This window comes from Geodermatophilus sp. CPCC 205761, from assembly GCF_051383655.1.
Classification (GTDB): Bacteria; Actinomycetota; Actinomycetes; order Mycobacteriales; family Geodermatophilaceae; genus Geodermatophilus.
Window position 1 is genome coordinate 1 of sequence record NZ_JALPKQ010000032.1, and the last position, 56469, is coordinate 56469.

Annotated in this window: 53 protein-coding genes and 4 tRNA genes (1 of these 57 only partly in view); 16 read left to right on the top strand and 41 right to left on the bottom strand. The window is 75.3% G+C overall.

Annotation, left to right across the window (positions count from 1 at the left end; genetic code table 11):
* The 12 genes from smc to MY526_RS18250 form a co-directional block, all read right to left on the bottom strand.
* A partial coding sequence (smc, locus tag MY526_RS18195) for a chromosome segregation protein SMC (protein ID WP_436704753.1) occupies positions 1-2477 on the bottom strand: 2477 nt, incomplete at its 3' end.
* An 86-nt stretch (positions 2478-2563) separates the two neighbouring features.
* Positions 2564-2755 (bottom strand): hypothetical protein, encoded by a 192-nt coding sequence (locus MY526_RS18200; RefSeq protein ID WP_436691766.1) that lies wholly within the window; start codon positions 2753-2755, stop codon positions 2564-2566.
* 150 nt (positions 2756-2905) lie between these two features.
* A complete protein-coding gene (locus MY526_RS18205; protein ID WP_436704754.1) occupies positions 2906-3175 on the bottom strand; it encodes an acylphosphatase in 270 nt (89 codons plus the stop codon).
* Positions 3172-4065, bottom strand: coding sequence for a bifunctional DNA-formamidopyrimidine glycosylase/DNA-(apurinic or apyrimidinic site) lyase (gene mutM, locus MY526_RS18210; protein WP_436691764.1), 894 nt, complete (start codon positions 4063-4065; stop codon positions 3172-3174). The genes MY526_RS18205 and mutM overlap by 4 nt, the downstream gene beginning before the upstream one ends.
* 6 nt (positions 4066-4071) lie before the next feature.
* Positions 4072-4863 carry a ribonuclease III gene (gene rnc / locus MY526_RS18215; RefSeq protein ID WP_436691763.1) on the bottom strand — a complete coding sequence of 264 codons (792 nt, stop codon included), beginning with the start codon at positions 4861-4863 and terminating at the stop codon, positions 4072-4074.
* Positions 4864-4883: 20 nt separating this feature from the next.
* Positions 4884-5063 (bottom strand): 50S ribosomal protein L32, encoded by a 180-nt coding sequence (gene rpmF, locus MY526_RS18220; protein ID WP_436691762.1) that lies wholly within the window; start codon positions 5061-5063, stop codon positions 4884-4886.
* A 2-nt stretch (positions 5064-5065) separates the two neighbouring features.
* Positions 5066-5713, bottom strand: coding sequence for a YceD family protein (locus MY526_RS18225; protein WP_436704755.1), 648 nt, complete (start codon positions 5711-5713; stop codon positions 5066-5068).
* A gap of 143 nt (positions 5714-5856) precedes the next feature.
* Positions 5857-6546 carry a hypothetical protein gene (locus MY526_RS18230; protein WP_436691760.1) on the bottom strand — a complete coding sequence of 230 codons (690 nt, stop codon included), beginning with the start codon at positions 6544-6546 and terminating at the stop codon, positions 5857-5859.
* Complete coding sequence (coaD, locus tag MY526_RS18235; protein WP_436691759.1) at positions 6543-7025, bottom strand: pantetheine-phosphate adenylyltransferase; 483 nt, start codon at positions 7023-7025, stop codon at positions 6543-6545. The genes MY526_RS18230 and coaD overlap by 4 nt, the downstream gene beginning before the upstream one ends.
* Entirely contained in the window at positions 7022-7576 is a 555-nt protein-coding gene (gene rsmD, locus MY526_RS18240) for a 16S rRNA (guanine(966)-N(2))-methyltransferase RsmD (RefSeq protein ID WP_436691758.1), read from the bottom strand. The genes coaD and rsmD overlap by 4 nt, the downstream gene beginning before the upstream one ends.
* Positions 7573-9756, bottom strand: a complete 2184-nt coding sequence (recG, locus tag MY526_RS18245; protein WP_436704756.1) for an ATP-dependent DNA helicase RecG — start codon at positions 9754-9756, stop codon at positions 7573-7575. Before recG ends, rsmD begins: the two co-directional genes overlap by 4 nt.
* Positions 9756-11360 carry a DAK2 domain-containing protein gene (locus MY526_RS18250; protein WP_436704757.1) on the bottom strand — a complete coding sequence of 535 codons (1605 nt, stop codon included), beginning with the start codon at positions 11358-11360 and terminating at the stop codon, positions 9756-9758. Before MY526_RS18250 ends, recG begins: the two co-directional genes overlap by 1 nt.
* A 190-nt stretch (positions 11361-11550) precedes the next feature.
* On the opposite strand from MY526_RS18250, the gene rpmB reads away from it, so the two are divergent.
* Positions 11551-11733 (top strand): 50S ribosomal protein L28, encoded by a 183-nt coding sequence (rpmB, locus tag MY526_RS18255; protein WP_425283681.1) that lies wholly within the window; start codon positions 11551-11553, stop codon positions 11731-11733.
* 94 nt (positions 11734-11827) lie between these two features.
* On the opposite strand, the gene MY526_RS18260 is transcribed toward rpmB, so the two are convergent.
* The 3 genes from MY526_RS18260 to MY526_RS18270 are packed head-to-tail and all read right to left on the bottom strand — an operon-like array spanning position 11828 to position 13996.
* Positions 11828-12454: an AAA family ATPase gene (locus MY526_RS18260; RefSeq protein ID WP_436704758.1), complete on the bottom strand. Its 627-nt coding sequence runs from the start codon at positions 12452-12454 to the stop codon at positions 11828-11830.
* Positions 12442-12972 carry a GNAT family N-acetyltransferase gene (locus tag MY526_RS18265; RefSeq protein ID WP_436691754.1) on the bottom strand — a complete coding sequence of 177 codons (531 nt, stop codon included), beginning with the start codon at positions 12970-12972 and terminating at the stop codon, positions 12442-12444. The genes MY526_RS18260 and MY526_RS18265 overlap by 13 nt, the downstream gene beginning before the upstream one ends.
* A complete protein-coding gene (locus tag MY526_RS18270) occupies positions 12956-13996 on the bottom strand; it encodes a thiamine-phosphate kinase (protein ID WP_436704759.1) in 1041 nt (346 codons plus the stop codon). Before MY526_RS18270 ends, MY526_RS18265 begins: the two co-directional genes overlap by 17 nt.
* A gap of 92 nt (positions 13997-14088) precedes the next feature.
* On the opposite strand from MY526_RS18270, the gene MY526_RS18275 reads away from it, so the two are divergent.
* Together MY526_RS18275 and MY526_RS18280 are read left to right on the top strand one after the other, a co-directional pair.
* A complete protein-coding gene (locus MY526_RS18275) occupies positions 14089-14322 on the top strand; it encodes an Lrp/AsnC ligand binding domain-containing protein (RefSeq protein ID WP_436691752.1) in 234 nt (77 codons plus the stop codon).
* A complete protein-coding gene (locus MY526_RS18280; RefSeq protein ID WP_436704760.1) occupies positions 14301-14942 on the top strand; it encodes a DUF3515 domain-containing protein in 642 nt (213 codons plus the stop codon). Before MY526_RS18275 ends, MY526_RS18280 begins: the two co-directional genes overlap by 22 nt.
* 2 nt (positions 14943-14944) lie before the next feature.
* On the opposite strand, the gene MY526_RS18285 is transcribed toward MY526_RS18280, so the two are convergent.
* Positions 14945-15607 carry a hypothetical protein gene (locus MY526_RS18285; protein ID WP_436704761.1) on the bottom strand — a complete coding sequence of 221 codons (663 nt, stop codon included), beginning with the start codon at positions 15605-15607 and terminating at the stop codon, positions 14945-14947.
* Positions 15604-16752 carry a D-alanine--D-alanine ligase family protein gene (locus MY526_RS18290; protein ID WP_436691749.1) on the bottom strand — a complete coding sequence of 383 codons (1149 nt, stop codon included), beginning with the start codon at positions 16750-16752 and terminating at the stop codon, positions 15604-15606. Before MY526_RS18290 ends, MY526_RS18285 begins: the two co-directional genes overlap by 4 nt.
* Before the next feature lie 101 nt (positions 16753-16853).
* Here MY526_RS18290 and MY526_RS18295 point away from each other — a divergent pair, with 101 nt between their 5' ends.
* Positions 16854-17627 (top strand): CDP-alcohol phosphatidyltransferase family protein, encoded by a 774-nt coding sequence (locus tag MY526_RS18295; RefSeq protein ID WP_436704762.1) that lies wholly within the window; start codon positions 16854-16856, stop codon positions 17625-17627.
* A gap of 2 nt (positions 17628-17629) precedes the next feature.
* Here MY526_RS18295 and MY526_RS18300 read toward each other — a convergent pair whose 3' ends face one another.
* The 4 genes from MY526_RS18300 to MY526_RS18315 are packed head-to-tail and all read right to left on the bottom strand — an operon-like array spanning position 17630 to position 22270.
* On the bottom strand, positions 17630-19288 hold the full coding sequence (locus MY526_RS18300) for a TIGR03767 family metallophosphoesterase (RefSeq protein ID WP_436704763.1): 1659 nt from the start codon (positions 19286-19288) through the stop codon (positions 17630-17632).
* On the bottom strand, positions 19285-20436 hold the full coding sequence (locus MY526_RS18305; protein ID WP_436691746.1) for a cystathionine gamma-lyase: 1152 nt from the start codon (positions 20434-20436) through the stop codon (positions 19285-19287). The genes MY526_RS18300 and MY526_RS18305 overlap by 4 nt, the downstream gene beginning before the upstream one ends.
* Positions 20433-21461, bottom strand: a complete 1029-nt coding sequence (locus MY526_RS18310) for an NAD(P)H-dependent glycerol-3-phosphate dehydrogenase (RefSeq protein ID WP_436691745.1) — start codon at positions 21459-21461, stop codon at positions 20433-20435. The genes MY526_RS18305 and MY526_RS18310 overlap by 4 nt, the downstream gene beginning before the upstream one ends.
* Positions 21458-22270 (bottom strand): lysophospholipid acyltransferase family protein, encoded by an 813-nt coding sequence (locus tag MY526_RS18315; protein ID WP_436704764.1) that lies wholly within the window; start codon positions 22268-22270, stop codon positions 21458-21460. The genes MY526_RS18310 and MY526_RS18315 overlap by 4 nt, the downstream gene beginning before the upstream one ends.
* Positions 22271-22402: 132 nt before the next feature.
* Between MY526_RS18315 and cofC the strand changes: the two genes are divergently transcribed.
* From cofC to MY526_RS18330, 3 genes are read left to right on the top strand one after another with little or no spacing between them, the layout of a single operon-like run.
* Positions 22403-23053 (top strand): 2-phospho-L-lactate guanylyltransferase, encoded by a 651-nt coding sequence (gene cofC / locus MY526_RS18320; protein WP_436704765.1) that lies wholly within the window; start codon positions 22403-22405, stop codon positions 23051-23053.
* 39 nt (positions 23054-23092) lie between these two features.
* On the top strand, positions 23093-25168 hold the full coding sequence (locus tag MY526_RS18325; RefSeq protein ID WP_436691742.1) for an RNA degradosome polyphosphate kinase: 2076 nt from the start codon (positions 23093-23095) through the stop codon (positions 25166-25168).
* On the top strand, positions 25168-26085 hold the full coding sequence (locus MY526_RS18330; protein ID WP_436691741.1) for an NUDIX hydrolase: 918 nt from the start codon (positions 25168-25170) through the stop codon (positions 26083-26085). Before MY526_RS18325 ends, MY526_RS18330 begins: the two co-directional genes overlap by 1 nt.
* Positions 26086-26149: 64 nt before the next feature.
* On the opposite strand, the gene leuD is transcribed toward MY526_RS18330, so the two are convergent.
* Both leuD and leuC read right to left on the bottom strand, forming a co-directional pair.
* Positions 26150-26755: a 3-isopropylmalate dehydratase small subunit gene (gene leuD, locus MY526_RS18335; RefSeq protein ID WP_436691740.1), complete on the bottom strand. Its 606-nt coding sequence runs from the start codon at positions 26753-26755 to the stop codon at positions 26150-26152.
* A gap of 4 nt (positions 26756-26759) precedes the next feature.
* The gene (gene leuC / locus MY526_RS18340) at positions 26760-28184 is read right to left on the bottom strand and encodes a 3-isopropylmalate dehydratase large subunit (protein WP_436691739.1); all 1425 of its coding nucleotides are present in this window, start codon (positions 28182-28184) and stop codon (positions 26760-26762) included.
* Positions 28185-28294: 110 nt separating this feature from the next.
* Between leuC and MY526_RS18345 the strand changes: the two genes are divergently transcribed.
* Both MY526_RS18345 and MY526_RS18350 read left to right on the top strand, forming a co-directional pair.
* Entirely contained in the window at positions 28295-28972 is a 678-nt protein-coding gene (locus tag MY526_RS18345; protein WP_436691738.1) for an IclR family transcriptional regulator, read from the top strand.
* Positions 28973-29015: 43 nt separating this feature from the next.
* Positions 29016-30122 (top strand): sulfite oxidase, encoded by a 1107-nt coding sequence (locus MY526_RS18350; protein ID WP_436691737.1) that lies wholly within the window; start codon positions 29016-29018, stop codon positions 30120-30122.
* A 60-nt stretch (positions 30123-30182) separates the two neighbouring features.
* On the opposite strand, the gene galK is transcribed toward MY526_RS18350, so the two are convergent.
* The 9 genes from galK to MY526_RS18395 form a co-directional block, all read right to left on the bottom strand.
* On the bottom strand, positions 30183-31340 hold the full coding sequence (gene galK / locus MY526_RS18355) for a galactokinase (protein ID WP_436704766.1): 1158 nt from the start codon (positions 31338-31340) through the stop codon (positions 30183-30185).
* A complete protein-coding gene (galT, locus tag MY526_RS18360; RefSeq protein WP_436691735.1) occupies positions 31340-32425 on the bottom strand; it encodes a galactose-1-phosphate uridylyltransferase in 1086 nt (361 codons plus the stop codon). Before galT ends, galK begins: the two co-directional genes overlap by 1 nt.
* 139 nt (positions 32426-32564) lie before the next feature.
* Positions 32565-32637 (bottom strand) — tRNA-Glu (locus tag MY526_RS18365).
* A gap of 98 nt (positions 32638-32735) precedes the next feature.
* Positions 32736-32808, bottom strand: a tRNA-Glu gene (locus MY526_RS18370).
* A 98-nt stretch (positions 32809-32906) separates the two neighbouring features.
* Positions 32907-32979, bottom strand: a tRNA-Glu gene (locus MY526_RS18375).
* Between the two features lie 32 nt (positions 32980-33011).
* Positions 33012-33083, bottom strand: a tRNA-Gln gene (locus MY526_RS18380).
* The gene (locus MY526_RS18385) at positions 33069-34412 is read right to left on the bottom strand and encodes a CPBP family intramembrane glutamic endopeptidase (RefSeq protein WP_436704767.1); all 1344 of its coding nucleotides are present in this window, start codon (positions 34410-34412) and stop codon (positions 33069-33071) included. Before MY526_RS18385 ends, MY526_RS18380 begins: the two co-directional genes overlap by 15 nt.
* Positions 34409-35899 (bottom strand): glutamate--tRNA ligase, encoded by a 1491-nt coding sequence (gene gltX, locus MY526_RS18390; protein ID WP_436704768.1) that lies wholly within the window; start codon positions 35897-35899, stop codon positions 34409-34411. Before gltX ends, MY526_RS18385 begins: the two co-directional genes overlap by 4 nt.
* Positions 35896-36708 carry a fumarylacetoacetate hydrolase family protein gene (locus MY526_RS18395; RefSeq protein ID WP_436691732.1) on the bottom strand — a complete coding sequence of 271 codons (813 nt, stop codon included), beginning with the start codon at positions 36706-36708 and terminating at the stop codon, positions 35896-35898. The genes gltX and MY526_RS18395 overlap by 4 nt, the downstream gene beginning before the upstream one ends.
* 80 nt (positions 36709-36788) lie before the next feature.
* Here MY526_RS18395 and MY526_RS18400 point away from each other — a divergent pair, with 80 nt between their 5' ends.
* From MY526_RS18400 to MY526_RS18415, 4 genes are all read left to right on the top strand, one after another.
* A complete protein-coding gene (locus tag MY526_RS18400; RefSeq protein ID WP_436704769.1) occupies positions 36789-37172 on the top strand; it encodes a VOC family protein in 384 nt (127 codons plus the stop codon).
* 63 nt (positions 37173-37235) lie between these two features.
* Positions 37236-38354, top strand: a complete 1119-nt coding sequence (locus tag MY526_RS18405; RefSeq protein ID WP_436691730.1) for a sensor histidine kinase — start codon at positions 37236-37238, stop codon at positions 38352-38354.
* Positions 38351-39007 (top strand): response regulator, encoded by a 657-nt coding sequence (locus MY526_RS18410; RefSeq protein WP_436691729.1) that lies wholly within the window; start codon positions 38351-38353, stop codon positions 39005-39007. Before MY526_RS18405 ends, MY526_RS18410 begins: the two co-directional genes overlap by 4 nt.
* An 80-nt stretch (positions 39008-39087) precedes the next feature.
* A complete protein-coding gene (locus tag MY526_RS18415) occupies positions 39088-39495 on the top strand; it encodes a hypothetical protein (protein ID WP_436691728.1) in 408 nt (135 codons plus the stop codon).
* A gap of 50 nt (positions 39496-39545) precedes the next feature.
* On the opposite strand, the gene cimA is transcribed toward MY526_RS18415, so the two are convergent.
* The 3 genes from cimA to serA form a co-directional block, all read right to left on the bottom strand.
* On the bottom strand, positions 39546-41132 hold the full coding sequence (cimA, locus tag MY526_RS18420; RefSeq protein ID WP_436704770.1) for a citramalate synthase: 1587 nt from the start codon (positions 41130-41132) through the stop codon (positions 39546-39548).
* Positions 41133-41324: 192 nt separating this feature from the next.
* Positions 41325-42347, bottom strand: a complete 1023-nt coding sequence (locus MY526_RS18425; RefSeq protein ID WP_436691726.1) for a 3-isopropylmalate dehydrogenase — start codon at positions 42345-42347, stop codon at positions 41325-41327.
* Between the two features lie 16 nt (positions 42348-42363).
* A complete protein-coding gene (serA, locus tag MY526_RS18430; protein ID WP_436691725.1) occupies positions 42364-43965 on the bottom strand; it encodes a phosphoglycerate dehydrogenase in 1602 nt (533 codons plus the stop codon).
* Between the two features lie 184 nt (positions 43966-44149).
* Here serA and MY526_RS18435 point away from each other — a divergent pair, with 184 nt between their 5' ends.
* Both MY526_RS18435 and MY526_RS18440 read left to right on the top strand, forming a co-directional pair.
* The gene (locus MY526_RS18435; RefSeq protein WP_436704771.1) at positions 44150-44902 is read left to right on the top strand and encodes a hypothetical protein; all 753 of its coding nucleotides are present in this window, start codon (positions 44150-44152) and stop codon (positions 44900-44902) included.
* Between the two features lie 65 nt (positions 44903-44967).
* Positions 44968-45363, top strand: a complete 396-nt coding sequence (locus MY526_RS18440) for a hypothetical protein (RefSeq protein ID WP_436691723.1) — start codon at positions 44968-44970, stop codon at positions 45361-45363.
* A 70-nt stretch (positions 45364-45433) separates the two neighbouring features.
* Here the strand turns inward: MY526_RS18440 and ilvC are convergent, their stop codons facing one another.
* From ilvC to ilvD, 6 genes are all read right to left on the bottom strand, one after another.
* Complete coding sequence (gene ilvC / locus MY526_RS18445; RefSeq protein WP_436691722.1) at positions 45434-46462, bottom strand: ketol-acid reductoisomerase; 1029 nt, start codon at positions 46460-46462, stop codon at positions 45434-45436.
* A gap of 65 nt (positions 46463-46527) precedes the next feature.
* The gene (gene ilvN, locus MY526_RS18450) at positions 46528-47055 is read right to left on the bottom strand and encodes an acetolactate synthase small subunit (protein ID WP_436691721.1); all 528 of its coding nucleotides are present in this window, start codon (positions 47053-47055) and stop codon (positions 46528-46530) included.
* Between the two features lie 14 nt (positions 47056-47069).
* On the bottom strand, positions 47070-48938 hold the full coding sequence (locus MY526_RS18455) for an acetolactate synthase large subunit (RefSeq protein ID WP_436704772.1): 1869 nt from the start codon (positions 48936-48938) through the stop codon (positions 47070-47072).
* 282 nt (positions 48939-49220) lie between these two features.
* Positions 49221-51941 (bottom strand): putative bifunctional diguanylate cyclase/phosphodiesterase, encoded by a 2721-nt coding sequence (locus MY526_RS18460; RefSeq protein WP_436704773.1) that lies wholly within the window; start codon positions 51939-51941, stop codon positions 49221-49223.
* Complete coding sequence (locus tag MY526_RS18465; RefSeq protein ID WP_436691718.1) at positions 51938-54571, bottom strand: putative bifunctional diguanylate cyclase/phosphodiesterase; 2634 nt, start codon at positions 54569-54571, stop codon at positions 51938-51940. The genes MY526_RS18460 and MY526_RS18465 overlap by 4 nt, the downstream gene beginning before the upstream one ends.
* A gap of 105 nt (positions 54572-54676) precedes the next feature.
* Positions 54677-56374, bottom strand: coding sequence for a dihydroxy-acid dehydratase (gene ilvD, locus MY526_RS18470; protein ID WP_436691717.1), 1698 nt, complete (start codon positions 56372-56374; stop codon positions 54677-54679).
* 90 nt (positions 56375-56464) lie between these two features.
* On the opposite strand from ilvD, the gene MY526_RS18475 reads away from it, so the two are divergent.
* Positions 56465-56469 carry the 5' end (the start) of a helix-turn-helix transcriptional regulator gene (locus MY526_RS18475; RefSeq protein ID WP_436704774.1) on the top strand. Its footprint extends 814 nt past the window's final position, so 5 of the gene's 819 nt are visible here — the first part of the coding sequence; its start codon is at positions 56465-56467; its stop codon lies off the right edge, out of view.

Sequence of the window (56469 nt, forward strand, 5' to 3'; positions counted from 1 at the left end):
CGCGCCGCGCGCTCCTGCCGCGCCTGGCGGCGCAGCGACTCCGCCCGCCCGGCGAGCGCGCGCGCCCGCTCCTCGGCGGTGCGGACGGCCAGGCGCGCCTCGGTCTCGGCCTGCCGGCCGGCCGCGGCCTCCAGCCGCAACCGGTCCCGCTCGGCGGGGTCCGGCTCGTCGGCGACCGGCGCGGCCTCGGCCTCGGCCCGCCGCTCCTCGAGCCCGGCCAGCGCCAGGTGTGCCTGCTCCAGCGCCTGCTCGGCGCGCACCCGCGCGGCGACGGACCGCTCGGCTTCGGCGGCGGCGGACCGGGCAGCGGCGCCGAGTTCGGCCAGCTGCGCGGCGACGGCGGACCGGCTGCGGTCGGCGGCCTGCCGGGCGGCCAGTGCGGCCTCCACGTCGGCCGACCGGGCGCGGGCGACCTCGCGGGCGGCGACCAGCCGGTCGGCCAGCTCGGCGGCACGGTCGACGGCCGCGGCCAGCTCCCGGTCGGCATCGTCGACCCGCGCGCGGACCTCCAGACCCGACGGTGCGTCCGCGGAACCGCCGACCGCCCAGTCCGCGCCGACCAGGTCACCGTCTCCGGTGACCGCCCGCACGCGCGGGTGCGTGCCGACCAGGGCGACGGCGGCGTCCAGGTCGGGCACGACGGCGACCCGGTCCAGCGCCCGGGCCAGCGCGGAGCGCAGCTGCTCGGGAGCCGTGACCAGGTCGAGGGCCCACCGCGCACCGTCGGGCAGCTCGGGCCACCCGTCGCGCGGCAGGGCCGGCAGGCCGGCGGTCACCAGCAGCCCGGCCCGCCCGCCGCCGCCGTCCCGCAGGCGGGCCAGCGCGGCGGCGGCCTCGGCCACACCGGAGACGACGACGGCGTCGGCCATCCCGCCGAGGGCGGCGGTGACCGCGAGCTCGGCCCCGGGCGTGACGCCGAGCTGCTCGGTCACCGGCCCGAGCACGCCGGGGAGGCCCGCGGCGAGGACCTCGGCGGCACCGTCGGCCGGTGTCAGGCCGAGGGCGAGGGCGTCGCGGCGGGCCTGCCAGGAGGCCCGGTCGCGCTCGGCGGCGCGCTCGGCGGCGGTCAGCTCGGTCACGTCCCGGGCCGCCTCGGCGTGCGCGGCCACGGCGTCCTGGTGCGCGGTGACCAGGGCGACGTCGGCGTCGGCGGCGCCGGCCACCTCGTCCCGCCGCGCGGCCAGCCGCTCGGCGGCTCCGTCGGCGCGGTCGGTGGCCTCGCCGGCGGCGAGCGTCAGCCGCTCGATCTCGGCCTCGCCGGCCGCCACCCGGGAGCGCGCGGCGGCGACCTGCCCGGAGAGCCGGGCCAGCCCCTCCCGGCGGTCGGCCAGGGCCCGTGCCGCGGCGACCCACGCCCGCTCGGCGTCGGCGAGGGCGGACTCGACCTCGGTGCGGGCGGCGACGGCGGTGGCCAGCCGCCCGCGCTCGGCCGCCAGACCGGCAGCGAGCTCGGCCTCGGTGGCGGCGATCCGCTCGGCCTCGGCCTCGAGCTGGTCGGGGTCGCGGCCCGCGGCGGCAGCGGGCGGAGCGGCCGACAGGTGCCGGTGCCGCTCGGCGGCCAGCTGCGCGATGCCGCGGAAGCGCTCGGTCAGCGCGGAGAGCCGGTACCAGGTCTCCTGCGCCGAGCCCAGCAGCGGCGCGTTGGCGGCCAGCTCCGCCTCCAGCCCGGACTCGCGCCGCGAGGCCTCGCCGAGCCGGTCCTCGACGACGGCGCGCCGGCGGCGGGCGGCGGCCTCGTCGGCGACCTCCTTGTCCAGGGCCTCGCGCAGCCGGACGAGGTCGTCGGCGAGCAGCCGCAGGCGGGCGTCGCGCAGGTCGGCCTGCACGCCCGCAGCCCGGCGGGCCACCTCCGCCTGGCGGCCCAGCGGCTTGAGCTGCCGGCGCAGCTCGACGGTCAGGTCCCCCAGCCGGTCGAGGTTGAGCTGCATCGCGTCGAGCTTGCGGAGCGCCTTCTCCTTGCGCTTGCGGTGCTTGAGGACGCCGGCGGCCTCCTCGACGAAGGCCCGCCGGTCCTCCGGCCGCCCGGAGAGGACCGCGTCGAGCTGCCCCTGGCCGACGATGACGTGCATCTCGCGGCCGATGCCGGAGTCGCTGAGCAGCTCCTGGACGTCGAGCAGCCGGACCTTGTCGCCGTTGATCTCGTACTCGCTCTCCCCGGAGCGGTACATGCGCCGGGTGATCGAGACCTCGGTGTACTCGATCGGCAGGGCGCCGTCGGCGTTGTCGATGGTGAGGGTGACCTCGGCCCGGCCGAGGGCGGGGCGGCCGGCAGTGCCGGCGAAGATCACGTCCTCCATCTTGCCGCCGCGGAGGCTCTTCGCGCCCTGCTCGCCGAGGACCCAGGCGATGGCGTCGACGACGTTGGACTTGCCCGAGCCGTTGGGCCCGACGACGGCGGTGATGCCCGGCTCGAGGCGGAGGGTCGTCGCGGACGCGAAGGACTTGAAGCCCTTCAGCGTCAGGCTCGACAGGTGCACGAGATCAAGACCCTAGCCCCGCAGGGCTCCGCCGCCCGCGACCTGCGGAGCGGGCGGGAAGGGTGGTGTCGTTGTGGCGGAGCCGTTCAGGCGAGCGCCGGCTCGGCGTTCTCGCCGGCCATGCTCAGCAACTCGTGGGCGATCGCCGCGTCGCGCTGCGCGCGCAGCTCCTGCAGTTCCTGCTCCAGCCGGCGCACCCTGGCCCGCAGCACGGCGTTCTCCTCGACTACTCGGAGCTCCGCGGGGGGGACGACGTGACCGAACAGGGCCTTGGCCATGGCTACTACGGCCTTTCGACTGCGTTGAGGGAACGACCTGCGCCCCGTTCGACGGTCGGCGCGGTCTGTGTGTTCCCAGGGTGACAGGCCCCGACACGCAGGTCAACGGCCACACTGCACACCACCCGTGTCGGGCGTGTGTCACCTTCGTCACGCCGTCGTGAAGCCGGTCCCACCCTGCCCCGCCTCGTCCCGCACGTCGACCCGCCGCACGGCACCCGGGGCCTCGGGGCCTCCCAGAGCGGCCAGGACAGCGGCCACGGCGGCGTCCGGGCCCTCGAGCACCACCTCGACCCGGCCGTCGGGGAGGTTGGTCGCCGAGCCGGCGAGCCCGGCGGCCTCCGCGTGCCCACGGACGAACCAGCGGTAGCCGACCCCCTGGACGGCGCCCGACACCAGCGCGACCACCCGGCGGCTCACGAGCGGCGGGCTCTCGGGCGCGGCTGGCAGCGCGGGCAGCTGTAGCTGGACCGGTTCATGAACGACTCGCGCACGATCGCCGTCCCGCAGCGGGGGCAGGGCCGGTCGGCCTGGCCGTACACGGCGAGGAACCGGGAGAAGTAGCCGCTCTGCCCGTTGACGTCGACGTAGAGCGAGTCGAAGGAGGTGCCGCCCTGCGCGAGGGCCTCCCCCAGCACGTCGCGGACGCCGTCGAGCAGGTCGCTGACCTGCCCGCGGGACAGCCGGTCGGTCGGCCGGTTGCCGTGCAGCCGGGCCCGCCACAGCGCCTCGTCGGCGTAGATGTTGCCGACGCCGCCGATGAGCGTCTGGTCGAGCAGCGCCCGCTTGACCTCGGTGTGCCGCCGGCGCAGGGCGGCACTGAACGCGTCGGCGTCGAAGGAGTCGTCGAGCGGGTCGATCGCGATGTGCGCCAGGCGCGGCGGCAGCCCGCCAGGGTCTCCACCCCCGACCGGGTCGCCGTCCTCCACGGCCAGGCCCCCGAAGGTGCGCTGGTCGACGAAGCGCAGCTCCCGGCCGCCGTCGGTGAAGGTGAACCGGGCGCGCAGGTGCGTCTCGTCCGGCGCCGACGGCTTCTCCACCAGCAGCTGGCCGCTCATCCCCAGGTGCGCCACGAGCGCCCGGCCCGACGCCGTGCCATCCGGTTCGGCGAGCGGCAGCCACAGGTACTTGCCCCGCCGGCGGGCCTCGGTGAGCGTGCGCCCGGTCAGGGTCTGCACGAAGTGGTCGGTGCCCTCGAGGTGCCGGCGCACGGCGCGCGGGTGGTGCACCTCGACGGCGGCGACGGTGCGACCGGCGACCCAGCGCTCGAGTCCGCGCCGGACCACCTCGACCTCGGGCAACTCGGGCACGGCCGGTCAGCTCCGGACGGCGGCGGGTTCCGCGGTCTCCGTCAGCGCCTGCCAGGCGGCCTCGGCGGCCTCCTGCTCGGCGGCCTTCTTGGTCCGCCCGGTGCCGCGGCCACGGACGGTGTCGGCCAGGACGACCGCGGCGGTGAAGGTCTTGGCGTGGTCGGGACCGTCGTCCTCGACCAGGTAGGTCGGCGCGCCCAGCCCCAGCGCGGCGCCGAGCTCCTGCAGGCTGGTCTTCCAGTCCAGACCGGCGCCGCGGGTGGCGGCCTGGTCCAGCAGCGGGTCGAACAGCCGGTGGACGACGCCGCCGGCGGCGTCCAGGCCCAGCCCGACGTGCACCGCGCCGATCAGCGCCTCCAGTGCGTCGGCGAGGATCGAGTCCTTCTCCCGCCCGCCGGTGGTCTCCTCACCGCGGCCGAGCAGCAGGTGCGGGCCCAGCCCGCCGGCGCCGAGACGGCGGGCCACCCCGGCCAGCGAGGTCATGTTGACCACGGAGGCCCGCAGCTTGGCCAGCCGGCCCTCCGGCAGCTCGGGGTGGCGGCGGTACAGCTCGTCGGTGACCACCAGGCCGAGCACCGAGTCGCCGAGGAACTCCAGGCGCTCGTTGGTGGGCAGCCCGCCGTTCTCGTAGGCGTAGGACCGGTGGGTCAGCGCCAACGCCAGCAGGCCGCCGGGCAGCTCCACGCCGAGGGCGTCGGAGAGCCAGGCGGCCGCGCGGATGGCGTGTGCCTCCCCCGCCGGGGAACGCCGGGGCGGCCCGCCCGGAGCGGGCTGGGTGCTGGCCGGCGACGTCCCCACGACGGTCTGCCCCTGCCGGATCAGACGGAGAGGACCTGGCGGCCGTCGTACTGACCGCAGCTCGGGCACGCCTGGTGCGGGGGCTTGAGCTCGCCGCAGGCGCGGTTCGGGCACGGCGAGAGGGTGGGCGCGGTCGCCTTCCACTGCGAGCGCCGGGAGCGGGTGTTGGCGCGGGACATCTTCCGCTTCGGGACGGCCACGGTCAGTTCTCCTCTGGGTTGTCCGTACCGGGGGTACCCGGTTCGGAAGCGAAACGGTCGGCCGGCGGGGCGCCGAAGCGCTCCGCCAGGCCGGCCCAGCGCGGGTCGAGCACCTCGTGGGTGTGGTCGGCCGGCAGGTCGTCGAGCCGCTGCCCGCAGTCTGCGCACAGCCCGGCGCAGTCCTCGTCGCAGGTGGGGGCCAGCGGCAGGCTCAGGACGACGAGGTCACGGACCATCGGCTCGAGGTCGATGTGGTCGGCCTCGACGGTGCGGACCTCGTCCTCCTCGCTGGTGGCCTCGGTGGTGCTGCCCGCGTAGGCGAACAGCTCCTGGACGTCGAGCTCGAGGGTGTCCTCGATCGGCTCCAGGCACCGCGCGCACGAGCCGGCGACGGGCACCTCGACCTCACCGGAGACGAGCACGCCCTCCATGACCGACTCCAGCCGCAGCCGCAGCCGGACGTCGGCGCCCGTGGGGACGCCGATCAGCTCCACCCGCCAGTCGCCCGGCGCCGGGAGAGTCCGCTGCAGCTCCAGCATCGAACCGGCCCGGCGGCCGAGCTCCCGCAGGTCGACCCGCCAGGGGTCGGCGGCGGGACGCCGGGCCTCGGGGGCCGCGGCGCCTCTGCGGGGCTGAGGTGCGGAAGGCATGTCGGTACTCGCGGTAGGCAACTGGGGAGGGCCGGCCGAGGTGCGGGACGTCCGCGGTCGGACCGGATGACCAGACTACCCGATGCCCGGACCGCGCCGTCCGGGCCGACCGGGTGGGCAACGCCACCCGGCAGGGGGTCCTTCTACTCGCGGAGCGTGGAGCGGGCCTTCTCCACCGACCGCAGCATCCGCTCCAGCGTGGTCCCGAAGTCGGCCAGCCGGCTGTCGACGTACTCGTCGACCTCGGCGCGCATCCGGTTGACGTCGGCGATCGTCTGGGCGCCGAGCTCGTCGGCCCGGGTGACCGCGCCCTGGTAGACCTCGGTCTCGCTGATCATCCGCTCGTGCTCGGCCTGGGCGGCGGCGAGGATCTCGGCGTGCTGGGCGTGGCCGTCGGCGATCAGCGCCTCACGGTGCTGGCGGGCCTCCTCGAGGATGCGCTCGGCCTCCTCCTCGGCCTGCGCGAGCAGCTCCTCGGCCTCGGCCTGTGCCCGGGCGAGCAGGTCGTCACGCTGCCGGCGGGCGGTGCCGAGGATCTCCTCGCGCTGCCGCCGCGCCGCCCCGACCACCTGCTCGCTCTCGCTGCGGGTGCGACCGGTCAGCCGCTCGGCCTCGGCCTGCGCCTGCTGGAGGATCTCGGTGCGCTGCTCGACGATCGCCCCGGCCTTGTGCACGTCCTCGGGGAGGTTCTCCCGCAGGTCGTCGAGCAGGTCCAGGAGGACGTCGCGGGGCACCATGCAGGAGCCGCCGGACATCGGCACGTTGCGGGCGTTCTCGATGACCGTGCTCAGCTCGTCGACGGTCTCGTAGAGCCGGTAGACCACCTCTGTCATGACCCCTGCTCCCGGTGCGCGACCAGCCGGTCGTGGACGGCCTTGGGCACGAGGCTGGACACGTCCCCGCCGAAGGTGGCGATCTGCTTGACCAGGCTCGAGGAGAGGTGCCCGACCTGCGGGGCGGTGGGCACGAACAGCGTCTCGATGCCCGCCAGCTCTCGGTTCATCTGCGCCATCTGCAGCTCGTACTCGAAGTCGCTGACCGCGCGCAGTCCCTTGACGATCACCGGGATGCCGCGGGCCCGGCAGTAGTCGACGAGCAGCCCCTGGAAGCTGTCGATCGTGACGTTGGGCAGGCCGGCGACCGCGTCGCGGAGCAGCTCCATGCGCTCCTCGACGGTGAACAGCCCGGCCTTGCCGGGGTTGACCAGCACCGCCACGACGAGCTCGTCGTACAGGGCCGCCGCCCGGTTGATGACGTCGACGTGCCCGTTCGTGACCGGGTCGAACGAACCGGGGCAGACCGCGCGCCTCACGGAGAGCGACCGTACCGGAGCACGGCCTCGCCGTAGCGGCGATCGCGCAGTCCACGCAGGGGTGTCGGCCACTCCCAGGGCTCCTCGCGGCTGGAGCGCTCGACGACGACCACGGCCTCCTCGGCCAGCCAGCCGCCCGTGGCCAGCGAATCGAGGACGCCGAGGACCTCGGCGACCGGCGTGGCGTACGGCGGGTCGGCCAGCACCAGGTCGAACCGGGCCGGGGGCCGTCCGGCGACGACGGTCGGGACCGACCCGGCCACCACCCGCCCGCCGGGGAGCCCGACGGCCGCGAGGTTGGCCTTGAGCACCGGCAGCACGCGCGGGCCGGACTCGACGAAGACGACGGTCTGGGCACCGCGGCTGAGCGCCTCCAGGCCGAGCGCGCCGGAGCCGGCGTAGAGGTCGAGGACGGTGGCGCCCTCGAGGTCCAGCAGCGTGCCGAGGCTGTTGAACAGGCCCTCGCGGGCGCGGTCGCCGGTCGGCCGGACGCCGGAGGACGGGACCGCGATCCGCCGTCCGCCGGCGACTCCGGAGATGAGTCGCGTCATGCCTTCTCGAGGTACTCGGCGCGCTCGTCGGTGGCCAGCGCGGCGACCTCCATCGCCAGCCCGGGGAAGTCGGCCAGGCCGCGGTCGCCGGCCAGGAGGTCGGTGGCCTCGGTCCGGGCCTCGGCGATGAGCTCCTCGTCCTCGAGCAGCGAGAGCATCCGGACGCCGGAGCGGCGGCCGGACTGGGCGGCGCCGAGCACGTCGCCCTCGCGGCGGGTCTCGAGGTCCAGGCGGGCCAGCTCGAAGCCGTCGGAGGTGGCGGCGACCGCGGCCAGCCGCTGCCCGGTGGCCGAGCTCGTGGCCGCCTCGCTCACCAGCAGGCACAGCCCCTGGTGCTTGCCGCGGGCGACCCGGCCGCGGAGCTGGTGCAGCTGGCTGACGCCGAAGCGGTCGGCGTCCATGACGACCATCACCGTGGCGTTGGGCACGTCGACGCCCACCTCGACGACCGTGGTGGCGACGAGGACGTCGACCTCGCCGGCGGCGAAGCCCCGCATCCGGGCCTCCTTGTCCTCCGGCGTCATCCGGCCGTGCAGGACCTCCAGGCGGAGTCCGGCCAGCGGCCCCTCCCGCAGCGCCTCGGCGACGTCGAGCACGGCCAGCGGCGGGCGGCGGTCCTCCGACTCGGCCGCGGGGGCGCCGTCGCCGTCGTCGGGCTCCTCCTCGGCGCCGGCGTCCTCGCCGATGCGCGGGCACACGACGTAGGCCTGCCGCCCGGCGGCGACCTCCTCGCGCAGCCGCTCCCACGCCCGGTCCAGCCAGTTCGGCTTCTCCCGCACCGGGACCACCGAGCTGGCCACTCCCCCGCGGCCGCTGGGCAGCTGGCGCAGGGTGGAGGTCTCCAGGTCGCCGTAGACGGTCATCGCCACGGTGCGCGGGATCGGGGTGGCGGTCATGACCAGCACGTGCGGCGGCCGGTTGCCCTTGGCCCGCAGCGCGTCGCGCTGCTCGACGCCGAAGCGGTGCTGCTCGTCGACGACGACCAGGCCGAGGTCGGCGAACTCCACGGTCTCCTGCAGCAGCGCGTGGGTGCCGACGACGATGCCGGCGTGCCCCTCGGCGACCTCGGCGAGGGCCGCGCGGCGGGCGGCGGCCTTGAGCGAGCCGGTGAGCAGGGTGACCCGGGTGCCGGCCGGGTCGCCGTCGAGCTCGCCGGCCCGGCCGAGCGGGCCCAGCAGCGCGCGGATGCCCCGGGCGTGCTGCGCGGCGAGCACCTCCGTGGGCGCGAGCAGCGCGGCCTGGCCGCCGGCGTCGACGACCTGGGCCATGGCGCGCAGCGCGACGACGGTCTTGCCCGAGCCGACCTCGCCCTGCAGCAGCCGGTGCATCGGCTGCTCGCGGGCCAGCTCGGCGGCCAGCTCCTCCCCCACCTCGCGCTGGCCCTCGGTGAGCGCGAAGGGCAGCGCGGCGTCGACCGCGTCGAGCAGCCCGCCGGGCCGCCGGGGCCGCGCGATGCCGGGCTCCAGGGCGGCGGCCTTCCGGCGGCCGGCGAGGGTGAGCTGGAGGGTGATCGCCTCGTCCCACTTGAGCCGGTGGGAGGCGCGCTCGACGTCGTCCATCGTGGTGGGGCGGTGGATGTCGAGCAGCGCCGCGGGCAGGCTCAGCAGGCCGTGCCGGGCGCGGATCTCCTCGGGCAGGGGGTCGTCGACCAGGTCGGCGAGGTTGCCCGAGTGGTTGAGCAGCAGCTTGACCGAGCGCTGGATGACCCAGCTGGAGACGTCCCTGGTCGCCGGGTAGAGCGGGATGAGGGCGCGGGCCCAGTCCTCGTCGTCGTCCCCGGTCATCAGGTGGCAGTCGGGGTGCGCGAACTGCTTGGACTTCCGGTACTCGCCGACGGTGCCGGCGAACAGCCCCCAGGCGCCCTCGCGCAGGCCGGCGTGCTTGCGGTTGAAGAACACCAGCTGCATGGAGTTGGCGCCGTCGCCGACCGTGACCTCGGTGAGCGAGCCGGGCCGGTTGCGCATCTTCCGCGTCGACACCTTGCGCACCTGGGCGAGCACGGTGACCCGGTCGCCGACCTGGAGGTCCTCGAGCTTGGTCATCTCGCCGCGGCGGGCGTACTTGCGGGGGTAGTGCCGCAGCAGGTCGCGCACGGTGTGCAGGGCGAGCTGCTCGGCCATGACCTTGGCCGTCTTCGCGCCGAGGACGCGGTCCAGCCGGGTCGACATGTCGACCGCCATCACTCGACCCCCACCTGGAGCGGGATGTCGCGCGGGCCGTCGTCGTAGCGGGTGACCTCGACGGTCGGGTGCACCGACGACAGGTGCGCGCAGACCGCGTCACCGAGGACGGTGTCGGGGCCGACGACCAGCGTGACCAGCTCACCACCGGCCGACAGCATCCGGTCGAGCAGGTCGCAGGAGACCGCCGCGGGGTCGCCGCCGATGACCACGACGTCCCCCTCGGCCGAGCCCAGGACGTCGCCGGGCTGGCAGCGCCCGGCGCTGGTCAGCGCCTCCTGGGCCGCCCGGGTCACCTCGGCCCAGCGGGTGGCCGCGGCGGCCTCGGCCATCGTGATGACGTCGTCGTGGAACCGGCGGGTGGGATCGGCGACGGCGAGCGCGGCCAGCCCCTGCACCGGCGACCGGGTGGGGACGACGGCGACGTCGCGCTCCTCCTCCCGGGCCCGCTCGGCGGCGCGCGCCGCGGTCGCCGTCAGGTCGGGGTCGTTGGGGAGGACGACGACGTCCGCGGCGCCTGACCCGATGATCTCGGCCAGGACGTCGTCCTCTGTGACGCCGTCCGGACCGGCGGTCACCACGCGCGCACCCTCCCCGGCGAACAGCTCCGCGAGCCCGTCGCCGGGGACGATCGCCACGACGGCCCGCTCCCCGGCGACCGGCGCCGGCGGCCGGACGGGGGCCAGCGGGCTGACCGAGATCCGGTACGGCCGCCCCGCCTCGATGCCCGCCTCGATGGCGGCCCCGACGTCGGAGGTGTGCACGTGCACGTTCCACTCCCGGCCGGCGGGCGTGTCCACACCGACGACGACCAGGCTGTCGCCCAGCGCGGCGAGCCGGTCGTGCAGGCGGGCCACGGCCGCGTCGTCGCTGCCGGCCAGCAGGTACTGCACCTCGCTGCCCGGCCCGGCGGGCGGCTGGTGCGGCAGGTCGTGCGCGTGCTCGTGCGGCCGGGCGGGACGGCGGGTCAGCGGCGGACGGGCCGGCTCGATCCCGGTCACCGTGGTGACCAGCGCGTCCAGGAGCAGGCACAGGCCGGCGCCCCCGGCGTCGACCACACCGGCGTCCCGGAGCACCGCCAACTGCCCGGGCGTGGCCTCGAGGGCCTCCCGGGCGCCGTCGGCCGCGGCCCGCACCACGTCGGCGAGCTCGATGCGGTCGGCCGCGACCGCGGCCATCGCGGCCTCCCCGCCGGCGCGGGCCACGGTGAGGAAGGTCCCCTCCTCGGGGTCGGCGACCGCGGCGTACGCGGTGTCCGCGGCCTTCTGCAGCGCGGCCGCGAAGGACGCGCCGTCGGCGGGCGGGGCGTCGGCCAGCTGGTCGGCCAGGCCGCGCAGCAGCTGGGCGAGGATCGTGCCGGAGTTGCCGCGCGCGCCGAGCACCGCACCGCGGGCGATGACCTGCCACGCCGGCTCGGCGCTCCCCCCGGCCGCCTCCAGCGCCGCCAGCGCCGCCTCGGCGGTGTGCAGCAGGTTCGTGCCGGTGTCGCCGTCGGGTACCGGGAAGACGTTCAGGTCGTCGAGCCGGCTGCGGGACCCGGACAGGGCCGAGACCGCGGCGCGGCACCATCGACCGACCGCGGCGTCGTCCAGCGCCGGCAGCACGGGCGGAGGGTACCCAGCCGCGGCGACACGACCGGGGCAACGACGGGCGGGGACGGTCTTGTCGCCGCCGATCCGCGGCCGCTGCGACGCCGTCCGCCGGGAGCGGTTAGACTGTCGGACGGTCTGTATGCGGTCGTGTCTGCGCACCGCCTTGTGAACGATTCTCTGGGAGTGATCCACCGTGGCTGCCGTGTGCGATGTCTGTGGCAAGGGGCCCGGTTTCGGTATGTCGGTGTCGCACTCGCACCGCCGCACGCCGCGCCGTTGGAACCCGAACATCCAGTCCGTGCGGGCGCTGGTCGCCCCCGGCAACCGTCGCCGGATCAACGCCTGCACCTCGTGCATCCGCGCCGGCAAGGTCGTCCGCGCCTGACAGGGACTCCGCCGCACTCCTGCGGCCTCCTCCCTGCTCCTGCGGTCGTGCAGCACCGCAGGAGCAGGCGGGACACCGCGGGAGCGGCGCGGACCTAGCGCCCGATGCCGCGCGCCCGGGCCGCGTCGACGACGAGGTCGACCACGGTGTCCAGCCCGAACGCGGTGCTGTCCACCACCAGGTGGTAGAGGCGGGACGCGGCGGGGTCGCACCGGTAGAAGTGCCGCACGTAGCCCTCCCGGGCGGCGTCGTTGGCCTCCAGGTCGCGCCTGACCTCCTCCCGCGAGCGGCCGGTGCGCGCCACCGCCGCCTCGAGCCGGCGTTCCCGCGAACCGTCGAGGCGGACGTGCAACGCGTCCGGGCGGTCCCCCACCACGAGCGCGGCCGCCCGCCCGAGCACGACCCCTCCCGGCCCGTCGGCGATCTCGCGGACGATGCGCTCCGTCTGCTGGCGGAACGCCCGCTCGTCGGGCTGCGGGGTCATCGGCACGACGCCGCCGACCGGGTCGGGCATCGTGCCCAGCGAGGCGACGATCCGCCACAGCCCGCGGGCCACCCGCTCGTCGTTGGCCTCGGCCTCGGCCACCGGGACGCCCAGCCGGCCGGCCACCTGCGCGGGGATGGCGCGGTCGTGGAAGTCCAGCCCCAGCCGCTCGGCGACCGCGGGGCCCACGTCCGCTCCCCCGGCGCCGTACGACGCCGAGATCGTCACGATGCCCATGCCCGCTCCTCGCTCCCTGCCGCCGGCAGGAGGTCCTTCCCCAGGAAGACCGCCCCGGGCGCCTCGGCGTACACGCCGTACCCGGGCACCGGTGTGTAGCCCAGCGCGGCGTAGAGGGCCAGTGCCTCGGGCTGCCGGCTGCCGGTGTTCAGCACGACCGCCCGGTGTCCCGCCGCAGCCGCGCTGCCCTCGAGCGCGGCCATGATCAGCTGCGCGAGGCCCATGCGGCGGGCGGCCGGCTCGACGTAGACCCGCTTGACCTCCACGACTCCGGGCTCGTGCACCCGCCACGCCCCGCACCCGGCCGGTGTCCCGCCGGCCTCGGCGACCAGGAACAGGCCGGCGGGTGCGGCGAACTCGGCCGGGTCGACGACGGCCTCGTCGGGGCCGCCGTAGCGCGCCACGTACTCCTGCTGCACGCGGGCGACCAGCGCCCGCGCCACGGGGTCGTCGTAGGGCACCGCCCGCAGGACGACGGTCCGCCCGTCGGGCAGCCGGTGCTCAGCGGAAGTGGACATGCCCGGTCCCCTCCGCTCCGACGGCCGCGGCGACCGCGTCCGCCGGCTCGCCGCCGACCAGCACGCCCGGGCTGTCGCCGGCCGCGCGCACCGCCCCGATCGCCGCCCAGCCCGCCGGCAGGGCGGCGCCGGCCGGGAACGTGGCGAGCAGCGCGTGGTCCTCGCCGCCGGTGAGCACCCAGGCCAGCGGGTCCGCGCCCAGGGCCGCGGCGACCTGCTGCATCGGCCCCGGCGACTCCAGCGTGGCCCGCACCAGCGCGGCGCGGTCGAGGTCGACGAGCACGCCGCTGTCCGCGGCGATGTGCCCGGCGTCGGCGAGCAGGCCGTCGCTGACGTCGCACATCGCCGTCGCTCCCGCGTCGGCCGCGGCGGGCCCGGCCGCGTAGGGCGGCGCCGGGCGGCGGTGGGCCGCCACCGCCGCGGCCGGGCTGCTGAAGCCGCGGCGCAGCACCGCCAGCCCGCAGGCCGACCAGCCCAGCCGGCCGGCGAGCGCGACGACGTCTCCCGGGCGCGCGCCGGAGCGCAGCACGGGCGCCCGCCCGGCGAGGTCGCCCAGCGCCGTCACGGACAGGACGACGGCGCCGCTGTCGGGCGCGGCGGACACGGTGTCCCCGCCGATGACCGCGGCGCCCAGCGGAGCGCACTCCGCCGCCAGGCCCGCGGCGACCCCCTCCAGCCAGGCGGTGGAGGTGTCCGGCGGGCAGGCGAGCCCGACCAGCAGCGCGGTGGCCACGCCGCCCATCGCGGCGACGTCGGCGAGGTTGGCCGCCGCCGCCTTGTGGCCGACGTCCTCCGCCGACGACCAGTCGCGGCGGAAGTGCCGGCCCTCCACGAGCACGTCGGTGGTCGCCACCACCCGGCCGTCGGGCACGCGCAGCACGGCGGCGTCGTCCCCGGGCCCGACGTCGGAGAGCCGCGCGCTGCCGGCCCGGGCGAGCACCCGGGCGATGACGCCGAACTCCCCGACGACCCGCACGCTGTCGGCGGGGTCGCCCCGGGGCACGAGGGGTCGGGGACGAGTCACCGGTCACCCCGCAGGGCTGGGGTAGGTTGCCGAACTGTCCGCCCACCGGCGCGGACGCCGCACCGGCAGCGCTGCCCGAGGAAAGGTCTCCCGTGGTCCACGCCTACATCCTCATCCAGACCGAAGTCGGCAAGGCCGCCCAGGTCGCGTCGACGATCAGCCAGATCTCGGGCGTCTCCACGGCCGAGGACGTCACCGGCCCCTACGACGTCATCGTGCGCGCCGAGGCCGACACCGTCGACGAGCTCGGCCGCCTCGTCGTGGCCCGCGTGCAGTCGGTCGACGGCATCACCCGCACCCTGACGTGCCCCGTCGTCAACATCTGACGCTGCTGACCGAGAACCCCCCTCCGACCGAGACCGCCCCCGCCGGGGAGCGGCCGCGGCCGGACGACCCGCTGCGCCGCGCCGCGCTGCTGGTCACCGCCGTCGTGCTGCCGGTCGTCGTCGTCCTGCTGGTGCTCGTCCGGGTCCTCGGGGACGACGGCGGGCCGGACGGCGGACAGCCGGTCGCCGACGTCGAGGGAACGCCCACCCCCGCCCGGGCCGACCTGCCGCCGCTGCCCGTGGACGCCCCGCCGGTGACCCCCGAGGCGGAGGCGGCCTGCCCCGCGCTGATCGCCGCCCTGCCGCTGGAGCTCACCGGCGAGCCGTCCCGCCCGGTGCGGTCGGAGTCCCCGTTCGCCTACGCCTGGGGCGACCCGCCGATCGTGCTGGTGTGCGGCGTCGAGCGCCCCGCCGGCCTCGAGCCGACGTCGCCGCTCATCCAGATCAACGGCGTCTCCTGGCTCGTCGACACCACCGACCCCGACGAGATCGTCTGGACCGCCGTCGACCGGCCGGTGTTCGTGCAGGTCACCGTCTCGGCCGACACCGACAGCGCCGCGGTGACCGCGCTCGGGCCGGTCATCAACGACGCCCTGCCGCTGCAGCAGCCCGCGGCCTGACCTCAGGACGGCGGCAGCCGCTCCAGCTGGGCGGCGATCACGGCGTGCACCTCGTCGGAGGCCGCCGACACCGAGTCCGCGACGGCGACCACGCCGACGCTGAACACGCCGTGCCCGCACCAGGCGAACGCCGCCGGTCCGGCCAGCCCGGTCGCCGGGTCGGCCGTCTCGACGGTGAGCAGCCGGCAGCCGCCCGGCAGGTGCGGCGGGTCGTCGCGGAGGACGCCGTCGTAGAACTCCGCGTCGTTCTCGGCGAGGTCGCGGGCGTAGGCGCCGGCACCGGCCCGGGTGTAGAACTGGTCCACGAAGACGCTGGTCAGCGGCCCGGACCCGGACCCGGACCGCCAGAAGCGCTCCCAGCCGTAGCGGTAGCCGTAGTCGTCGAGGACGTCCCGCTCCCGGCCCGGGTCCGCGGCGTACTCCGCGACGTCGTCGGCGGTCTTCTCCCCCGCGGGCGGGGTCAGGTGCTCGTCGGGCACCCGCGGCAACCCGGAGGGCACCTCGGTGACCAGCAGCTCCTCCAGCAGCGCGGCGGAGGACGGCGTCGGGTCCGCCGGCGCGGCAGAGGCGGCCCCCTCCACCGCGGAGGTGCAGCCGGACAGCACCGGCAGGGCGGCCACCAGCAGCGCCGCCCCGCCCCGCCGGACCGGCCGCCGCCGGGTCACGCCCGCGCGCCGCCGTCCAGGGCCGGGTCGTCCACCGGCCGGGTCCCCGCCAGGGCGGCGTCGAGCAGCCGGTCCACCAGGTCGGCGGAGGTCACCCCGCTGACCGCCCACATCCGCGGGTACATCGAGATCGGGGTGAAGCCGGGCATGGTGTTGACCTCGTTGATCACCAGCCGGTCCGCGCCGTCGGGACCGGTCCCGAGGAAGAAGTCGACGCGGGCCAGCCCCTGGCAGTCCATCGCCAGGTAGGCCCGGCAGGCGGTCTCCTGGACGGCCCGCGTCTGCTCCGGGGTGAGGGCGGCGGGGACGTCGAAGTCCGCGGCGTCCTCCAGGTACTTGGCCGTGAAGTCGTACCAGTCGGTGCCCGGCCGCAGCCGGATCTCGGCCGGCAGGCTGGCCTCGGGCAGCCCACCGCCGGGCCCGGCCAGCACCCCGCACTCGATCTCGCGGCCGGGGACGGCGGCCTCCACGACCACCTTGGCGTCCACCGCGGCCGCCGTCGCCACGGCCTCGGGGAACTGCGCCCAGTCGGTGACCCGGCTGATCCCGATGCTCGACCCGGCGCGGGACGGCTTGACGAACACCGGGAGGCCCAGCCGGTCGCGGGTGGCGGCGTCGAGGACGTCGGGGTCCGCCGACAGCGCGCCGGCCGCGTCCCGGAGGACGACGTGGTCGCCCTGCGGCAGCCCGGCGGCGGCCAGCAGCTTCTTGGTGAACTCCTTGTCCATCGACGCCGCGCTGGCGAAGACCCCGGAGCCGACGTAGGGCAGCCCGCACATCTCGAGCAGACCCTGGATGGTGCCGTCCTCGCCGTAGGCGCCGTGCAGGACGGGGAAGACGACGTCGACCTCGACCAGCGGGCCGCCGGCCAGGGGCAGCAGCCCGCGGCCGGAGGGGTCGCCGGCCAGCGTCACCGGCGTCCCCCCGGTGACCTCCGGGAGCGCGCCGTCGACGATCGCCAGGCGCAGCCCGGGGTCGGGCAGCACCCACCCGCCGTCGCGGGTGATGCCGACGGGGACCACGTCGTACCGGTCCGGGTCCAGCGCCGCGAGGACCGCCCCGGCGGAGACGCAGGAGATGGGGTGTTCCGCGCTCCGGCCGCCGAAGACGACCGCGACGCGCAGCTTGCCTGCCTGTCCGCTCATCGCGGCCGACACTAGTGGAGCCTCCGCCCGCCGCCCGGCCGACGGGCGGACGCCCCCGCTCGCGGAGCCGGGCACCCGCCGGTGTGGGAGCCTCGACGCCGATGCACGAGAACGTGGTCGCCCCGCCCGCCGGACCGGGTTCCGACGCCTCCCGGACCTTCCCGCTGCAGCTGCGGCTGGCCGGGGCGGCGGTGCACGCCTACACCGCCAGCGGGTCGGTGCTCGCGCTGCTGATCGTGCTGGCCGCCGTCGAGGGCGACCCGGTCACCGCCCTCTGGCTCGGGCTGGCCGCGCTCGTCGTCGACGGCACCGACGGGATGCTGGCCCGCCGGCTGCGGGTCAAGGAGACGATCCCGTGGTTCGACGGGGCGCGCCTGGACGACATCGTCGACTACCTCACCTACGTCTTCGCGCCCGTCGTCCTGCTGTGGACCACCGGCTCGCTGCCCTCGGGCGCCGCCGGCTGGGTCGTCGCGGCGCTGCCGCTGCTCGCCTCGAGCTACCAGTTCTGCCGGGTCGACGCGAAGACCGACGACCACACATTCCTCGGCTTCCCGAGCTACTGGAACGTGGTGGCCTTCTACGCCGTCGTCCTCGACGCGTCCCCGGTCGTGGTCGCCGCTTTCGTCGTGGTCTTCTCGGTGCTGGTCTTCGTGCCGGTGCGCTACCTCTACCCCTCGCGCACGCCGGCGCTGCAGGGCGTGAGCCTGGTGCTCACCGCGGTCTGGCTGGCCACCTACGCCGTGCTGCTCTTGCAGTACCCCGACCCGCACCCGGTCGTGGTGGCGCTGTCGCTGTCCTACCTCGTGTACTACCTCGCCGTCAGCGGCTGGCTGACCGCCCGGGCCGCGCACCGGCACCGGACCGCCGGCTGACCTCACCGGAGCGGGTGGCGCAGCACCAGCTCCACGTTCCGGTCGGCCGGCCCGCCGGCCAGTCCGGCGGCCAGGCCGGCCCACGGCACGTTGGCCGACAGCTCCCGGTGCAGCGAGGCCAGCGCGGCCGGCTCGCGGGCGGCGGGCTCGAGCGGGTCCGGCGGCCGGGCCGGGCTGTCGTGGTCGACCATCGTGCAGACCATCGACAGCGTGCCGTCGCCGTTGTCGAGGAACTCCACCAGCCGGGCCTGCCCCGGCCAGTCGACGACCGCGCAGGTGGTGACCTCCCAGAAGCCGCGCCCGGCGGCCGCCGCGGAGGCCCACGGCCGCACCTCGCTGACGTGGGTGTGCCCGTTGAGCCACAGGACGACGTTCGGGAACCGGTGCAGCAGCGCCACCAGCTCCGACCCGCCGAGGACGCCGGTGTCGGCGCTCGGGCGAGGGCGCCGGAAGGGGTCCTCCCGCGCCAGCGTGCTGAACCCGTGGTGGGAGATGACGACGACGAGCCGGTCGTCGTTCCCGGTGACCACGCGGGTGCCGTCGGGGGCCAGGTGCGTGGACGAGACCTCGGCCAGCCGGTCGGCCAGCCAGCGGGCCTGCGCGGCGTCCAGGGAGCCGTCCCCGCCGCCGGTGACCCGGGTGGTGTCGAGGCAGACCACGCGGATGCCGGGCAGCCCGTCCCAGACGTAGTACGCCGTCCCGTCGCGCAGGTTCTGGTCGGTGAACCCGTGCCCGGCCGGCTCCCCGCCGTCGGCCAGGTGCGCGGCGACGAAGTCGCGGCGGTCGATGAACCGGCGGCCGGCCAGGGGCGTCACGGTCCGCGCGCCGGCGGTCGTGAACACCTCCGACGAGTGCGTGAACAGCCGCAGCGCGTCGTCCAGCGGCACGTCCGCCGCGAAGTCCACCGGCTTGCGGTCGGCCAGCAGCAGGCCCTGCAACGCCGGGGTGGGGACGCCGACGCCCTGGATGAGCGCCTCGTGGTTGCCGTGGCAGCCCAGCCAGGGCAGCCGCAGGCCCTCGGCGCGGAACGACGCGAACGCCGCGGCCAGCAGCCCCGGGCGGTCGGGGAACCCGTGCCGCGACCGGTAGAGGTCGGGCTCTCCCCCGCCGTCGCACTCCGGCCGCCAGAACAGGTCGTGCGGCCAGCCGGCGGCCTGCACCCCGTCGTAGGCGGTGAGCCCCGCCCCGGGGGAGACCGGCCCGCCGCCGAGGATGGCCAGCAGCAGCTCCAGCTCGTTCCACTGGGCGTTGTCGATGGCGTCGCCGGTGGTGACGACGACCTGCACCGGGTGCCCGGTGCGCGGCCCGCCGCGCACCCCGTTGAGGGTGCGGACCAGCGCGTCGATCGCGTGCGCGGTGATCGCCTCCTGCGGCCGGTGCATCGGCACCAGCGCGCGCATCCGCGGGTCGGCGAAGTGCCCGTTGAAGAACTCGAACCGGGCCGGGGAGCAGACGTCGGCCAGCTGCATGTCGGTGACGTGCGCCAGGCAGGCCAGCGCGCGGACCCCGGCGCGCGGGCGCTCCCACGCCGGGCCGACCAGCTCGCGGCGGGTGCGGTGCGGCTCGCCGGGGTGCCAGGCCAGCGCGTGGTAGTCGGTGGCGCGGCCGCGACCCACCACCGGGCCGGCGCCGAGCACCCGCTCGAGGGTCGTCCCGCTCACCGGACGTCGAGCGCGGCGGCCAGGTCGGCGACGAGGTCCGCGGTGTCCTCGATGCCGCAGGAGAGCCGGACGAATCCCGGTGCGACGGCGTCCCCACCCCACTGCGCGCGCCGGTCGACGGTCGAGTGCACGCCGCCGAAGCTGGTCGCCGCCGTCCACAACCGGCTGGCCGCGAGCAGCCGCGTCACCGCGGCCTCGTCGGCCAGCTCGGCGGAGACCACCCCGTTGGGCCGGCGCATCTGCCGCGCGGCGAGCGCGTACGACGGGTCCCCGGGCCGCCACGGCCACCGGACGCCGCTGACCGCCGGGTGCTCGGCCAGCAGGTCGGCCACGGCCTCGGCGGTCGCGGCCTGGCGGGCCAGCCGCAGGTCCAGGGTGCTCATCGACCGGTGCCCGAGCCACGCCTCGAACGGCCCGGGCGTGCCGCCGGTGTGGTCGCGGAAGGCCTTGATGCGGGCGTGCAGCTCGTCGTCGCGGGTGCTCACGTGCCCGAGCAGCAGGTCGCTGTGGCCGGTCAGCGCCTTGGTGTCGCTGCCGATCGTCAGATCCGCGCCGAGCTCCAGCGGCCGCTGGCCCAGCGGGGTGGCGGTCGTGTTGTCGACGGCGAGCACCGCGCCGGCCGCCCGGGTGGCGCGGGCCACCGCGGCGATGTCGCAGACGTCGAGCTGGGGGTTGCTCGGGGTCTCCAGCAGCACCAGCCGGGCGCCGTCGAGGTCGCCCCGGGCGGCGACCGTCGCGATCTCCGGCGTCGGCACGTACTCCACCCGGACACCGAACCGCTCGAGCTCCTCGCGGGCGAGCAGCCGGGTCGTGTAGTAGCCGTCCGAGGGCAGGACGACGCGGTCGCCGGCCCGCACCGGCGCGAGCACCGCGGCGGTGATCGCCGCCATCCCGGTGGCGAAGGACAGGCACCGCCCGCCGTCCAGCTCCCCCACCGCCGCCTCGAACGCCCGGAACGTGGGGTGCTCGGTGCGGGCGTAGGCGTCGGCGCCGCCGGCGCGGGGCGGCTGGTCGCCGAGGTGGTACGGGGCGGCGAAGACCGGCGAGGGCCGCAGCGGCGCACCGGGCACCGCCGGGGCGTCACCGGCCCGCACCGACCGGGTGCCGTCCCCCCAGGACCCCCGCCGGCCCCCTGTCGCCTCGCTCACTCGGGCTTTGCCTCGCGGGACATGATCTCCTTGACCATCTGGGCGGCCGGCACGCCGTCGTGGCAGACCCGGACGACGGCCTCGGTGAGCGGGACGTCGACCCCGTGGGCATGGGCCAGGTCGAGCACCGGCCGGCAGCTCTTGACGCCCTCGGCGACCTGCCGGGTGGTGCGCTGCACCTCCTCCACGGTCATGCCGCGGCCGAGCTTCTCGCCGAAGGTCCGGTTGCGCGACAGCGGCGAACTGCAGGTCGCGACCAGGTCGCCGAGGCCGGCCAGGCCGGCGAAGGTGGTCGGCTCCGCGCCGAGCGCGACGCCCAGCCGGGCGGTCTCGGCCAGCCCGCGGGTGATCAGCGAGGCCCGGGTGTTGTCGCCGAACCCCATCCCCTCGGTGATCCCGCAGGCCAGCGCGATCACGTTCTTCACCGCGCCGCCGAGCTCGCAGCCGACCAGGTCACGGTTGGTGTACGGCCGGAAGTACGCGGTGTGGCAGGCGGCCTGCACCTGTCCCGCGCGGAACTGGTCGGAGCAGGCGATGACGGTCGCGGCCGGCTGTTCCTCGGCGATCTCCCGGGCCAGGTTCGGCCCCGACAGCGCCGCGACGCGGTCGGCGCCGGCACCGGTGATCTCGCAGATCACCTGGCTCATCCGCTTGGTGCTGCCGAGCTCGATGCCCTTCATCAACGACAGCAGCACCGCGTCGCCCGGGAGCAGCGGCGCCCACTCGGTGAGGTTGCTCCGCAGCGACTGGGAGGGGACGGCGAGGACGACGATGTCGGCGTCGTGCAGCGCCTCCGCAGGGTCGGTCGTCGCCCGCAGCCCGTCGGGCAGCCGGATGCCGGGGAGGTAGTCGGGGTTCTGGCGGGTCTCGGTGATGGCCGCGGCGAGCTCCGGACGGCGGGCGTGCAGGGCGACCGTGCAGCCGGCGTCGGCCAGCACCTTGGCGAACGTGGTGCCCCAGGAACCGGCGCCGAGGACGGCGGCCCGCGTGCGGTGCCCACCGGGGATGCCCGCGGGTTCGCTCACGCAGCGCTCCCCGGGAGGTCGCCCGGCAGGATGCGCGCCGGCCGCGACGCGAACGCCGTCGGCGCGGGCTCACCCCGGAGTTCGGCCAGCTGGTCGCGCACGGCGCCCATCATGCGGTCGGTGACCTCGCGCAGCAGCTCCCCGGTGAGCGGGCGCCCGTCGCGCACCTGCGCCCGCAGGTCGGCGAGGTCGAGCGGCTCCCCGACCAGGTAGTCCGCCGGCGTCCGCAGCCGCAGGTGCAGCTTCTTCGCGTGGTAGTCGTGCACCCGCTGCGGCCCCCACTGGGCCACCGGCAGGACGACGGCGTCGGTGGTCAGCGCCAGCCGCGCCACCCCGGTGCGGGCCTGCATGGGCCACCAGTCGGGATCGCGGGTGACCGAGCCCTCGGGGTAGATGACCACGACGTTCCCCGCGGCCAGGTCGGCCTGGGCGGCGGCCAGCGAGCTGCGGGCGTCGGCCGACCCGCGGGCCACGGGGATCTGCCCGGCCGCCCGCAGGATCCGCCCGGCCGGCCCCTTGAACACCGACTGCTTGGCCAGGAAGTGCGGGATGCGGCCGCAGTCCCAGACCAGCCGCGCGCAGGCCAGCGGGTCGAGGATCGAGACGTGGTTGGCGACCACGATCACCGGCCCCGTGCGCGGGAACCGCTCGGGGTTCCGGTACCGGAGCCGGAACACCAGCGACGCCACGGGGTAGACGACGAGGAAGCACAGCCACAGCGCCGGGGGGACCGGCCCGCGGGTGCGCCACCTGGACGGCGGCCGGCGGGGGCGCGCTCCCCCGGTCTCCGGGGACCGGTCGTGGCTCACCGGCGCCCTCCCTCCTGCCGATCCCGCGCACCGTCGCGCCGGATGTGGTCTGCGCCCATGATCGGGCCTGCGCCGGTCCCGCGCGTGCACCGGGGTCCCCACCGGCCCCCGCGAGCGCTCCGGTGTGCTCACATGGGCGGCGTGCGCAGGTGGTCGGTCGTCGTCCCGGCGAAGCGGCTGGCCGTGGCCAAGACCCGGCTCGCCCCGCTGACCGACGCCCTCGGGGGGCCGCCGGGCGGCGCGCACGGCGAGCTGGTCCTGGCGCTGCTGGCCGACACCGTGGCCGCCGCTCTGGCCTCCGCCGCGGTCGAGGGCGTGCTCGTGGTCACCGACGACCCCGCTGCCGCCGCCGTCGTCACCGGCCTGGGGGCGCGCACCGTGCCCGACGAGCCCGACCGCGGACTCAACCCGGCTCTGGCCCACGGCGCCCGGGCCGCCGGCCGGCCGGCGGTGGCGGCGCTCTCCTCCGACCTGCCCGCGCTCCGCCCCGAGGAGCTCACCGCCGCGCTCGCCGCCGCCGGGGCCGCGCCGCGCTGCTTCGTGGCCGACGCCGAGGGCACCGGCACGACGCTGCTCACCGCGCACGGCACCGACCTCGCGCCGGCGTTCGGCGCCGGCTCGGCCGGGCGGCACCGCGCCGGCGGTGCGCGGCAGCTCACCGGGGAGTGGCCGGGGCTGTCCCGTGACGTCGACACCGCCGCGGACCTCGACGCGGCTCTCGCCCTCGGCGTCGGCCCCGCGACGGCCGCCCTGCTGTCGGGGCACCGTCGCGGGCCCGGCTGAGAGCACCCGCCGTTCACCTGCCTGCGGCACGATGAGCGTGTGGCCTCCACCCGTTCCGGCATCCCGGCCGACAGGTACCTCAACCGCGAGCTGTCGTGGCTCGACTTCAACTCCCGCGTGCTGGAGCTGGCCGAGGACGAGTCCCTCCCGCTCCTGGAGCGGGCGAAGTTCCTGGCGATCTTCGCGGGCAACCTCGACGAGTTCTACATGGTGCGCATCGCCGGGCTGAAGCGCCGGCAGAGCACCGGGCTCACGGTCCGCTCGCCCGACGGGCTGACCATCCGCGAGCAGCTGGCGCGGGTGACCGAGCGGACCCGCGAGCTGGTGCACCGGCACGCCGACGTCTTCCTCAAGGACATCACCCCGCGGCTGGAGGAGGCCGGCATCCGGATCGTGCACTGGGACGAGCTGGAGGACACCGAGGCCAAGCGGCTGCGGGAGTACTTCCGCGACCAGGTGTTCCCCGTGCTGACCCCGCTGGCGGTCGACCCGGCGCACCCCTTCCCCTACATCAGCGGGCTCTCGCTCAACCTCGCCGTCTCGGTGCGCGACCCCGACACCGGGGCGCCGCGCTTCGCCCGGCTCAAGGTGCCCAACAACGTGCCGCGGTTCGTGCCGGTGGGCCCCACGGACACGACGTCGGAGGCGACGTTCCTCCCGCTCGAGGACCTCATCGCCGCGCACCTGCCGGCGCTGTTCCCCGGGCTCGACGTGCTCGACCACCACCTGTTCCGGGTCACCCGCAACGCCGACCTCGAGGTCGAGGAGGACCGGGACGAGGACCTGCTGCAGGCCCTGGAGCGCGAGCTGGCCCGCCGCCGGTTCGGTCCGGCGGTGCGGCTGGAGGTCGCCGAGTCCATGGACCCGCGGATCCTCCAGGTCCTGATCAACGAGCTGGAGGTGGACAAGGGCGACGTCGTCCAGGTGCCCGGCCTGCTCGACCTGGCCGCGCTGTGGGCGCTGTACGACCTCGACCGGCCCGAGCTCAAGGACGACCCCTTCGTGCCGGCGACCCACCCGCGGCTGTCGGAGGGCGAGACGCCGAAGAGCGTGTTCGCCACGCTGCGCGAGGGCGACGTGCTCGTCCACCACCCCTACCACTCGTTCGCGACCAGCGTCCAGCGCTTCATCGAGCAGGCCGCCGCCGACCCGGACGTGCTGGCGATCAAGCAGACGCTGTACCGCACCTCCGGTGACTCCCCGATCGTGAACGCGCTCATCGACGCCGCCGAGGCCGGCAAGCAGGTCGTCGTCCTCGTGGAGATCAAGGCCCGCTTCGACGAGGAGGCCAACATCACCTGGGCCCGGTCGCTGGAGCGGGCCGGCTGCCACGTCGTCTACGGGCTGGTCGGCCTGAAGACGCACTGCAAGACCGCGCTGGTGGTCCGCCGGGAGGGCAGCGTGATCCGCCGGTACTGCCACATCGGCACCGGCAACTACAACCCGAAGACCGCGCGCACGTACGAGGACCTCGGCATCCTCACCGCCGACCCGCGGGTCGGCGCCGACCTCACCGACCTGTTCAACACGCTGACCGGCTACTCCCGGCAGACCGCCTACCGGACGCTCATGGTCGCCCCGCACGGCGTCCGGGCGGGGCTGGTCGAGAAGATCCGCCGGGAGGCGCGGCACGCCGCCGACGGCCACCCGGCGGGCATCCGCATCAAGGTCAACAGCCTGGTGGACGAGCAGCTCATCGACGCGCTCTACGAGGCCTCGGCGGCCGGGGTGCCGGTGGAGCTGTTCGTCCGCGGCATCTGCTCGCTGCGCCCGGGGGTGCCGGGGATGTCGGAGAACATCCGGGTGCGCTCGATCGTGGGCCGCTTCCTCGAGCACTCGCGGGTGATGAACTTCTGCAACGACGGCGAGACCGAGTGGTGGATCGGCAGCGCCGACCTCATGCACCGCAACCTCGACCGCCGGGTGGAGGTGCTGCTGCGGGTGTGCGACGAGCCGTCGCACCGGCTGCTGCAGAACGTCTTCGACCAGGCGATGGCCGAGGACGTCCGCTGCTGGGAGCTCGGGCCCGACGCCACCTGGACCCGCCGGCACGGTCGCGACTACCAGGCCGGGCTCATGGCGCTGGCCGCCGAGCCCGCCGGTGGAGCGGGCTGATGGTCATCCGGGCGGCCGGCGGGGCGCTGTGGCGCCCGGCATGCGACGGCATCGAGACCGCGGTGGTGCACCGGCCGAAGTACGACGACTGGTCCCTGCCCAAGGGCAAGCTCCACGACGGCGAGCACCTGCTGACCGCGGCGGTCCGGGAGGTGGCCGAGGAGACCGGCCTGAGCACCGTCGCCGGACGGCGCAGCGTGCGGACCGAGTACGAGGTCGACGAGGGGCCCAAGCGGGTCGACTACTGGCTCATGCGGGTGGTCGGCGGGGAGTTCGTGCCCAACGCCGAGGTCGACGAGCTCCGCTGGCTGCCGCTGGCGGACGCCGCCGACCTGGTCGACCACGAGGCGGACCGGGCGGTGCTGGCCGACCTCGCCCGGGACGACGTCCCGCGCGAGCCTGCGCTGCTGCTGGTGCGGCACGGCCGGGCCGGTGACAAGTCGGAGTGGAACGGCCCCGACGACCTGCGGCCGCTGGACGGCAAGGGACGCCGGCAGGCCGCACGGCTGGCGGAGGTGCTGCCGCTGTTCGCCCCGACGTCGGTGCGCACCGCGCGGCGGACCCGCTGCCGGCAGACGGTGGAGCCCCTGGCCGAGCGGCTGGGCCTGCCCGTCGAGGAGCAGCCGGAGCTGGGCGAGGAGGAGTTCTCCGACGACCCGCAGGCCGGCCTGGCCGTGGTGGAGCGGCTGCTCGCGCGCGCGGGGGACGACGTGGGGGTGACCGTGGTCTGCAGCCAGGGTGGGGCGATCCCGTCGGTGCTGATGGGCCTGGGCGTGCGCTGGGCCGGCGTGGCCGGGGCGCCCTGGCCGCCCGCGGCCAAGGGCAGCGTCTGGGCCCTCGGCGGGCGGCCGGGCGCCCTCGCCGCGGACTACTACCGCGACTTCTCCCCCGAGTCCGACGACGCCGGCCCCCGTTGAGGCATAGGAGGCTTTGCATACGGATGCGGCGCCGGAACCACAGGCAAAGCCTCCTATGCCTGGGTCAGGCGGGGAGGACGGGCAGCGCCCTGGGCAACCAGGGCTGCCGGGTGTTCTCGTAGGCCTCGATGTCGGCCAGGTGGCGCTCGGTGAGGCCGACGTCGTCGAGGCCCTCGAGCAGCCGCCAGCGGGTGTAGTCGTCGATGTTGAACGGCACCGTGACGTCCGCGTAGCGGACCTCCTTGGCCTGCAGGTCGACGGTCACCTCGGTGGTGGGGTCGGCCTCGATCGCCGTCCACAGCGCCTCGACGTCGGCCTGCGGGAGCAGCACGGTGAGCAGCCCGGCCTTGGTCGAGTTGTTGCGGAAGATGTCGGCGAATCGGGAGCTGATGACCACCCGGAAGCCGCCGTCCATCAGGGCCCAGACGGCGTGTTCGCGGGACGAGCCGGTGCCGAAGTCGGGGCCGGCGACGAGCACCGAGGCGGTCGCGTACTCCGGCTTGTTGAGGACGAAGTCCGGCTCGTTGGTGCGCCAGGCGACGAACAGGCCGTCCTCGAACCCGGTGCGGGTGATCCGCTTGAGGTACTCGGCCGGGATGATCTGGTCGGTGTCGACGTTGGTCCGCCGCAGCGGGGCCGCGGTGCCGGTGTGCGTGGTGAAGGCGTCCATCGGGTCAGACTCCAGTGCTCGCGAGAGCCGGCTCGAGGTCGGCCGGGGCGGTCAGGTGGCCGGTCAGCGCGGTCGCCGCGGCGACCGCCGGGCTGACCAGGTGGGTCCGACCGCCCTTGCCCTGCCGGCCCTGGAAGTTGCGGTTGCTCGTGGACGCCGAGCGCTCCCCCGGCTTGAGCTGGTCGGGGTTCATGCCCAGGCACATCGAGCACCCGGCGCCGCGCCACTCGGCGCCGGCCTCGAGGAAGACCTGGTCCAGGCCCTCCGCCTCGGCCTGCGCCTTCACCGCGACCGAGCCCGGGACGACGAGCATCCGGGTGTCGCCGTCGATGTGCCTGCCCCGCAGCAGCTCGGCGGCGGTCCGCAGGTCCTCGATCCGGCCGTTGGTGCACGAGCCCAGGAAGACGGTGTCGACCTTGATCTCGCGCAGCGGGGTGCCCGGCGTCAGGCCCATGTAGGCCAGCGCGCCCTCGGCGTCCCGGCGGTCGTTCTCGTCGGCGAAGTCGGCCGGGTCCGGCACCTGACCGGAGATCGGCAGGCCCTGGCCGGGGTTGGTGCCCCAGGTGACGAACGGCGTCAGCGTGGCGGCGTCGATGTGCACCTCGCGGTCGAAGACGGCGCCCTCGTCGGTGCGCAGCGTCCGCCAGTACTCGACCGCGGCGTCCCAGTCGGCGCCCTGCGGGGCGTGCGGCCTGCCCTGGAGGAAGTCGAACGTGGTCTGGTCGGGGGCGATCAGCCCGGCCTTGGCGCCGGCCTCGATCGACATGTTGCAGATGGTCATGCGGGCCTCCATCGAGAGCTTCTCGATGGCGTCGCCGCGGTACTCGATGACGTGGCCCTGGCCGCCGCCGGTGCCGATCTGCGCGATGACGGCCAGGATGACGTCCTTGGCGGAGACGCCGGGGGCCAGCTCGCCGTCCACCGTGACCGCCATCTGCTTGGGGCGGTACTGCGGCAGCGTCTGGGTGGCCAGCACGTGCTCGACCTCGCTGGTGCCGATGCCGAACGCCAGCGCACCGAACGCGCCGTGGGTGGAGGTGTGGCTGTCGCCGCAGACGATGGTCGTGCCGGGCTGGGTGAGCCCCAGCTGCGGGCCGATGACGTGCACGATGCCCTGGTCGCGGTCGCCCATCGGGGCCAGCCGGATGCCGAACTCGGCGGCGTTGTTCCGCAGCGCCTCGACCTGCGCCCGGCTGACCGGGTCGGCGATCGGCGCGAGGATGTCCAGCGTCGGGACGTTGTGGTCCTCGGTCGCCATCGTGAGGTCGGGCCGGCGCACGGTGCGTCCGGCGGCCCGGAGCCCGTCGAAGGCCTGCGGGCTGGTCACCTCGTGCACGAGGTGCAGGTCGATGAAGAGCAGGTCCGGCTCGCCCTCGGCACTGCGCACGACGTGGGCGTCGTAGACCTTCTCCGCCAGGGTCTTCGGCACGGCTGGTCCCTCCTGGTTCGCGGCTCGTCCACCCATGGTGCGCCTCCTGCTGGCCATCTCATGCTGTGGGATGCGAGTATTGCTCTGTGGGACAGCCTAACCCGGTCGCCGTGCTGGACAAAGCAGTGGCCATCCTCCGTGCCGTCGCCGCCGAGCCGGCGACCCTGGCCGAGCTGGTCGAGCGCACGGGGCTGCCCCGCGCGACCGCGCACCGGCTGGCCGTCGCGCTGGAGGGCCACCGCCTGGTCCGCCGGACGACGGCCGGGGCCTGGGCGCCGGGCCCCGGGCTCGCCGAGCTGGGCCGGGGCACCGCGGACCTCGCCGGGATCGCCGGCCGGCACCTGGTGACGCTGCGGGACAGCAGCGGGGAGAGCGCGCAGTTCTACGTGCGCGACGGCGCCACCCGCGTGTGCGTGGCCGCCGCGGAGCGGACCAGCGGCCTGCGCGACACCGTCCCGGTGGGGGCGCGGCTGCCGATGACCGCGGGCTCGGCCGCGCACGCGCTGCTCGCCTTCGCCCCGGCCGACGAGGTGACGCCGCTGCTGCCGGCCGCGAGCTTCACCGCCCGCACCCTGCTCGACGTCCGCCGGCGGGGCTGGGCGCACAGCGTCGCCGAGCGCGAGCCCGGGGTGGCCTCGCTGTCGGCGCCGGTGCGCGACGCCGCCGGGGGCGTGCTGGGCGCGGTGTCGATCTCGGGGCCGGTCGAGCGGCTGGGCCGCCGTCCCTCCCCCGAGATCGTCGGCGCGGTGCTCGAGGCGGCCGGCGCCATCTCCCGCGCCGCCCGCTGAACGACTCTTCCCCCCGGGTGACGGGCGGGCGTACACACCTCCCATGAGCCTGACCGAGGTGTCCGCCCGCGGCCGCTTCCGCATCGCCGAGCCCGGGGAGGGCATCGGCCTGGACGAGCTGGCGCTGGCCACCCGCAACCACGGCATGCCGCTGGAGGCCCTGCGGTACGACGTCACGCCGCCCGGCCTGCACTACGTGCTCACGCACTACGACATCCCGGCGGTCGACACCGCCGGCTGGCGGCTGGAGGTCGGCGGGGCGGTCGAGCGGCCGCTGCGGCTGGACCTGGACGGCCTGCGCGCCCGGCCGGCGGTCACCTCGCGGGTGCTGCTGGAGTGCGCGGGCAACGGCCGCGCCCGGCTCGAGCCCCGGCCGGTCAGCCAGCCGTGGCTGCTGGAGGCGGTCGGCTCCGCGGAGTGGACCGGCACCCCGCTGGCCCCGCTGCTCGAGGAGGCGGGGCTCCGGCCGGACGCCGTCGACGTCACCTTCACCGGCGCCGACCACGGGCTCGAGCGCGGTGTCGAGCAGGACTACGCCCGCGGCCTGCCGCTGGACGAGGCGCTGCGTCCCGACGTGCTGCTGGTGTGGGCGATGAACGGCGCCGACCTGCCGCCCCAGCACGGCGCCCCCCTGCGGCTGCTGGTCCCCGGCTGGTACGGCATGGCCCAGGTGAAGTGGCTGACCCGCATCGACGTCCTCGACCGGCCCTTCGACGGCTTCCAGAACGCCACCGCCTACCGGCTCAAGGTCGACCCCGACGACGCCGGCGTGCCGGTGACCCGGATCGCCCCGCGGGCGCTGATGACCCCGCCCGGCTTCCCGGACTTCATGACCCGCGAGCGCTTCCTCCGCCCGGGGGCGGTGACACTCACCGGCCGCGCCTGGTCCGGCCGGGGGCCGGTGACCTCCGTGGAGGTCAGTGCGGACGGCGGGGCGAGCTGGACCGCGGCCGACCTGGCTCCCCCGGACCCGGCGCACCCGTTCGCCTGGCGGGCGTGGGTGCTGCCGTGGACCGCCGCACCGGGCAGCTACGAGTTCGTCGTCCGGGCGAGCGACGAGGCGGGCCCGCAGCCGGTCGACCAGCCGTGGAACCGGCAGGGCATGGCCAACAACCTCGTGCAGCGGGTGCCGGTGACCGTGCTGGACTGATCGGGACCCTGCCGGGCGGTCGCCGTCCGGCACCTCCCGCGGTCGGTCGGACGGTGCGGGTCAGGCCAGCCGCTGCGCCCCCGCGGAGGGGACGGCCACGAAGGTCCGCGGTGCCCCGAACCGCGCCTCGGCGAACCGCGTGGTCACGGCCCCGGTGACGGCGTCCACGGCGTCGGCGGGCACGAGCGCGATGGCGCTCCCGCCGAAGCCGCCGCCGACCATCCGCGCGCCCAGCGCTCCGGCGTCCAGGGCAGCGGCGACCGCGGCGTCCAGCTCGGTGGTGGAGATCTGGAAGTCGTCGCGCAGCGAGGCGTGCCCGGCGGTCAGCACCGGTCCGATCGCCGCCGGCCCGGCGGCTCCCCGCAGCGTGGCCACGACCTCGAGCACCCGGGCGTTCTCCGTGACGATGTGCCGGGCCCGGCGCAGGAGCACCGCACCCTCGGCCGTCCCGTCGTCCAGCACCGCCAGCGCGGCCACGTCCGGGACGTCGCGCAGCGCCGCCACCCCCAGCCGCCCGGCGGCCTGCTCGCACTCGCGGCGGCGGTCCCCGTAGCCCCCGGTCGCGTGGTCGTGCGTGGTGCCGGTGTCGACGACGAGCAGCGCCAGCCCGGCCGCGGCCAGGTCGAAGGGCACCTGCACGGCCGACCGGTCCCTGGTGTCGAGGAACAGCGCGTGGCCGGCGGTGCAGAGCATCGACGCCGACTGGTCGAGGATGCCGGTCGGGGCGCCGACGAAGTCGTTCTCCGCCCGCCGGGCGACGTCGACGAGGTCGGCCGGGGTCAGCCCGGGCGCGGCGAGGTCCCGCAGCGCCAGCGCGACGGCGCACTCCAGGGCCGCCGACGAGGACAGCCCGGCGCCGGAGGGGACGTCGCCGTCGACCAGCACGCTCGCCCCGCCGGGCACCCGGTCCCGCAGCTCGTGCACGACGCCCGCCGGGTACCCCGCCCAGCCCCCGGGGCGGCCGGGCGCGAGGTCGGCGACGGGCAGCTCGACCCGGTCGCCGGGGTGCTGCACCGAGGCGAGGGACACCAGGCCGTCGTCGCGCAGGGCGACAGCGGCGCGCGTGGTGTGCGGCAGCGCGACCGGCAGCACGAAGCCCTCGTTGTAGTCGGTGTGCTCGCCGATGACGTTCACCCGCCCCGGCGCCGCCCACACGCCTTCGGGGTCGGCCCCGAACGCCGCGGCGAACGCCGCCCGAGCCCGCTCGACGACGGTCATCAGACGTTCCTCAGCTGCTCGGCCACGTCCTCGGGGGTGGTGTCGCTGATGAAGGCGCCCATCCCCGACTCCGAGCCGGCCAGGTACTTGAGCTTGCCGGGCGCCCGGCGCAGCGAGAACAGCTGCAGGTGCAGCCACCAGTCCTCGCGGCCGCGGTGCACCGGCGCCTGGTTCCACGCGGCGATGTAGGGCATGGGCGTGTCGAAGCGGCGGGCGAACCGGCCGAGGGCGTCGAGGTAGATCGCGGCCAGCGCGTCCCGCTCGGCGTCGTCCAGGGCCGGGAGGTCCGGCACCCGCCGGTGCGGGAACAGCTGCAGCTCGTACGGCCAGCGGGCGGCGGCCGGCACGAACGCCGTCCAGTGCTCGTTGGCCGCCACCACGCGGGGCCCGCCGCGCTCGGCGGCCAGCACGTCGGCGAACAGGTCCCCGCCGGTGTCACGGCGGTGCCGCTCGACCGAGTCCAGCACCTTCGCCACGCGCGGCGTCACGAACGGGTAGGCGTAGATCTGCCCGTGCGGGTGGGAGAGCGTCACGCCGATCTCCTCGCCGGAGTTCTCGAACGCGAAGACCTGCTCCACGCCCTCGATCCCCGACAGCTCGGCGGTGCGCTCGGCCCAGACGTCGACGACCAGCCGGGCCCGCTCGGGGCCCAGCGTCGCGAACGACCGGTCGTGCTCGCTGGTGAACACCACGACCTCGCAGCGGCCGAAGCCGGGCCGCAGCTCGGTCAGCGGCGCGCCGGAGGCGGCCGGCGGGACGTCGAGCTCCACCGCGGTCGCCAGGGAGGGGAAGCGGTTCTCGAAGACGACGACCTGGTAGTCGGCCTCGGGGATCTCCGTGGGCTCGCGGTCCGGGCGCGCCGGGCACAGCGGGCACTGGTCGGCCGGCGGCAGGAAGGTGCGGGTCTGCCGGTGCGAGGCCAGGACCACCCACTCGCCGAGCAGCGGGTCCCACCGCAGCTGCGAGCGGGTGCTGACCGGCGGGAGGTCGCGCGGGTCCTCGGCCGTCCGCTGCGGGGCGGCGTCCCCCGCGTCGAAGTACAGGACCTCCCGGCCGTCGGCCAGCCGACGACTCGTCCGGATCACGATGGCCCTCCCGCCTCTCCGCCGCCCGTCACTGTCCGTGAGCGGCGTCCAGACGGTAGCGGGGCCGCCGATCGACCGGCCAACCGGTGCCGGGACGGCGAGAGCCCCCGGCCGGTGGCCGGGGGCTCTCGCGCGGGCGTAGCCCCGAAGGGATTCGAACCCTCGCTACCGCCGTGAGAGGGCGGCGTCCTGGGCCGCTAGACGACGGGGCCGTGCACTGCCATCCTGCCACGCCCTCGAGGGCCCGGGTGCACCGGGTCCGGGAACGACGAGAGCCCCCGGCCGGTGGCCGGGGGCTCTCGCGCGGGCGTAGCCCCGAAGGGATTCGAACCCTCGCTACCGCCGTGAGAGGGCGGCGTCCTGGGCCGCTAGACGACGGGGCCGTGCACTGCCATCCTGCCACGCCCTCGAGGGCCCGGGTGCACCGGGTCCGGGAACGACGAGAGCCCCCGGCCGGTGGCCGGGGGCTCTCGCGCGGGCGTAGCCCCGAAGGGATTCGAACCCTCGCTACCGCCGTGAGAGGGCGGCGTCCTGGGCCGCTAGACGACGGGGCCGTGCGGTGGTGCTGAGGAACCAGGCTTCCTCGCTGGGGTACCAGGACTCGAACCTAGACTAACGGAACCAGAAACCGTCGGGCTGCCAATTACCCCATACCCCAAGGGTCGTGCTGCGCCTCGCGGCGCCGGGAACCACCATACCCGACGCCCTCCTGCCCGGTCGGCACCCCCCGGGGTGACGGTGGTCGCAGATCCTGCGCGAGGGTCCGGGTCTCCGGTTCCAGCCGCCGGCGGGAGCGGGCCACCAGGAACACGTACGCCCCCATGGCAAGCAGGTCGAGGGCCACCACGAGCAGCCCGGTGCCGGCCGGCACGGAGTCGGTGGTCACGCCCTCCCCCAGCCCGCCGGCCAGCAGGAAGACCAGCACGTTGTTCACCGCGTGCAGCACGATGGCCGCCTCCAGGCCGCCGGTCAGCCAGACGACGGCGGAGGCGGCGAGACCGAAGGCGAACCGGTCGAGGAAGGTCCAGACGTCGGGCGGGGCGTGCGCCGCGGAGAACAGCGCCGCCGTCAGCACTCCCGCGACGACCGCCCCGGCGCGCGGGCCGCGGATCCACCCGGCGATCGCCTGGCTCAGGTAGCCGCGGAAGACGTACTCCTCGGCCGCGGACTGCAGCGGTGTCGTGAACACCACGACCAGCACCAGCCAGACGTAGGACGACGACGGCCCGGTGAGCGCACCGCCCTCCAGCAGGTACCCGAGCAGGACGCTGAGCAGGATGCCGGCGCCTAGTGTGGGCAGGGACAGCAGCGTGTACGGCAGGAACAGCCGCCAGCGCAGCCGGGCCAGCACCGACGACGACCAGCCGGGCTCCATGCCGTGCGCGGCCACCCAGGCCAGCCAGACGATCGGGATGGCGACGATCAGCGACACGTTGGTGATCAGCAGCACCCCGGGGTCGACCAGGTCGAGGAACTGCAGGTCCGGGAAGGCGCCGGTGACGACGGCGACCAGGACCACGACGGTCGCGGCCACGGCGTAGACGACGGTGATCAGCAGCAGCCCGAGCAGCGGCCGCCACCACCGCCAGTCCCGCGCGCGCATGGCGTGCAGGAAGGACACCGGCTCGTCGTGCGGCGGGGTGCCCGGCGGAGGTGCCCAGCGCACGCCGGGCGGCGGCCCGACCGGCGGCGGGGGCCCGGGCCGCCAGTCGAGCAGCGCACGCTGCCAGGGCGGCGGGTACGGCGGGAACGGCCCGGGCGGGTACGGCGGGTACGGCGGCCCGAGCGTGTGCGGGCCGGCCTGCAGCGGCACCGGACCGAGCGGCCACGCCACCGGCCCCGCCCACGCCCCGGTCGCCGGCAGCGAGTGCACGCCGTGCAGCGCCCCGGGGACGTACGGCGGCGCCGCGTAGGGGCCGGTCGGCGGCGGCCCGCTGTAGGGCTCGTCGTCGGCCGGCTCGGGCGGGCCGGGCACCGGGTCGCTCACGGCCGGCCGATCACCCGGGGGACGGCCGCCCGGGCCGCGCCCAGACGGGCCAGCGTGCGCTCGCGGCCCAGCAGCTCGATCGACTCGTACAGGGGCGGGGAGACGGTGCGGCCGCTGACCGCGACCCGCACCGGCCCGAAGGCCTGGCGCGGCTTGCGCCCCAGCCCCTCCACGAGCGCCTCCTTGAGCGCGGCCTCGATGTCGGGCGTGCTCCAGTCCGGCAGCTCGCGCAGCGCGGTGGTGGCGGCGTCGAGCACCTCGGCGGCGTCGGGGCCGGCCAGCTGCTTGGCCGCGGCCGCCGGGTCGATCTCCACCTCGTCGACGAACAGGAACCGCACCATGTCCACGGCCTCCGAGAGGACCACCACGCGCTCCTGGACCATCGGCGCGATCGCCCGCAGCACGCGGTCCTGCTCCGGGGTGGGCGGATCGGCCACCAGCCCGGCACCGGCCAGGAACGGGACGACGCGGGCGACGAAGTCCTCCACCGGCAGGGCGCGCAGGTGGGTGGCGTTGATCGCCTCGGCCTTCTTCACGTCGAAGCGGGCGGGGTTGGCACTCACCCGGGTGACGTCGAAGGCCTCGGTCATCTCGGCCATCGAGAAGACGTCGCGGTCCTCGGCGATCGACCAGCCCAGCAGCGCCAGGTAGTTGGCGAAGCCCTCGGGCACGAAGCCGCGCTCGCGGTAGACGTCGACGTTGGACTGCGGGTCGCGCTTCGACAGCTTCTTGCTGCCCTCCCCCGTCACGTACGGCAGGTGACCGAACCGCGGGGTGCCCGACGCGACGCCGATGTCGGTGAGCGCGGCGTAGAGGGCGAGTTGCCGGGGTGTGGACGGCAGGAGGTCCTCCCCGCGCAGCACGTCGGTGATCTGCATGAGGGCGTCGTCCACGGGGTTGACGAACGGGTACAGCGGGACCCCGTTGCCGCGGACGAGCACGAAGTCGGGCACCGAGCCCGCCCCGAAGCGGACCTCACCGCGCACCAGGTCGGTCCAGACGAGGTCCTCGTCGGGCATGCGCAGCCGCAGCACCGGCTGGCGCCCCTCGTCCCGGAACGCGGCCTTCTGCGCCTCGGTCAGGTCGCGGTCGGCGTTGTCGTAGCCGAGCTTCGCGTCCTGCCCGGCCGCCAGCCGGCGGGCCTCGACCTCCTCGTTGGTGGAGAAGGACTCGTAGGCGTGCCCGGCGGCCAGCAGTTTCGCGGCGACCTCGCGGTAGACCTCGTGCCGCTCCGACTGCCGGTACGGACCGTGCGGGCCGCCGACCTCGGGACCCTCGTCCCAGTCCAGCCCGAGCCAGCGCAGGCTGTCGACCAGGTGCCGGTAGGACTCCTCGGAGTCGCGGGAGGCGTCGGTGTCCTCGATGCGGAAGACGAAGGTGCCGCCGGTGTGCCGGGCGTGCGCCCAGTTGAACAGCGCCGTCCGCAGCAGGCCGACGTGCACCGTGCCCGTCGGCGACGGGCAGAAGCGGGTGCGGACGCCGGTCACCGCGTGCCGCCGGCGGTGGAGGTGGTGTCGGCGCCGGTCACCGTGTTGGCCAGCGTGCCCAGGCCCTCGACGGTCACCTCGACCCGCTGGCCGGGGCGGATCGGCCCGACGCCGGACGGGGTGCCGGTCAGCACGACGTCGCCCGGCAGCAGCGTCATGACCTGCGAGATGTGCGAGACCAGCGTCGGCACGTCGAACAGCAGCTGGCTGGTGCGCCCCTGCTGGCGCAGCTCGCCGTCCACCGTGCAGGTGATCTCGAGGTCGGCCGGGTCCTTGCCGAGGCCGGCCAGGTCGGTCTCGATCCACGGGCCGAGCGGGCAGAAGCTGTCGAAGCCCTTGGCGCGGGTCCACTGCCCGTCGCTCTTCTGCATGTCCCGCTCGGTGACGTCGTTGCCGATCGTGTAGCCGAAGACGCTCGACAGCGCCTGCTCCGGGCTGACGTGCCGGGCGCCGCGGGCGCCGATGACCACGGCCAGCTCCGCCTCGTGGTGCACGTTGGCGCTGCCCGGCGGGATCCGGATGGCGTCGCCGGGGCCGATCACCGACGTCGACGGCTTGAGGAACAGCAGCGGCTCCGCCGGGGCCTCGCCGGTCTTCATCTCCTCGATGTGCGCGGCGTAGTTCTTGCCGACGCAGACCACCTTGCTGGGGAGGATCGGCGACAGCAGCCGGACGTCGGCCTGCGCGAAGCGCTGACCGGTGAAGGAGATGGTGCCGAACGGGTGGCCCTCGATCTGGGCCACGTGGCCGTCCCCGTCGAGGACTCCGAAGGACATGCCCGAGGGCGAGGCGAAACGGACGATGCGCACGGGTCGAGGCTACTGACCCGCACCGGCCGGCCCGCGCCCGCGCCGTCGCGGCCGTGCGGCCGGGGCCCTACCGTCGCGGCATGGCGTGCCGGCTCAGCGAGATCGTCGTCGACTGCCGCGACCCCGAGGCGCTGGCCGCCTGGTGGGCACAGGTCCTCGACTACCGGGTGCTCTCCCGCGACGACGACGGCGCGGTCGAGATCGGCCCCGAGGCCGGCTTCGGCGGCCCGGCACCGACCCTCGTCTTCGGCCCGGTGGCCGACCCCAGCCCCGGCAAGCCCCGACTGCACCTGGACCTCAACGCCACCGACCGGGACCAGGACGCCGAACTCGAGCGCCTGCTGACCCTCGGCGCCACCCCGGCCGACGTCGGCCAGACCGGCGACGAGGGGTGGCACGTGCTGGCCGACCCCGAGGGCAACCCCTTCTGCCTGCTCAAGCGGCGGTTGGACCCCCTGGGGTGAGGTGTCGGCCGGCCGGCCGACCACGTCGTTGACCGGCCGGTCCCGGCGGCGGACAGTGTCCGCGTGACCCGCGCCCTCGCGGTGCTGACCTGCGTCGCGCTGCTCACCGTCGCCGTCGAGGCCACCGACGACGCCCACCCGCTCCTCGCCGTCGGCCTCGGCACCGTGTTCGCCGCGCTGGCCGTGCCCGCCCTCCCCTGGCTCTCCCGCCGGCCCGCGCCGCGCCGGTACTGGCTGACCGCCGCGTACGTCTGCGTCGCCCTGCCGCTGGGCGTGCTGGTGTTCGGGGCGGCGCAGGCCGGCGTCGGTGCGACGCTCCTGCTCCTGGTCCTCGTCGCCCAGTGCGTCCTGCTGCTCCCGCTGCCCGCCGCCGCCGGGGTGACCGCGCTCGTGCCCCTCGTGCACCTCGGCATGGGGTGGGCCGACTTCCTCCGGAACGGGCTGGGTCTGCTCGGGGCGGCGGTGTTCACCGCGGTGGTCACCGCGCTGCTCCGGCAGGCGCAGCGGGCCCGGGCCGAGCTGGCCGCGGCCAACGAGCGGCTCCGCGGGTACGCGGCGCAGGCCGAGGAGCTGGCCACCACGCAGGAGCGCAACCGGCTCGCCCGCGACATCCACGACGGCCTGGGCCACCACCTGACGGTGGTCCAGATGCAGGTGCAGGCGGCCCGCGCGGTGCTCCCGACCGACCCGGGCCGCGCCGACGCCGTCCTGGCCAAGGCCCAGCAGCAGGCCGGCGAGGCCCTCGCCGAGGTGCGCCGGTCGGTCGCCGCGCTGCGCGAGCAGCGGACGGCCCCGCCGCTGCGTGCGGCACTGGAGGAGCTGACCGCGCAGGCCTCGGCGGCGGGTGTCCCGGCCACGCTGGAGGTGTCCGGTGTCGAGCGCCGCCTCCCGGCACCGACGGAGGAGTCGCTGTACCGGTCGGCCCAGGAGGGCCTGACCAACGTGCGCAAGCACGCCGACGCCACGTCCGCGCGGGTCACCCTGACCTTCGGCGACGACGGCACGGTGCGGCTGGCGGTCCGGGACGACGGCCGGGGCCTCCCCGATCGTCCGGCGGACGACGGCCGGCGCGCGTTCGGCCTGCTGGGGCTGGAGGAGCGGGCCGCGCGGGTGGGCGGACGGCTGCGGGTCGAGTCCCAGCCCGGCGGCGGAACGGCGCTGCTCGTCGAGGTCCCCGGGTGAGCTGCCCCGTCCGCGTGCTGGTCGTCGACGACCAGGCGCTGTTCCGCGAGGCCCTGGTCACGCTGCTGGGCGCCCGGCCGGAGGTCGCGGTCGTCGGCGAGGCCGGGAACGGGCAGCAGGCCCTGGAGCTGGCGGCCGCGCTGGCGCCGGACGTCGTCCTGATGGACCTCCACATGCCGGTGCTCGACGGCATCGCGACGACGAGGCGCCTGCGGGTCGAGCAGCCCGGCGTCGCGGTGCTGGCGCTGACCACCTTCGACGACGACGAGGACGTCTTCGCCGCGTTGCGCGCCGGCGCGCTCGGCTACCTGCTCAAGGACGTCTCCTCCGAGCGCCTGGTCGAGGCCGTGCTGTCGGCGGCGCGCGGCGAGTCGGTGCTGCAGCCGTCGGTGGCTGCCAAGGTGGTGGCGCGGTTCGCCCAGCTGGACGACGTCCCGCGGCCCCGTCCCCAGCCCCTGGTCGTGCCGCTGTCGGACCGGGAGCTCGACGTGCTGAGGCTGCTCGCCGACGGGCTCAGCAACCGGGAGATCGCCGGGTCGCTGTTCCTCGCGGAGGGGACCGTCAAGAACCACGTGACCAACGTCCTGGCCAAGCTCGGCGCCCGGGACCGGACCCAGGCGGCGCTGCGGGCCCGGGCGCTCGACCTGCTCTGACGGGGGTCATGCCGGGTCGTGACCCGTCGTCGTGACCTCCGGCACGTGGCACCGGCACCGCGCCGCCCGACCCTTGCCGCATGTCGACGCAGATCCGCACCCCGCACGAGCACTCCCGCACCCGGCACGCCTGGCACTACGTCCGGCACTACCTCGAGATGGTCGTCGCGATGGTCGTCGGGATGATGGCCCTGGGCCCGCTCGAGGCCCTGGTCTGGCCGGGCCTGGACGACCGGGTCGACGTCCACGCCATGGTCATGGCGACCAACATGGCGATCGGGATGGGCGCCTGGATGCGCTTCCGACGGCACTCGTGGCCCGCGATCCTCGAGATGTCGGCGGCGATGTACCTGCCGTTCGTCGTCCTGCTGGTGCCCTACTGGGCGGGGGCGGTCTCCGGGGACTTCCTCTTCACCGCCGGCCACGTGCTGATGCTGCCGCTGATGGCGCTGGCCATGGTGTGGCGCCGCAGCGAGTACGCCCACTGACCGCCGGCCGAGGACCGCGTCCCGGAGGACCCGGGACGCGGTCCTCGCGCTCAGCGCAGCCGGACGGCGTAGGTGAGGGCGTCGACGAGGGCGTGCCAGGAGGCCTCGACGACGTTGTCGTGGACGCCCACGGTGGTCCACTCGCCCACGCCGTCGGTGGTGCTGACCAGCACCCGCGTGGTCGCACTGGTGCCGCCCTTCCAGCCCAGGATGCGGACCTTGTAGTCGGCCAGCGAGACGTCGGCCAGCCGCGGGTACCGGCTGACCAGTGCCTGGCGGAGCGCGTTGTCCAGGGCGTTGACCGGGCCGTTGCCCTCCCCGGTGCTGATGATCCGCTCGCCGTCCACGTGCACCTTGACCGTGGCCTCGCTGACCACGACGCCGTTGCTCCAGTGCTCGACGGAGGTCTTGTAGCTCTCCAGCTCGAACAGCGGGGCCGGCGCGTCGGGCAGCTGGGCGCGCAGCAGCAGCTCGAAGGAGGCGTCGGCGGCCTCGAACGACCAGCCGTCGGCCTCGAGCACCTTGACCTGGTCGACGACCCGGCCGATCGCGTCGGCCTGGCCGTCGAGGTCCACGCCGAGCTCGCGGCCCTTCAGCTCGACCGAGGCCCGGCCGGCCATCTCGGTGACCAGGATGCGCATGTCGTTGCCGACGACGGTCGGGTCCAGGTGGTTGTACAGCTCCGGGCTGACCTTGATCGCGGAGGCGTGCAGGCCGGCCTTGTGCGCGAACGCCGACACCCCGACGAAGGGCTGGTGGTCGTCGGGGGCGATGTTGGCCAGCTCGGCGATCGCGTGGCTGACCCGCTGCAGCTCGGGGAGGCACTCCGCCGGCACGACCGGCAGGCCCATCTTGGTGACCAGGTTGGCGATCAGCACGAAGGTGTCGGCGTTGCCGGCCCGCTCCCCGTAGCCGTTCGCCGTCCCCTGCACGTGGGTCACGCCGGCCTCGACGGCGGCCAGGCTGTTGGCCACCGCGCAGCCGGTGTCGTCCTGGCAGTGGATGCCCAGCCTGCCGCTGGTGCGCGACCGGACGTCGGCGACCACCCGCGCGACGTCCATCGGCAGCATCCCGCCGTTGGTGTCGCACAGGACGCCGACCTCGGCCCCGGCGCCGAACGCGGCCTCGAGCACGCGCACGCCGTAGTCGCGGTCGGCCCTGTAGCCGTCGAAGAAGTGCTCGCAGTCGAGGAACACCCGGCGGCCGTGCGCCACGAAGAAGGCGACGGTGTCGGCCACCATCGCGAGGTTCTCCTCCAGCGTCGTCCGCAGCGCCTCCCGCACGTGCCGGACGTCGGACTTCGCGACCAGGCAGACCACCGGGGTCTCGGCGTCCAGCAGGGCGCGCACCTGGGCGTCCTCCTCGACCCGGACGCCGGCCTTGCGGGTGGCACCGAAGGCGACCAGCTGGGCGTGCCGCAGCTTGAGCTCGGAGCGGGCGCGGGCGAAGAACTCGGTGTCCTTGGGCAGCGCCCCGGGCCACCCGCCCTCGATGAAGCCGACCCCGATCTCGTCGAGCAGGCGGGCGACCGCGAGCTTGTCGGCGACCGAGTAGCTGACGCCCTCGCGCTGGGCGCCGTCGCGCAGGGTGGTGTCGAAGACGTGGAAGTCGAGGTCGGTGGCGGGATCGAGGGACATCGGTTCTCCGGGGGTGTCGGCAACGGCCCGAACACGAAAAAGACCCCCCGGGTACGGGAGGTCTGCGCGCAGTCGGGAGGGTGACTGCGCGCTAGGCGATGATGATCAGGCCGGTGGGGTGCATCACGTCGAGTAAAGCACGTCGTCCGCCGTCCTCGGCACTCCCGTACCGGGGACGGCGGCGGTGACCGCTCAGCCGCTGGCGAGCGCCGCGAGGCGGTCGCCGACCTCCTGGGTGCGCACCGGGCCCTGCGGCTCGCGGGTGGACAGGTCGAAGGCGACCGCGGCGTTGACCTTCTTCGCCTGGTCGGTGCGGCCGAGGTGCTCGAGCAGGAGGCCCACCGACAGCACGGTCGCCGTGGGGTCGGCCTTGCCCTGGCCGGCGATGTCGGGCGCCGAGCCGTGCACCGGCTCGAACATGCTCGGGTTGGTGCCGGAGGCGTCGAGGTTGCCGCTGGCGGCCAGGCCGATGCCGCCGGTGACCGCCGCGGCGACGTCGGTGACGATGTCGCCGAAGAGGTTGTCGGTCACGATGACGTCGTAGCGGCCGGGGTCGGTGATGAAGAACATCGTCGCGGCGTCGACGTGCTGGTAGGCGACGGTGACCTCGGGGAACTCCGCCGCGACCTCCTCGACGACCCGTGACCACAGCGAGCCGGCGTGGGTGAGCACGTTGGTCTTGTGGATCAGCGTGAGGTGCCGGCGGGGGCGGGCCGTCGCCCGCTCGAACGCGTACCGGACGACCCGCTCGACGCCGAAGGCGGTGTTGAGGCTGACCTCGGTGGCGATCTCGTGCGGGGTGTCCTTGCGCAGGACGCCGCCGTTGCCGACGTAGGGCCCCTCGGTGCCCTCGCGCACGCACAGCATGTCGATCGGGCCGGGGTCGGCCAGCGGGCTGCGCACGCCGTCGAAGAGCCGGGCCGGGCGCAGGTTGACGTGGTGGTCGAGCTCGAAGCGCAGCCGCAGCAGCAGCCCCCGCTCGAGGATCCCCGGCGGGACGCTGGGGTCACCGATGGCCCCGAGCAGGATCGCGTCGTGCCCGCGCAGCTCGTCGAGCACCGTGTCGGGGAGCAGCTCCCCCGTCCGCTGCCACCGCATGGCACCGAGGTCGTACGGGGTGCTCTCCACGTCGGGAGCCACCTCGCGGAGGACCTTGAGGCCCTCGGCCACCACCTCGGGGCCGATGCCGTCTCCAGGGATCACTGCCAGGCGCATGGGGAGAGACCCTATTTCAGCGCGGGGTGAGGTCCGCCGAGCGGGCCTCGCGCGCGCCGATCCGGCCGGCGATGTCGCCGAGCAGCTCGGCCGGCACGGGGCTGTCCACGGTCACCGCCATGAGCGCCTCGCCGCCGCGCTGCGTGCGGCTTACCTGGGCACCGGCGATGTTGATGCCGGCCTCCCCCAGCGCGGCGCCGACGGTGCCGACGACGCCGGGCCGGTCCGTGTAGACGAAGAACAGCAGGTAGCCCGACGGGTCCAGGTCCATGTCGAAGCCGTTGATCTCGACGAGCTTGGGCACCTGGTTCTTGCCGAACAGCGTGCCGGAGACGGTGACCTCCGTGCCGTCGGCCATCGCGCCGTGCACGCTCACGAGGTTGCGGTAGTCGGGGCTCTCCTCGTCGCTGGTCAGCGCGACGTCGAGGCCGCGCTGCTCGGCGAACAGCGGGGCGTTGACGTAGGTGACCTGCTCCTCGATGACGTCGGAGAACACGCCCTTGAGGACCGCGAGCTGGAGCACCGAGTCGTCGAACTCGGCGATCTTGCCCCGGACGTCGACGGTGACCGACTGGGCCAGCCCGCCGGCGACCGCGGTGAACAGCCGGCCGAGCTTCTCGGCCAGGGGCAGGCCCGGCCGCACGTCCTCGGCGACGACGCCACCGGCCTGGACGTTCACCGCGTCGGGGACGAACTCGCCCTGCAGCGCCAGTCGCACCGAGTGCGCCACCGCGGTGCCGGCCTTGTCCTGCGCCTCCGTGGTCGAGGCGCCCAGGTGCGGGGTGACCACCGTGTTGGGCAGGCCGAACAGCGGGCTGTCGGTGCACGGCTCCTTGGCGTACACGTCGATGCCCGCGGCACCCACCTGCCCGGAGCGCAGCGCGTCGGCCAGCGCCGCCTCGTCGACGAGCCCCCCGCGGGCCGCGTTGACGATGATCACCCCGCGCTTGGTGGTGGCCAGCTCCGCGGCACCGATCAGCCCGAGGGTCTCCGGCGTCTTCGGCAGGTGGACGGTGATGAAGTCCGCCTCGCGGAGCAGCTCCTCCAGCGACACCATGCGGACACCGAGCTGCGCCGCCCGACCGGGCTGGATGTAGGGGTCGTAGGCGATGAGCGTGACGCCGAAGGCGGCCAGCCGCTGGGCGACCAGCTGACCGATCCGGCCCAGCCCGACGACGCCGACGACCTTGTCGGTCACCTCGACGCCGCTGAACTTCGAGCGCTTCCAGGTGCCCTCGCGCAGCGACGCGTCGGCGGCGGGGATGTGGCGGGCGGCGGCCAGCAGCAGGGCCACGGCGTGCTCGGCGGCGCTGACGATGTTCGACGTCGGCGCGTTGACCACCATGACCCCGCGCTCGGTGGCGGCGGCGACGTCCACGTTGTCCAGGCCGATCCCGGCGCGCGCGACCACCTTCAGGTTCGGCGCGGCGGCCAGCGCCTCGGCGTCGATCTGGGTGGCGCTGCGGATCATGACGGCCGCAGCGTCGGCGAGCGCCGGCAGCAGGGCGGACCGGTCGGCGCCGTCGACGTGACGGATCTCGACCTCGTTCCCGAGTACCTCCAGCACGCTCGGGGCGAGTTCTTCGGCGATCAGGACGACGGGCGCGCTCGTGGACACGGGTCCACAGCCTAGGGACGGAGCCCCGCGCTGCCCCGGCCAGCCCCTCCCGCGCACGCTCCGTGGCGAGGTCACCCCGGCGCGACACCCCCCCGCCGAAGGGGTGGGCGTGCTTGCCGGGCGGTGGTCCGGCCGAGATGCTGCTCACGCAGAGTCGGCACAGCCGGCGCCGACGGAGGAGATCATGAGCACCCAGGACAACGAGCACGGCTCGGGCTCCGGCTCGCAGTACGGCCAGCCGCAGCAGTACGGGCAGCCCCAGGGCAGCCCGGGGTACGGCCAGGAGTACGGCCAGCCGCAGGGCCAGGGGTACGGGCAGCAGTACGGGCAGCCCCAGCAGCCGTACGGCCAGCAGTACGGGCAGTACGGCCAGGGCCAGCCCTACGGCCAGCAGCCGGGTTACCCGCAGCAGTACGGGCAGCCGGGCGGCTACGCGCAGCAGTACGGGCAGTACGGGCAGTCGGCGGTGCCCGCCAAGCCCGGCGGCGTCATCACCGCGGCGGTCCTCGGCTTCGTCTTCGGCGCCATCGGCGTCGTCTTCAGCCTGATCCTGCTCGTCTTCGTGGCGGCGGTCGGCGGCGCGTCCGGCGACCTGGACGACCTCGTCCCGGGCATCGGGTCGGCGGCCGGCGCGGCCGTGGGCGTCGGGGTCGTCATCGGACTGCTGATGCTGGCCTGGACCGTCGTGATGATCTGGGGCGCGATCTGGGCGCTGACCGGCCGCAGCCGCGTCATGCTCCTCGTGGGCGGGTCGATCGCGGTCTTCTTCACCGGGCTGGGCCTGATCGGGAGCCTCGCCGACGCCGACGTCAACGGGGCCGGCGGCGTCATCTGGAGCCTGCTGTTCTTCCTGGCCGCGGTGGCGATCGTCGTCCTGCTCGCCATGAAGCCGGCCGCCGCGTTCTTCGCCGCGCACCGCGCGCGCCGCGGTCGCTGACCGCCGGCCGTCCGATGACCGGTCCCAGCGGATCCCAGCCGGAACCCCTCGCGCCGGGTGCGCCGGTGCCGTCCGGCCCGGTCGCCCGGCGGCCAGCCCAGGTGCTCGGCGCGGTCCTGCTCGGGTTCCTCGTCGCGTTCTTCGCGTTGCTGAACGCGCTCGTGCTCCTGGCCGCGGCCTCGGTCATCCCGGTGTTCGGCGTCTTCGGGGCGCTCTACCTGGCGATCGCCGCCGTGAACATCTGGGGCGGCGTCCAGGCGCTGACCGGCCGGGGCGGCCGGGTGCTGACCATCGGCGGCGGGGTCACCGCCGGCCTGGGTGTCCTCGGGATCGTCACGTCGCTGGTCCAGGGGCAGTTCGCCTTCTGGTCGGTCGTGCTCGCCGCCGTCGGCGCCGGCATGGTCGTGCTGCTCAGGCAGCCGGCGTCCACCCGGTTCTTCGCCGCCCGCGGCGGGCGGTAGTGAGAGGACCCCGTCCCGACAGACCGAGGCCCCCGCTGCCGAACCGGCAGCGGGGGCCTCTCGTCGGTCGTCAGTTGCGGGCGGCGGTCCCGGTGTAGTCGTCCGACGCCGACACCCAGCTCATCAGGCCGCGCAGCTTGCGCCCGGTCTCCTCGATCGGGTGCGCCTCGGCCTCGGCCCGGCGGCGCTTGAAGTCCGGCGCGCCGGCGTCCTGGTCGGCGATGAACGCGGCGGCCCAGGAGCCGTCCTTGATGGCCGCGAGGACGTCCTTCATCGTCGCCTTGACGTGCTCGTCGACGATCTTCGGGCCGGTCGTGTAGTCGCCGTACTCGGCGGTGTCGGACACCGACCAGCGCTGCTTGGCGATGCCGCCCTCGTACATGAGGTCGACGATCAGCTTGAGCTCGTGCAGGCACTCGAAGTAGGCGATCTCGGGCTGGTAGCCGGCCTCGATGAGGGTCTCGAAGCCCGCGGCCACGAGCGCCGACATGCCGCCGCAGAGCACGGCCTGCTCGCCGAACAGGTCGGTCTCGGTCTCCTCGGCGAAGGTGGTCTTGATGACGCCGGCCCGCGCGCCGCCGATCGCCTTGGCGTAGGACAGCGCCAGCGGCAGCGCCGAGCCGCTGGCGTCCTGCTCCACGGCGACCAGGCAGGGCACGCCCTTGCCGTTCTCGAACTCGCGGCGCACGAGGTGGCCCGGGCCCTTCGGGGCGACCATGGCGACGTCCACACCGGCCGGGGGCTTGATGTAGCCGAAGCGGATGTTGAAGCCGTGGCCGAAGAACAGCGCGTCGCCGTCCTGCAGGTTGGGCTCGACCGACTCCTTGTACAGGTTCCGCTGCACGTGGTCGGGCGCCAGGATCATGATCAGGTCGGCCTCGGCGGCGGCCTCGGACGGCGTCACGACCCGCAGACCCTCGGCCTCGGCCTTGGGCCGGCTCTTGCTGCCCTCGGGCAGGCCCACCCGGACGTCGACGCCCGAGTCGCGCAGCGACAGCGCGTGGGCGTGCCCCTGGCTGCCGTAGCCCAGGACGGCGACGGTGCGCCCCTGGATGATCGACAGGTCGGCGTCGTCGTCGTAGAAGATCTCGGCGGCCATGCGGTGGTGCTCCTTCGATAGCGGGAGGGCCAAAGTGGCCACTTCGGCCCTGACGGGGCTGGGGTCTAGGCGGTGCGCTCGACCGGGCGCAAGGTACCGGCGCCCGACATCGACCGCGGACCCCGCCCCAGGGCGACTGTGCCCGACTGCGCCATCTCCTTGATCCCCAGCGGGGCGAGGACGGCGAGCAGGGCCTGGAGCTTGTCCGGGGTGCCGGTCGCCTCCAGCGTCACGGTCTCGGTGTTGACGTCGACGACGTGCGCGCGGAACAGCTCGGCGGTCTGCAGCACCTGCGTGCGGTCGGCCATCGGCGCGCGCACCTTGACCAGCAGCAGCTCGCGCTGGACCGCGGCGGTCGACTCGAGCTCGACGATCTTGATGACCTCGATGAGCTTGTTCAGCTGCTTGGTGATCTGCTCCAGCGGCGCGGTCTCCGCGTCGACGACGATCGTCATCCGGGACAGGTCGGGGTTCTCCGTCGGGCCGACGGCCAGCGACTCGATGTTGAACGCGCGCCGGCTGAACAGCGCCGAGACCCGGGCGAGGACGCCGGACTTGTTCTCGACGAGGACCGACAGGGTGTGGCGGGTCATCTCTCGCTGTCTCCTCAGACCTGGCCGTCGCCGAAGACCGGGCGGATGCCGCGCGCGGCCATGATGTCGTCGTTGCTGGCGCCGGCGGCGACCATCGGCCACACCTGGGCGTCGTGGCCGACCACGAAGTCGATGACCACCGGGGCGTCGTCGATCGCCATGGCCTTCTCGATCACCGCGTCGACGTCGTCCTTGGTCTCGCAGCGCAGCCCGACGCACCCCATCGCCTCGGCGAGCAGGACGAAGTCGGGGATGCGCACCGGCTTGGGGGTGCCGTCCTCGTTGAGCGCGTGCAGCTTGGTGTTGGAGTAGCGGCCCTCGTAGAAGAGGGTCTGCCACTGGCGGACCATCCCGAGGTTGCCGTTGTTGATGACGGCGATCTTGACCGGGATGCCCTCGATGGCGCAGGTGGCCAGCTCCTGGTTGGTCATCTGGAAGCAGCCGTCGCCGTCGATGGCCCAGACCGTGGTCTCCGGGCGGCCGTACTTGGCGCCCATCGCCGCGGGGACGGCGTAGCCCATCGTCCCGAGGCCGCCGCTGTTGAGCCAGGTGCCGGGCTTCTCGTAGCGGATGAACTGCGCGGCCCACATCTGGTGCTGGCCGACGCCGGCGGTGTAGATCGCGTCCGGCCCGGCGATCGCGCCCAGCCGCTCGATGACGTACTGCGGCGAGAGCGTGCCGTCCTCGGGCCAGTCGTAGCCCAGCGGGTAGGTCGAGCGCCACTGCTCCAGCTGCGCCCACCAGGCGGCGAGATCGGGGGTGCGGCCGGCCTCGTGCTCGGCGCGCAGCGCGGTCACGAGCTCGGCGATGGTCTCCCGCGCGTCGCCGACGATCGGCACGTCGGCCCGGCGGTTCTTGCCGATCTCGGCCGGGTCGATGTCGGCGTGCACCACCTGCGCGTCGGGCGCGAACGAGGAGAGCTGGCCGGTCACCCGGTCGTCGAAGCGCGCGCCCAGGGCGACGATGACGTCGGACTTCTGCAGCGCGGTGACCGCGGCGACCGTGCCGTGCATGCCGGGCATGCCCAGGTGCTGCGGGCTGCTGTCCGGGAACGCGCCGCGGGCCATGAGGGTGGTGACCACCGGTGCGCCGGTCAGCTCGGCCAGTTCGGCCAGCTCCGCGGTGGCCTGCGCCTTGAGGACGCCGCCCCCGACGTAGAGCACCGGCCGGCGGGCGCCGGCGATCAGCGTGGCGGCCTCGCGCACCTGCTTGCCGTGCGGGCGGGTGGTCGGCTTGTAGCCGGGCAGCTCCAGCCGCGGCGGCCAGGAGAAGTCGGTGGTCGCCTGCAGCACGTCCTTGGGGATGTCGACGAGGACGGGACCGGGCCGGCCGGTGGAGGCCAGGTGGAAGGCCTCGGCGATCCGCTGCGGGATCTCGCGGGCGTCGGTGACCAGGAAGTTGTGCTTGGTGATCGGCATCGTGATGCCGCGGATGTCGGCCTCCTGGAAGGCGTCGGTGCCGATCGCGGCGCTGGGCACCTGGCCGGTGATGGCCACGATCGGGACCGAGTCCATGTGCGCGTCGGCCAGCGGGGTCACCAGGTTGGTCGCGCCCGGCCCGGAGGTCGCCATGCAGACGCCGACCCGCCCGGTGGCCTGCGCGTAGCCGGTGGCCGCGTGGCCGGCGCCCTGCTCGTGGCGGACCAGGACGTGGCGCACCGTGGAGTCGAACAGCGGGTCGTAGGCGGGCAGGATCGCCCCGCCCGGGATCCCGAACACCACCTCGACGCCGACCGCCTCGAGCGACCGGACGAGGCTCTGCGCCCCCGTGATGCCGGTCGCCGGCTCGGCGGCGGCCGCGACCGAGCGGGCGGTCGTCTCGACACCGGTGAGCGACGCGGCCGCTTCGCGGGTGGCGGACTCGCCCGGGGTGGTGCTGTTCATGGCGTCTCCTGGCAGTGCCCCGGTCGGGGCCTCGGTTCGGGGGCCGTGCGGTGTGCGGCGCGGGTGCCTGCGGGCGCGAGTGGCCGTCGTCCGGCGGGGTGTCCGGGGCCCGCAAACGAAAGACCCCTCGTGCCTGCGGGCACAGAGGGGTCAGCGCGTCGGTCGGGCGACCGACGCGCTAGGCGACTACGAGGAGCAGGCAGGCCGAGCGCACCCGCCCACTGTGCGCCTCGGCGGTCCGGTCGTCAACCATGTCGTCCCACTGTGTGGGCGTGGCGGCTGTCAGACGTGGGACGGGATGCCCGCGCCGTCGAGCACCGCGGGGTCGAACCCGGCCAGCAGCGCCGACAGCTCCCCGGCGGGCACCGGCTCGCCGAGCAGGAAACCCTGCAGGAACCGGCAGCCGAGCCGGTCGAGCGCGGCCAGCTGGCCGGCGGTCTCCACGCCCTCGGCCACGACGTCCATGCCGAGCGTGCGCCCGAGCTCGATGACGCTGCCGACGAGCACGGCGGTGCGCGGGTCGTCCTCGATGTGGGCGACGAAGGCGCGGTCCATCTTGAGCACGTCGACCGGCAGCCGGGCCAGCCGCGCCAGGGAGGAGTGGCCCTTGCCGAAGTCGTCGAGGGAGAGGACGCAGCCCATCTCCCGCAGCGCGGCCAGGTCGCCCTCCATCCGGTCGCCCGCGCCCATGAGCACCGACTCGGTGATCTCGAGCATCAGCCGGTGCGCCGGCACGCCCGAGTCGGCCAGCGCCCGCGCGACGTCGGCGGCCAGGCAGCCGGCCTGCAGGTGGCGGATCGAGATGTTCACGCCGAGCTGCACGTCGTACCCGGCGGCCAGCAGCGGAGCCAGCGCAGCGGTGGCGGCGCCGAGCACCCAGCGCTGGAGGGGGACGACCAGGCCGTCGTCCTCGGCCAGGCCGACGAACTCGTCGGGCGGGACGGCGCCGTACTCCGGGTGCTGCCACCGGACGAGGGCCTCCAGGCCCAGGATCCGCCGCTCGAGGACGCCGACCACCGGCTGGAAGGCCACCGTCAGGTGCCCGTCGGCGATCGCCGCGGGCAGGTCGCGCGCCAGGCCGGCCCGCCGGTCGACGGCGCGGTCGAGGGCCTCTCCCGACGAGCGGACGCAGTTCTTCCCGTCGGACTTCGCCGTCCGCAGCGCGAGGTCGGCGCGGCGCAGGGCCTCCGAGGGGTCGGTGCCCGGGCGCAGCTCGGCCAGGCCGACGCTGCCGGAGACCGCGAACACCGGCCCCTGGGACGTCGTCCCGCCGGGCGTGGCCGGGCGGTGCTCCCGGTCGAGCAGGTCCACCAGGCGCTCGGCCAGGGCCGTCGCCTCCGCGCGGTCGGCGCGCACGAGGACGGCGAACTCGTCGCCACCGAGCCGCGCCACGACGTCCTTCTCGCGGGCGGCCGCGCGCAGGCTCTCGGCCACCTCGCACAGCAGCCGGTCGCCGGCGTCGTGGCCGGCCACGTCGTTGACCGCCTTGAACCCGTCGAGGTCGATGAGCAGCACGCACGCCTGGGCGGTGTCCTGGTCGGCCAGGGCGGCCATGAACCGGGCGCGGTTGGGCAGGCCGGTGAGGAAGTCGGTGTAGGCCAGCCGCTCGAGCTCCCGCTGGGTGCGGCCGCGGGCGCTGACGTCGCGCAGGTGCAGGACCAGCCCGTCGTCCTCTCCCCCGGTGCGGGCCGCGCCGGAGACCTCGACGTCGCGCCAGTCGCCGTCGCGGGTGCCCAGGCGCAGCGTCGCGGGCAGCTCCACCGGCTGCCCTCCGGCGCGCACCGCGGCCGCCACGCGTCCGAGGAGCTCCCGGTCGCCGGGGTGGACCAGGGCGAGCAGGGCACGGCCGGAGAGATCGCGGGCGGCCCAGCCGAGCTGGTCGCGCACCGGCCCGGTGGCCCAGGCGACCCGGCCCTCGCCGTCGAGCAGGACGGTGACCGCCTCGCCGCTGTGCAGCAGCGCCCGCAGCCACCCCTCGGTGCGGCGGACGCGGCGGGTCAGCCGCTCCCCGTCGGCGGCCCAGAGGAGGCAGCGCACGAAGGTCAGCAGCATGAGCACGGTGATGCCGACCCCCTCCACCGCGGAGACGGAGCGCCCCACGGCGACCCCGACGGCGAGGAACAGGGCGACGCCGAAGGCCGCGCAGTTGCTGAAGACCACGCCGGCCAGCGGCAGCGCGCCCGGCTGCTCGGGGTCCTCGCGGAGCCGGCCGGGGTCGGCGTCGACCGCCCGGATCCCGGCGCCGAGCATGGCCAGCCAGGCCAGGCCGGTGACGACGTCGAGGCCGGTGCTGCGCAGGGTGACCGCGAGGGCGCCGCTGACCACCACGACGGCGAGCGCCACGAAGGCGGTCAGCAGCCAGGCGGCCGCGGGGCGCCGGGCGTCGTCGACGGCGGCCGCCGTGACCAGCCCGACGCCGCAGAGCAGGGCGCCCACGGCCGGGTAGCCGACGGAGACGAGCGCGTCGGCGACGCCGCCCGAGCGGGCGGCGGCGTCGGCCAGGAGCGCCTCGCCCAGCAGCGCGACCGCCACGAGCACGATGCCGCCGTCGAGCAGCGCGCGGGACCCGATGGGCCGGCGACCGGCGGCGGGCAGCAGCCGGGCGCACGCGGTGAGGGCGACGGGCACGGCGGCCACCAGCGGCAGGTCGTGCCAGCCCGCCTCGCTGGTGTTGACCCCGACGCCGACCAGCGCGCTGGCCGCCTGCCCCAGGCCCAGCAGCCCGGTGGCGAGGGCGAAGGCGCGCCACGGCCCGGTGGAGCCGGCAGGCAGCCGGGCTCCGTGCCGCGCCACGACGAGGGCGGCGACCCACGAGCCGGCCGCGAGCAGGGCCGGGCCGACGCTCAGGGCGGCGTCCGCGGCCGTCGTCTCGACCACCGCGATCGCCACGCCGAGGACGGCCAGCAGGCCGAGCGCGGCCGCGGTGTCGCGGCGCCGTCCCCGGGCGCGGCCGCCGGCCGGCCGGTCGGAGGTGCGCCGCCCGGCCGGTGCCCCGGTCGTCATCGGGAGCCGACGAGGCCGGGCCACAGGAGGCCGGCGCCGTCGCAGAGCAGGTCGGTGAGCTCGCCCAGCCGCATCGGCCGGGCCAGCAGGAAGCCCTGGGCGAACCCGCAGCCGGCGCCGCGCAGGGCACCGAGCTGGGCCGGGGTCTCCACGCCCTCGGCCACGACGTCGAGGCCCAGGGCGCGGCCGATGGCCACGACCGACTCGAACAGGGCCCGGCTCTTGGGGTCCCGGTCGATCCGGGACACGAAGGAGCGGTCCAGCTTGAGGACGTCGATCGGCAGCCGGGTCAGGTGCGCCATCGACGAGTGCCCGGTGCCGAAGTCGTCGAGGGCGACGTGCACGCCCATGAGCCGCAGCGCCTCGATGTCGACGGCCACGTGGTCGCCGTCGGCGTCCACCGTCGCCTCGGTGATCTCGAGGACCAGCCGCTCGGGGGCCAGGCCCGTCGAGCGCAGCACCGCGGCCACGTCACCGACGAGGGTGCGGGCGGCGACGTGCGACGCGGAGATGTTCACGCCCAGCCGCAGCGGGGCGCCGGTCTCCGGGAGCAGGACCGCCGCGGCGGCCGCCTGCTCGAGGGCCCACCGCTGCAGCTCCCCGATGACGCCGGCGCGCTCGGCGATCGGCACGAACTCGGCCGGGGGCACCTCCCCGAGCTCCGGGTGCCGCCAGCGCAGCAGCGCCTCGACGCCGGTCACCCGCTGCTGCTCGAGGCAGACCACGGGCTGGAAGAGGACCGAGAGCTCGCCGCGGGTCCAGGCGCCGGGCAGGTCGTCCCGCAGCCGGGTCCGGCGGTCGGCGGCGGAGCCGAGGGCCTCGCGGTAGCGCAGGGCGCTCCCGGGACCGCTGGCCGCCGCCGCGCGCACGGCGAGCTCGGACCGCACCAGCAGCCCGGCGACGGTCAGCCCCGGCTCCAGCTCGACGACGCCCACGCTGCCGCTGAGGTCGAAGATGCCGCCGCGGGTGTCCAGGGGCTGTTCGAGGACCGACAGCAGGCGGTCGGCGAGCAGGTCGACGACCTGGGGGGTGCCCTCGGCGAGGACGGTGAACGCGCCGCCGCTGACCCGGGCGACCATGTCCCCGCCGCGGACGGTGGCCCGCAGCCGGCGGCCGATCTCGACCAGCACGTCGCTGGCCACGTGCAGCCCGGCGTTCTCGCGGACCTCCTCGAGGCCGGCCAGCTCGATCAGCAGCAGGCTGCGGCACGGCGCGCCGGGGGTCCCCGCCGCGGCGAGCGCGTCCTCGACGGCACGCTCGCTGCCCGCCCGGTTGGGCAGGCCGGTGAGGGGGTCGGTGAAGGCCACCTGCTCCAGGGCGCGCTCGCGCTCGACGCGGTCGGTGGTGTCCCGGCAGTGCAGCACGACCGCGCCGACGGACGCGTCGCGGCGCAGGTCGGAGACGCTGGCCTCCAGCTGCCGCCAGGTGCCGTCGGCGTGCCGCACCCGCAGCGGCAGCAGCCCGGTCGCCGGGGCTCCCGCGTCGGCCGGCTGCAGCGCGCGGGCGACCGGCAGCGCGTCCTCCGGGTGGACCAGCTCCAGCAGGTCCCGCCCGGCCACCACGCGTCCGGTTTCGCCGAGCGCCGTCCCGAGGGTCGGCGAGGCCCAGGTGACCCGCAGGTCCTCGTCGAGGATGAGGACCGCGTCGCCGCTGGAGGAGACCAGCGAGCGGAAGTAGGCCTCGCTGCGCCGCAGCCGCGCGCCCAGGCGCTGCTCGTCGCGCGCGGTCACCCAGCGGTGCACGGCGGTGAGGACGGCGCAGAGCAGGACACCGGCGAGCACCACGGGGTTGGACCGGCCGGTGATCAGCCCGGCGATCGCCCCGCTCAGCAGCGCGACGACCATGGCGAGGTGCGGGAGCAGCTGCCCGAGCTGGGTGGAGCGGCCGCTGCGGGGCCGGGGACAGTCCTGCCCGTCCGCGCAGGGCCCGGGGTCGGCCAGCGCGGCGGCGCCGAGCAGGGCCAGGCCGCCGGTGACGAGGAAGCGGCTCAGATCGGTCGCGCCGAGGGAGTCGGAGAGGAGCGCGGAGGTGGCCAGCGCGCGCCCCGCGGTCGTGAGGATCATGCCGGCGAGCAGCACCAGCGCCATGGTCTGCCGGTGGCTGTCGATGACGCCCACCAGCACCAGGGCCGCGGTCATCGTGGCCGACGTGGTCAGGACGGCGGCGCCCAGCACGAGCGCCTGGGCCGGTCGCAGGTCCAGCCAGCTGCGGCCCGGGCCGAGGACGAGCAGCTGGACCGCGAGCACGCAGGCGGTGCCGAAGAGCGCGAGCTCGACGCCGGACCGGGCACCGCGGCGCAGCCGCTCCCGGTCGACGAGCGTGAGCGCGCCGAGGATCACGAGCAGGTAGCCGGCCGTCGTGGGCAGCCAGCGCAGCAGCGCCTGCTGCATCGGGTCGGCGGGGGCCACGACCGCGACGGCGAGGAAGCCGGCGACGGGCAGGACCGGGGCGACGGCGATCAGCCGCCACCCCCGCGCGCCCGACTGCCGCGAGCGGCCGGCGCACCAGATCACCGCGGCCGCGGCCAGGCCCATCACGGCGACGGCCACGTCACCGGCGGACCGGGGACCGGCCGTGCCCGCGGACACCGCGCACACGGCCCCCACCACCACGGCGCTCGCGAGGAGCACCCACCTCAGCCTGTCCACACCCGCTGTCTCGGCACCGGCCGCGGGTGGGAACAGCGCAGCAGGGCGGGCCTCACCCCAAGGGGGTGCCTGCCCTGACCAGCGCCTTCAGTCGCAGATGGCGCCCTTCGAGGCCGAGCCGACGAGCTTGGCGTACTTGCCGAGCACCCCGGTCGTGTAGCGCGGGGGCAGCGGCTGCCAGGTCTGCCGCCGGCGGTCCAGCTCGTCGGCGTCGACGAGCAGGTCGAGCGTGCGGGCGGCGAGGTCCAGCCGGATCCGGTCGCCGTCGGCCACCAGCGCGATCGGGCCGCCGTCGGTGGCCTCCGGCGCGACGTGGCCCACGCAGAGCCCCGTCGTCCCGCCGGAGAACCGGCCGTCGGTGAGCAGCAGGACGTCCTTGCCCAGCCCCGCGCCCTTGATCGCGCCGGTGACGGCGAGCATCTCGCGCATGCCCGGGCCGCCCTTCGGGCCCTCGTAGCGGATCACGACGACGTCGCCGGGCTGCAGCGTGCCCTCGGTGACCGCGTCCATCGCGCCCTGCTCACCGTCGAAGACCCGCGCGGTGCCCTCGAAGACGTCGGCGTCGAAGCCCGCCGACTTCACCACGGCGCCGTCCGGCGAGAGGGAGCCGCGCAGGATGGTCAGCCCGCCGGTGCGGTGGATCGGCTCGTTCATCGCGTGGATGATCGTGCCGTCCGGGTCCGGCGGGGCGATCTCGGCGAGGTTCTCGGCCATCGTCCTGCCGGTGACGGTCAGGGCGTCGCCGTGCAGCAGACCGGCGTCGAGCAGCGCGCGGAGCACGACCGGGACGCCGCCGATGCGGTCGACGTCGGTCATCACGTACCGGCCGAACGGCTTGACGTCGGCCAGGTGCGGCGTGCGGTCACCGATCCGGTTGAAGTCCTCGAGGGTGAGGTCGACCTGGGCCTCGTGGGCCATGGCCATGAGGTGCAGGACGGCGTTGGTGGAGCCGCCGAGCGCCATGACCACGGTGATGGCGTTCTCGAACGCCTCCTTGGTCATGATCTGGCGGGCGGTGATGCCCTTGCGGAGCAGGTTGACCACGGCCTCGCCCGAGGCGACCGCGAAGGCGTCGCGGCGGCTGTCGGGCGCCGGCGGGGCGGCGCTGCCGGGCAGCGCCATGCCGAGCGCCTCGGCGACGCTGGCCATCGTGTTGGCGGTGTACATGCCGCCGCACGAGCCCTGCCCGGGACACGCGGCCTTCTCGATGTCGCCGAGCTCCTCGCGGGTGATCAGACCGCGGGCACAGGCGCCGACGGCCTCGAAGACGTCGATGATCGTCAGGTCGCGGTCCCCGAGCCTGCCGGGCAGCGTCGAGCCCGAGTAGAGGAACACGCTGGCGAGGTCGAGCCGGGCGGCGGCCATGAGCATCCCGGGCAGCGACTTGTCGCAGCCGGCCAGGAGCACCGTGCCGTCGAGCCGCTCGGCGAAGACCACCGTCTCCACCGAGTCGGCGATGACCTCCCGCGAGACCAGCGAGGCGCGCATGCCCTCGTGGCCCATGGAGATGCCGTCCGAGACCGAGATGGTGCCGAACTCCAGCGGATAGCCACCGGCGGCGTGCACGCCCTCCTTGGCCCGCTTGGCCAGCCGGTCGAGGGAGAGGTTGCAGGGGGTGATCTCGTTCCACGACGACGCGACGCCGATCTGCGGCTTCTCCCAGTCGTCGTCCCCCATGCCCACGGCGCGCAGCATCGCCCGCGCCGGGGCCTTGGCGATGCCGTCGGTCACCTCGCGGCTGCGCGGCTTGACGTCTGCGGTCCTGCGGTCATCGACGGTCGTCACGATCGGGGATCGTAGGCCGGTTCCCGGGAACCACCCGAGAGACCGTTGATACTGGTACCGACACCACCACCGACGTCGCAGGAGCCGCCGTTGTC

Coding starts and splice junctions, on each gene's coding strand:
- MY526_RS18265 (WP_436691754.1), bottom strand. CDS start 12,972: ATGTCCACTTCCGCTGAGCACCGGCTGCCCGACGGGCGGACCGTCGTC.
- galK (WP_436704766.1), bottom strand. CDS start 31,340: ATGACCGTCGTCGAGCGGGCTCGGGCGGCGTTCGCCGCGGCGTTCGGG.
- MY526_RS18230 (WP_436691760.1), bottom strand. CDS start 6,546: ATGACAGAGGTGGTCTACCGGCTCTACGAGACCGTCGACGAGCTGAGC.
- ilvN (WP_436691721.1), bottom strand. CDS start 47,055: ATGACCCGCCACACCCTGTCGGTCCTCGTCGAGAACAAGTCCGGCGTC.
- MY526_RS18290 (WP_436691749.1), bottom strand. CDS start 16,752: ATGAGCGGACAGGCAGGCAAGCTGCGCGTCGCGGTCGTCTTCGGCGGC.
- MY526_RS18425 (WP_436691726.1), bottom strand. CDS start 42,347: ATGCGCCTGGCAGTGATCCCTGGAGACGGCATCGGCCCCGAGGTGGTG.
- MY526_RS18400 (WP_436704769.1), top strand. CDS start 36,789: ATGGCGTGCCGGCTCAGCGAGATCGTCGTCGACTGCCGCGACCCCGAG.
- MY526_RS18260 (WP_436704758.1), bottom strand. CDS start 12,454: ATGGGCATCGTGACGATCTCGGCGTCGTACGGCGCCGGGGGAGCGGAC.
- MY526_RS18460 (WP_436704773.1), bottom strand. CDS start 51,941: ATGACGACCGGGGCACCGGCCGGGCGGCGCACCTCCGACCGGCCGGCC.
- MY526_RS18330 (WP_436691741.1), top strand. CDS start 25,168: ATGGTCATCCGGGCGGCCGGCGGGGCGCTGTGGCGCCCGGCATGCGAC.
- MY526_RS18435 (WP_436704771.1), top strand. CDS start 44,150: ATGAGCACCCAGGACAACGAGCACGGCTCGGGCTCCGGCTCGCAGTAC.
- ilvC (WP_436691722.1), bottom strand. CDS start 46,462: ATGGCCGCCGAGATCTTCTACGACGACGACGCCGACCTGTCGATCATC.
- recG (WP_436704756.1), bottom strand. CDS start 9,756: ATGGCGGTCGACATGTCGACCCGGCTGGACCGCGTCCTCGGCGCGAAG.
- MY526_RS18295 (WP_436704762.1), top strand. CDS start 16,854: ATGCACGAGAACGTGGTCGCCCCGCCCGCCGGACCGGGTTCCGACGCC.
- leuD (WP_436691740.1), bottom strand. CDS start 26,755: ATGGACGCCTTCACCACGCACACCGGCACCGCGGCCCCGCTGCGGCGG.
- MY526_RS18225 (WP_436704755.1), bottom strand. CDS start 5,713: ATGCCTTCCGCACCTCAGCCCCGCAGAGGCGCCGCGGCCCCCGAGGCC.
- MY526_RS18200 (WP_436691766.1), bottom strand. CDS start 2,755: ATGGCCAAGGCCCTGTTCGGTCACGTCGTCCCCCCCGCGGAGCTCCGA.
- MY526_RS18350 (WP_436691737.1), top strand. CDS start 29,016: ATGAGCCTGACCGAGGTGTCCGCCCGCGGCCGCTTCCGCATCGCCGAG.
- cofC (WP_436704765.1), top strand. CDS start 22,403: ATGGGCGGCGTGCGCAGGTGGTCGGTCGTCGTCCCGGCGAAGCGGCTG.
- rsmD (WP_436691758.1), bottom strand. CDS start 7,576: ATGACGCGACTCATCTCCGGAGTCGCCGGCGGACGGCGGATCGCGGTC.
- MY526_RS18455 (WP_436704772.1), bottom strand. CDS start 48,938: ATGAACAGCACCACCCCGGGCGAGTCCGCCACCCGCGAAGCGGCCGCG.
- MY526_RS18415 (WP_436691728.1), top strand. CDS start 39,088: ATGTCGACGCAGATCCGCACCCCGCACGAGCACTCCCGCACCCGGCAC.
- cimA (WP_436704770.1), bottom strand. CDS start 41,132: ATGTCCCTCGATCCCGCCACCGACCTCGACTTCCACGTCTTCGACACC.